Raw genomic sequence first — 41177 nt, forward strand, 5'->3', positions numbered from 1 at the left:
AAAAATAAAACCAATAGTAAATTTTGTTTCATTTATATCGATTTGAATAACTTTAAGCAGATTAATGACAGCCATGGACACCTTGCTGGCGATCATATTTTGGCGCAGTTTTCGTTGAATCTAGCAAAAGAGTTTCGCAGCGCTGATATCATTTCAAGAGTCGGAGGTGATGAGTTTGTATTAGTATTTTCGGTACCTGAACAAGGCTTTGAAGTACAACGCTTTATTCATCGCATTGAAGATAATTGTTGCAGCATTAAATACCAAAATATCAGTTTTCAGCTCACCTTTGCATGGGGTCATGTTGTAGCTGAAGGTAAAGATCATTCTGTTAGTGAGTTATTTCAAGTTGCGGATAAAAACATGTACCAACTCAAACATGCACAAATCAAAATAAATAAGCTTAAAACACCATAAAAGATGGCTAGCAAGACTCTTGCATAAATAGGCTGGAAATTGTTTATTAGGTTTACCATCTTACATTGAATTAATGCCCTAATAAAAAACAAAAAAAGCCGTAGCAAACCGCTACGGCTGTGAATGCCTAATGCCTTTTACGGGGACGGTATCAGGCCGGGTGATGGCTATTCTCCTGCGGGAATTAGCTCGAATTCGTTAGATGCTTTCTCACCATGAATTTGAATAGCCACTTTAAATACTTCTACAGCGCCTGCTGCAGCTTTGCTTTCAAGATCAAGGTCAACGGCATTAAAGGTATATTGTCCTTCTGTTTCTGTTTCAGTAAGTACACCTGCACAAGCGTCTTCAGTGCTGGTATCGCAATTAAACGTTTGGCTAACATGCCAACGCTTCCATGCTTTGGCATTTGATGATGGCGCCGCAGGATCTGGGTAGCCAAAATACATTATGCTGTAGTCACTTGCATCAGTTATCGCTTTTTCATCACCATTATCTAGACTAAAAGTTAACGCTCCTGAACTAGCATCGTACTCGTCTACTGTTAAAATAACCGTATCTGCATCATTAATAGTAATGACTTCAGTCGCTGGTGGGTCGACTGGATCTGTTACAGGTGGCTCAACGACTGGTGGATCGACAGGATCAGTACTAGTATCGTCATCATCATTACAACCCATCAAAAGCAGCGAACTGGCCAGCAAGACGCTCAATAATTTAAGATTCATAATGGGCTCCTTAATTAAAATGACCGGTATGACATGTTTGACACTCTAAATCGCCTTTAACACTGGCTGCGCTGCCCATTGTTTCAGTTGTACCGTGACAAGTTTGACAAGCTTGAGTCTCTTCTGATGCCATTGCTTCTGGTAGAATTGAGATATCTTCAGCTTCATAAGCGCGGTTGAGTAGGTCGACAATGTAGTAAGCCATGCTGGCAGACAGACGTTTACAGCGTTCACCTTTTTCAACGAAAGGTTTACCACCATTAATGGCTGACCAGTTACTGATTGATGAATGGCATAATGGGCTGTTAGCTATTGAAGTTTTGCCCACTTCCTCGCTTTTTTCAGCTGTAGAGCCAATACCTGCAACAAACTCATCAGAAGATAGTGGTAAGTCTGTTCTTTCGTAGTAACGGAATGATGCAGCAATAATCGCTGAATTTTGATCGTTAATATCATCAAGTATATTTATCAACATACCTGCTGCGTTTAAGTTCCCGCAAATAGTACCTTGTCCCACAATCCCAGCCCAACCGTATCCCGCTAATGCAGTAGGAATTGACGCAAAGTTTGCAGCATCGACACTTGAAGATTCGGCTAGCTTAGTGACGATTGAATGGAAAACTTGATGCATACAACCGCCACCTGTTTCATAGGCTAGCTTGGCTGTTGCCATTGCATCTAATGGTACATATTTTAACTTATCACCTAGTTCTAAACGGAAATTACCATCTTCATCAGTGGCAGCGAATGCTGAAGTGCCTACTAAGGTTGCTCCAGCAGCAACTGTGCTGATACCAATAATTTGGGTTAATGCCTGACGTCTATTTATGCTCATAATAATCACCCTATTTCTAATGTTACTGCTAAGTTTTTATGTCTAAGTACTTATGTCTAACTATTTATGTCTAAGTACTTATGTATTAACTACAAGCTTGAGCGCTTGTTTTGTTTTAAGTAGTACTTGTATTCATCTCTTCGAGTTTGCTGGTTTCTTATTTGAATCACTCAGCGCTGCTCGATGGGTCTAATGTAAGCAATGAGAGAATTAATAGTGTGATATAGAGCAGGGAAATACAGTGGTTGTAATAAAGGTGAATTGGCAAATAAAAATTCAAAATTGAAGAAGAACTAAAGGTGGATTTTTAGCTGAGTTAGCTAAAAGTGAGGACTAAGTCACGCTATTAATGAGATTAATAAAGATTAAAGCCAGTTTTAATGATTCTAAAGTTACATTTAGTTTATTAATTTGTGTGATTTGAGTCGCAATTTGTTGTTGTAGCATGGTTATCAGCCTCAAAAGTGCAACTGAAAAGAGCGAAATTACGCAGGATCACAGAATTTTTTGATGGTTGTTTTAGACTAATAATATTGAGCAATTCTTGGGATGCAACCATGCAATTAGGCCATTGCAGATTTGATGAAGTGAAGGGTGAATTAGTTAATAGTGACAGTGGTGAAACTTGGCGACTTCCACGTGCTGAGTTGCAAGTACTGAGCTTATTAATTGATTACCAAGGCAAGGTCGTGGCTAAGCCATTGCTAAAAATAGGTGATGGCAAGGAACTGCCGTTAAGTGATGCTTCAGTCGCTCATGCCATCTTTACATTACGGGGGTTTCTAGGGCCTCAATATGAAACACTCATTGAGACGGTCAAAGGGCAGGGTTATTTATTAAAACACCACCGTAGCCGCAAAAAAGATCAAACTAGGTTTTCAGGTAAATTTAAACAACTGATTATTATCGTCATCATTTTTATTTTGTCATTACTAGTTAGTGGCATTGTGTTGATGAGCTTTTCAAAACCGAACTCTCTACCTGTCATGCCTGCAAGTGTTAGCACTGTGAAGCTAGCATCGGGTCAAACTGTCGATGTGATTTTATATTCTCGTACTAAAACCAATAATGCTTTATTGCAAGCACAAGGCATGCAGCTTCAGCAAAGCCTTTCGCAATGCACTAACACCTCCTGGAAAAGTGTTTATTTATCGCTATCACATGACAAGCAAGTTTTAAACGTGACCTTGCGTGGTGACCATTTTGGCCAATCTGTCATTCGTAATCTTAAAATCAGTGATTTAAGGCAACCGAAAAGCTTTGTCAGTCAGGAGTGGTTAAAAGGAGTTGAGATATGTGGTTAATTCAACAAACTCAGTGCAGGGAGATTAACAATGACTAGAACATGGCGCTGGGTGATTAATATCATCATATTGGCCTTATTGATCAGCAGTATTGGGGTAATAGCGAGTTTAACTTCAAGCTCTCCGAGTTTTATGCTCAGTTGTAGCTCTGAATTGTTTAATCGCAATAATGACCAGCAGGACAGTAACCACTACCTATTGGTTGATATGTTATCTAAAGATGGCCAAGCTCAGGTGCATTATCGCTACTTTAATATCGATGGTAGTTCCGCTGGAACGCTATCGATGCAAGGGCAGGTGAATCATATTGATACTGAAAACATGATTTATGATATTTCGGTGAATACCAAGCAAGAAAGCCCAATGGCTGAAAACCAGCAACCACCCAAACACTATCAATACTTATCTTATGTGAGTAACCTTAATTTGACTCGTGACGGCATGCACAATCTTAGCGTGCAAATTATCGAGCAGGATGAAGCAAAGGATTTTGCAGTGGTGTTGTTTCAACCCAGTAATACCGTTTGTGGCTGCCGATTAGTGAACTAATGTTATTTAAAGTTTGCTTATGTCGGTAACTGCTTACCGATCTTTTTAGCTTGTATTTAACATATTAAAAAAGCGAACCATGTGTGGTTCGCTTTTTTATGTTTATATCTAATACATACTTATGCTTTTTAAGCGTAAATTGCTTAGAGGAGTATTAATCATCTTCAACTAATGTCATCAGAGATGTGTTACCACCCGATGCGGTGATATCAATACTCACGGTTTTTTCTGTCAGTAGACGTTGAATCAAGTTATCGAAATATTCAGAACTGATCACCGGTAATATTGCACCTTGACGCTCAGCTAATTTCTCACTGATGTAATGTTTACGATCGCAGTTACCATCAATTACCACACCCGATAATTTAGGGTGAGCCAATAGTGTCGGTAAATGACGGTGTCTTGCCACTTGGAAGATATTTTTATCAGCTCCGGTGGCGATTAATTTATCTCTAAATACCAATGCTTCATCATGGAATAAGTCAGACACTACGGTGATAACAGTATTACCTGTTGCCAGTGCGGTTACGATTGAGAGAACCCAAAAGTGGAAACTGACGTTTTCATCGGCAAAACAAATAATATTGCCGCGATTTTCCAAGTAAAGGATATTAGATTCACCCGTTGGTCCAGGCAATACCTTTGGCTTTTTCAAGCGCTTTTCAATATCAATTAATTGTTCACGAGACACCTTTAAGGTGTAATTTAAATCGTCTGCCAAGTCATCAACAATATCAACATGGGCGATTTTAGCCAGTAACTGACGTACACAAGAGGTACGAGTATTTAGGTCTGTTAAACGCCACTGTTTTTCAACTTCATTAGCTCTATCCATCAACAATGTTGCTTCGGATATAGATTGTTCATCACAATCTTTTTCAATGGCTTGCGGCGGCAATAGATCAAAATCATCAACATCAGGGGTGGCTTTTTCTTTTACCAAACGTGTTAGATAATTTGGGCCACCGGCTTTCGGCCCCGTTCCTGAAAGACCACGGCCACCAAATGGTTGTACACCGACAATGGCACCAATCATATTGCGGTTAATATACACATTACCTGCGCGTGATAATCGGGCTAGATCGATTGCTCTGTGCTCTATTCGGGTGTGTATCCCCATGGTTAAGCCAAAACCAGTACTGTTAATGCTATCGATGACATTTTCTATATCATCGCCCTTAAAGCGAACCACATGGACACATGGACCAAATACTTCGCGCTTTAATACACTAATATCATTGATTTCATAAAGGCGCGGCGCAAAGAAGAAGTGTTCATTGTCTGCAACTTCAGTCGATATGTCGCACTGATAAAGCAACTTACCATAGTCTCTCATGTAGTCACTGTGGGCGTTTAATGCGTTCAGTGCTTTTTGATCGATGACAGGGCCAATATCAGTACTGAGGAATTCTGGGTTACCAACGTGTAATTCAGCCAGCGCGCCTTTGAGCATAGTTATGACATTATCGGCAATATCTTCTTGTAAAAATAATACGCGAAGCGCCGAACAACGCTGACCTGCAGACTGGAAGCCCGATGAGATAACGTCATCCACAACTTGCTCTGGTAAGGCAGTAGAATCAACAATCATACAATTTTGACCGCCTGTTTCAGCAATCAATGGTACTTGATGGCCGCCACGTTCAGACAAGATTTGCGAAATCTTAGTGCCAGTTTCAGTTGAACCTGTGAACATCACCGTTTGAATGCGCTCATCTGGCAAGATAACACTACCGACTAAGCTACCTGGGGCAATAACAGCTTGGACAACACCTGCAGGAAGACCAACATACTTCATCAGTTCAATGGCGCGCAGCGCAATTAAGCTGGTTTGTTCTGCTGATTTTGCTAGTACGGTATTACCGGTCGCAATGGCTGCTGCAACTTGTCCTAAGAAGATAGCTAATGGGAAGTTCCAAGGGCTAATACACAACACGACGCCGCGAGGCTCTAGGCGATCATCTTCAGCTAATTCAATTGCTCGGTTAGCGTAATAGCGGCAAAAGTCGACGGCTTCACGCACTTCATCGATACCGTCTTGGGCAACTTTACCTGCTTCTTTAATACATAACGCAATCAGTTCATCGGTATGACGTTCTAGGATATCTGCGATACGGGTTAATAACGCGGCGCGTTCAGTGACTGACACTTGTGACCATGAAGCAAATGCGGTTTGTGCTGTGTCGATCATCGCCAGCATTGCATCTTTATCGTGGAAATGGTGATAGCCAATGATTTCATTGTGATTGGCTGGGTTTTTTACCGCTACCGCGCCTTCTGGCACATCACTGGCACTTATTTGTTTGCCAGTAAACCAGTTATCAAGTGACTCTTTTAACGGTGTGATTTCGTTGATGTTGGTTAAGTCTAAACCTTTTGAATTATCACGGTTTTCGCCATCTTCACTGTAATATAAAGCAATAGGCTTAAGAATTTGCTGATTGTACTTCTCTTTTAATCGCTGAGTTTTTTCTACTGGATCTTCAAGCAGCGACTCAACCGGTTTTGATTCATCAACAATGGCATTAACGAATGAAGAGTTAGCGCCATTTTCCAATAAACGGCGAACCAAATAAGCGAGTAGATCTTCATGGTGACCCACTGGCGCATAAATTCGGCATTGAATATTTTCACCACTGACAATTTGGTCATATAGTGAATCACCCATGCCATGCAAGCACTGGAACTCAAAGCCTTCTTTATCATCACCTGCAAGTTCTACAATGGTGGCTGCTGTATAAGCATTATGAGTCGCAAACTGCGGATAAATAGTATCTCGGTAGCCTAATAATTTATTGGCACAGGCATGGAATGACACATCGGTCGAAGACTTACGAGTGAATACAGGAAAGTGCTTATGACCGTCCTTTTGGGCATTCTTAATTTCGGTATCCCAATAGGCACCTTTTACTAAACGCACCATCATTCTGCGGCCAACACGAACGGTTAACTCACGTAGCCAATCGACCACAAAAATAGCGCGCTTTTGGTAAGCCTGTAAGGCAATACCAAAGCCATTCCAACCAGCTAAATCTTCGTCGCTAAACACGGCTTCAATAACATCAAGTGAGATATCTAATCGTTCTGACTCTTCAGCATCAACGGTCAAGCCAATGTTATACTTTTTGGCCTGCAAACATAGGGCTTTAAGCTTTGGTACTATTTCGTTCATCACTCGTGATTTATGGGTAAACTCGTAACGAGGATGAATAGCAGAAAGTTTGACTGAAATGCCGGGGACTTTTCTTGGATCATTTTTACCAGACGCTTGAGCGACTTTACCAATGGCTTCGATGGCGTCTTGGTATGATGCTAAATAACGGTCTGCATCGTCCATAGTACGTGCGCCTTCACCCAGCATGTCATAAGAATACACGTAACCTTGTTGTTCTTTTGTCGCTGCACGCTCGGTTGCTGCGACGATAGTTTCACCCATCACAAACTGCTTACCCATGATTTTCATGGCGTAGTTCATTGAAGTTCGAATGACTGGCTCACCTAGTCGGCCAATGGTTTTCTTTAATAATCCAAAGCGATCTTTAGTGCGCTTATCTGCATAATCTACCACTGAGCCTGTGATCAATAAGCCCCATGAAGAAGCATTAACAAATAATGAGTCACTGCTACCTAAATGGTTACTCCAATGGCCTTGAGAGATTTTGTCGCGAATAAGTACATCTTGAGTATGTTTATCAGGTACGCGTAAAAGTGCTTCTGCTAAGCACATCAATACCACGCCTTCTTCACTTGAAAGTGAATATTCATTAAGTAAGGAATCAATTGCGCCATTGCCTGATTGATCTTGGCGAATTTTCAACACCATTTGGCGTGCTCGTTCCCAAGCCTTACTTCGGGCGCTAACGTTAATTTCTGCTAGAGGGAGAATATGATCTACCGCGATGTTTTCATCGATACGATAAAAATCACGAATTTTTTGACGGATTGGACAGTCAGAAATTAACTTACCTTCAAATAGCATGTGCTTGTCCCCAAAAATGAGTAAATATTGCGTTATCGGCAATTAAAATTATTTCAATAATTATTATTATAGTTGTCCGATAGCAGCAGTTGAGTGCTGTTTCAATACGCTACTGAAACATTATTTATTCTTAGCAAATTATTTTTTATAAAGTGTGATTTACCTTCAATAATTCTAGGTGTGAATATCCTCCATCTAGCACTTCTGTGTCAATACTCATTTAGTCAAAAAGATGTAAAGTTTTTTAACGAATTTAACTCGCCGTTAACCTTTGTTGGTACTAATTTTTATCCTGTCCGCTATAAGCTGTAATTTTCTTATTAACGTGTCTTTTAAACTAAGATTATAAATCCGTTTTTAAGCATCTGTTTTCTTGTAAAGTTCTACCAGATTCATCATTGTTTTGTTCGCGTAATTATCAACGCTATAAGGTTACTATTATGGTCAGTTCTGTTTTAAACGATGGCTAGGGACTTAAGTGGTACTGGCATTGCGAATTAAACATTCTTGCTGCTGCATTTATTAATGAGTATATGATGGCTGCACTTGAGCAAAGCGCCTGTATTGCCTACAATAGCGCTAGATTCTATTACTACAGAGCATGCTCATGAACGATACAACTTCACAACCCGCTTTACCTGATCGCCTTTCTGTTAATCCACGCAGCCCACATCATGTTGAAGCTGTTTTTGAAAATGACATTGGCATCAAAGTTAATGGCAAAGAACGTTTTGATGTTGAAGAGTACTGCATCAGTGAAGGTTGGGTAAAAGTACCAGCAGGCAAGGCGTTAGACCGTCGCGGCCAACCTTTATTAATGACAATTAAAGGCACAGTTGAAGCATTTTACCGTTAAGTTATACGGTTAAACTGCGCGTTTAAAAGGCTTAGCAATCATTGCTAAGCCTTTTTTGTTTACCATCATGGTGCGTTAGTTTAGCGTTACCTGAATCAGTTAATCAGTTAATCAGTTAATCAGTTAATCAATTAATCAATTAATCAATCAATGGCTTGCTGAGGAACCAATAAAATATTACAGCGACTTCGCGCTAAAATAGCCTCCGATGTGTTGCCTATTACTCTGCCTATAATGCCTTGTCGCTGCACAGCGCCCATGACCAAGTATTCCGCCTTTAATCGACAGCTGAGTTCAAATAGACACATATCAGCGTTACCTGCCAAAATATGAACATGGTCTCGGTCAATGCCAATTTGTTCTATGGCTTGTTGATGTTTATCGTAAGCTTCTTTAATCAGTACTCGGCTATTTAATATATCCATATCGCGTAATATTTTAGGGATTCGGATAACAAACCCAAGGTGCAGCTCGTGACCTGTGATTTCAGCCAGACGGTGTGCTTGGTTAATCACCGCTTGATTCAGTGCTTTTTTAGCGGGTTTGTTACTGCCTAAATCCACCGCCATTAAAATTGCCCCTACTTTATTGAGCAAATTATGGGTTAACAGCATTAATGGTATTTTGGTGTGGCGGATCAGTTGCCAGTCAACAGGCAGGAAATGATCGGACTCATGGATTGCTTTTAACATCATCGCGTATTGCTGAGGTTTTGCATGTTGGCTGGCATGTTCGGCTAAATTTTTACACCATGTGATGTTGAACGGGATATTAGTGGGAGTAGTGTTAGCAGCTATATCGCTGAGTTGTTGTTCTAGATCCAGCTTCTGTTTCGCTAAAATTTGCTGGCGTACATCAGCGGCGATTCGTGGATTATAGTAGGCATCGCCACTGAATGATTCATAGCTATAGGCTGCTATTTCAGGCTGTAGATTCATTTTTCTAGCTAGCTCAATTCCTGCACTCACCGCATTGGCTTGCTGCTGATTTTTTTGAGCAATAATATATAGCTTATCCATGGCAAGCTCCTGATATATTCCTTATACATTACCTAAGTCAAATGTACCAAAACAGCTGATTTACTTCTTGATCTTTATCATTGAAGCGCTCAGTATTTAATCAGAGATGCAGCGGTTAGGAGGCGTGTATGACAGTAGAGCAGTTCATTATCGCGTTATGCTTGATTCTGCTTTGCGGTAAGGTTTTAGGAAGTATATTTGAGCGACTTCAATTACCTGCTGTCGTCGGTGAAATTTTAGCGGGTTTACTGCTTGGACCGACATTGTTGAATGTGGTTACCCCAGATGCCACATTGGCTGTTGTAGCTGAACTCGGCGTTATTTTATTACTGTTTTCAATTGGCTGTGAAACCTCAATTAAGCGTTTATCTCAAGCGGGAGGGCGCGCTGCGCTCGTTGCTGTTTTGGGAATCGTTATTCCTATTATTATGATTGGAATAAGTAGCGCCTATTACCTGACTGATTCATATTTTACCGCACTGTATTTGGGCTGCGCGTTAACCGCCACTAGTATTGGCATATCGCTTAGGGTTTTAGCTCAAACTCAACAATCGCAAACTCCATTGGGTAATGTGATTTTAGGCGCAGCTGTTATTGATGATATTGCTGGCGTCATTTTACTAAGTCTGTTGTTTAACTTCGCAAGTTTTGGGGAGTTTGATCTAGTCAGTTCATTAATACTGACCGCCAAAGTGCTGCTTTTTTTGATTTTAACACCACCAGTGACGCGTGGTTTATTGTATCTGGCTCGTGCGCTTAAACCCTTGGCCGACAAATCAGGATATGAAGTGATCATTACCATGGTGTTGATTTGTCTATTTTCGTGGTTAGCACATTGGTTTGGCGCGCCTGCGCTATTGGGTGGTTTTGCTGTGGGTTTAGCATTAAGTCGGCAATTTACTTCGCCATTGAATCGCTATTTAGTGAACCCTTTTTCCTTTACTCACAAAATGGAAATATCGACAAAAACCATGGTTGATGTGTTTGCGCCGATATTTTTTGTATATGTGGGCATTCGGTTAGATTTAAGTCAGCTAGATTATAGCTCTGGCGGGATCATGTTGTTGGTTTGGTTGTCGCTACTGGCTATTTTAAGTAAGTTGCTTGCAGGTTGGTTTGGCGGAAAAACTTGGCAAGCTAAAGCGGTGGTAGGCAGCGCCATGATCCCAAGAGGTGAAGTGGGCTTAGTGTTTGCAGAACTTGGTTATCAAATGGGAATTATTGATAGCAAGTTATTTACTGAATTAGTGGTGATTATTGCGATAACCACCTTAGTTGGTCCGATGATGCTCAAGTGGAGTATTAAGCAACAGCTTAGGGTATTGAGCCAAGTTAAGCCTAATTAAAGCCCCAGTTTAAGACTCATACAGTGTGTTTGATGGAGTTTATTACAGGTCTTTTTAAGTTTTTACATCAGCTGTAAACAAACTCTGCCGACTGTAGCTCACATTTAAAAACAACATGACTTTTATTCATGTTGGATAGCTGTAAAATCCGCGCCTTGTTTAATTACTTATCTAATCAATCATGATCGACTTGGCTTTACTCCCTGTTTATTTAACCACTGTGGTCGCTTTATTGTTGATCCCTGGGCCTGACATGCTGCTGATTGCCAGTTCAAGTCTGAGTTATGGCCGAAAAGTTGGCGTATATGCAAGCTTTGGTAATGCGACTTCAGGGTTAATTCTAACCTTACTTGCAGCAATGGGTGTATCAGCATTAGTGGCGATGAACCCAATAGCGTTAGAAGTATTAAGAGTTCTGGGCGGCGCTTACTTATTAAAGATGGGCTGGGACTGCATGCGCAGCAGTGCAGCGGATGCACCTGAAATTGAGCTGCAAAATAACTTAGCCAAGTTACTTTATCGCCGTGCGGTTTTTAGTAATCTACTTAATCCAAAAGCGCTGATCTTCTTTGTGTTGTTTTTACCTCAGTTTGTGTCTACTCAGCTTACAGCCAGCTCTGGCGAACAAATGCTAGCACTGGGATTATTGCTTAATGTGATGGGGCTGTTGTTCAACTTACTGCTGGTGGCACTCGTTGGCAGCTTAGGTAAGCCTTTACTTAAAAATGAAAAGTTTCGCACTTACCAAAACAAGTTTATGGGGTTAATATTTTTCGCGCTAGCGATTTGGCTGTTGGCTTCACAAGTGCAAAGCCTTAGCTAAACGATTTGGCTTTTCAAACTAGCGCAATAAATGTTATCTATTGCGCTAGTTTGGGATAGCTAGATAAGCCATAAATATAATTAGTGCATCAATTTAGTTGCACTTAATGCATGCTTTTAGAAAAGAGCTTTAGGTGAATAGGTGATATTAAATGAGAAAATCTCTCCTTCAAATTTAGCTTGTGCACTATATTCCTTCATGTAATTGAAAGATAAATTCCAATGTGGATCTAACCAATAAGCAACTTGTACCCCAAGGCCGTGAACTTCAGATTTAGTGCCGAGACGGGTTCCCATTTTTTGATTGAAATTTGATATTTCATTGCTTAAATCATCTTCTTGTACCTGCCACTGACTATAGCCTTTTAGTCCCACTTCTAATTGCTGAGTTAAATACTGACTGTAGCCGTATTCTATAGTTAGGTGATCGCCAGCCGTTACGCCTGTTGAATCAGACTCACCGTGAAACTCGTAGGTTGCCGACAGCATAAATGCCCCAGCTTGCTCCATGACATAATAATAGCCAGATAACTGCACTTGAGTTGTCACCATATCGAGGCTTAAGCCATCTTCACCCGTGGGTAAATAAAAACCTAAGCCTAAGTTAATATCGTAATTAGGGTTAAGCCAACCGAGCCATAGTGGCTGAACATAAGTGTCTCCAACACCGTAGGTTTCTTCGCCAGCTACGCTGCTTGCTGCAACTGATGGATTGATGTAAAAGCTATATCGAGCCCCTAGTACATTCTTGTCGGTTACCCACATAAAAAGTGGAGCAATAGCGGCCACTTCATAATCGGTATTTAGGCCGATACTGTCACCATTTTTATTTTTTAAGTCATTACTATCGTAATGAATATTGTATTGTTCATAGATGAAGCCTGCCTGATCTGGCATGGTCATATCTCTGATATTGGCGGCACCAGGGGTGTAGTGTCCAGCCCCAATCAAACCATCTGCATGAGCTGTTGTTATAGCAGTTAAATTTACCAGTAACCCAATGAATACTTGTGTCGATTTGCGCATTTTCTAAATCCTAACGTTAACAAAGATGCCTCCAATGTATTGGAATCACAGCCAGCTTTGTCACGCTGGAACATTTATATCTAAATAGTGATTTTTACTATGTGTTTATTCCTTTTCTCCGTTGCTCACTATCAAGTTAGTTAAATTAGCCCTGTCATTCAGTCGCGGTTGTTAGCAATGGTTTTATATCGCTGAAGTCTCTGCGCAATGACATGTTCGGTTCATTAGGATGCTGATTTAGCAGAGCGTGAACCTTTAATTTAACTGCAATAGAACTTATTAAGGCGACACTGATGGAACCCATAGTGATAAGCGGCTTCATGTCTTTTACTTTGGCTATTTTCCTTTTATTCATTGGGAAGTGGTCTCTTTCAAATAGCGAGGTACTGCGTAATTTCAGCATACCGGAACCAGTTATAGGTGGCTTTTTGTGTGCGCTAGTCGTCGCAGGGATCTACTTTGGGTTTAACTCAAAAGTCACTTTTGATGTGGTCGCCATTAGAGATATTTTGTTGCTGTATTTTTTTGCTGCTATGGGGTTAAACGCAGATGTTAGATCCCTAATCAAAGGTGGAAAGCCACTGATGATTTTAGTGGGGTTAGCAACGGTTTATATCTTAATTCAAAACGGTATTGGTATGAGCGTTGCGAGTGCTTTTGGGATGGATCCCGTTGCAGGTCTTATGTCTGGGTCAGTTTCATTGATTGGCGGGGTCGGCACGACTTTGGCGTGGGGGCCAACCTTTGTTGATAAGTTGGGCGTGAGTAATGCTGTTGAAATTGGTGTTGCCAGTAACACAATTGGGTTGATTTTTGCCTGTGTGATTGGGGGGCCAATTGCTAAATATCTGATGAAAGTGCATCAAGTAAAAGGCAATAAAGAAACGCTACTCGATGTTGGTCAGTCTTATTCGAAATCTACGGAATATATAGACAGCTATAGCCTACTGTTTTCTTGGATGCGTTTGAATCTTGCATTAATGCTAGGTCATGGTGTTGATGCCATTATTGGTATGACAGGGGTTGAGTTGCCACTGTTTGTGTCATGTTTAGTTGCAGGCATCATCATGGGAAATCGATTCCATAAAATCCTGCCTAAACAGAAGGTTGAAGGCAGTGATAGGAGTCTTTCACTGATTTCTGATATTTGTTTAGGGCTATTTATTGTTATGGCTCTAATGGACTTAAAAATTTGGGAATTACAGGGATTAGTTAAGTATTTATCTGTTGTGATGACACTACAAATTATTATGTCGATTTTGTTCTCTGTGTTCGTGGTATATCGCCTCATGGGGCGAAATTATGAAGCGACCGTTATTTGTGCTGGTTTTAGCGGTATCACTTTAGGTTCAACTGCAACAGCTATTGCCAATATGACCGCGGTAACTAAGCAGCATGGGGCAGCTCATAACGCTTTCATTGTCGTGCCTTTGGTGTGTGGCTTTTTTGTCGACATTATCAACGCCTTTGTTATTAACCATCTTATTGCTTTGTAAGCACGTATTTAGGTACTTGCTTGTCAAGCACAAGTGAGACCTCTCTTTTAGTTAATGCCTCTTGCGAATCGCTGGGGCTAACATTCTCCTTGTAAGGTTTCATTATGTATATGTTAAACGGTATATCTACACTAAAAAAACGCTCACTTTTAACCCTGATTGTTTTACTTAGCTCTACGAGTGCTTGTAGCAATCTCACTGCGATGGATGCGCAGGAAAAGCAAAGTATGATAGATGATATTAATCATGTTTCAGTCGTCACCATTGATAAATTTTCTGAGAAAAATCCGAATTTCAAGGACATGCTTGATGCGTCTCGAGGATATATGGTGGCAGATATCTCTACTACTAAAGTCCCCTTGGTCGGCAAGGCTAAGGGCGTTGGTGCGATTTACGACAATCAAGACGATAGTGTCACTTATGTGAATTTACATCGCGATGATATTGGCATTGGTATTGGTCATGCTGAATATCAAATAGTGTCAGTGTTTGAAAATGAAGAGAGCTTAGAAGTATTCCGTAAAGGGCTAAGTAGCTCAAAAGTCTCAGCTGATTGGAATTTCACTGAAGGGTCTTTGTCATCTTATGACGTGAATGTAAAAGGGCAAAGCGTGCCAACTTATACGCTCAAAGATGGCAACCAGTTATCATTAGCGGCAAGCTTTGTAGATATAGAGAAAAACCTGGCATTAACCGATACTGGTATTTCAAATACCACTGTTTCGATGAAAGGTCGCTCAAAAGATAAGGTGACTCCTGTAAAACATTGGGATAGAGCGTTACCATTTTTTGGGCAACAAGTGATTGAACTAGGTCATGATTTGCCTTTACCCATCGGCGTTAGTTTTATATACGCTAGCACTAATCAAAATATGGAACTGTATGATCTCAGAGTCAAAAATAAAGAAGGAGACTATGTCCCAATCGACTTCGTTGCATTTGAAAATAATAATAATGAGTCTATAACGCCACAAATAAAGTTTGATGCTTGGGTATTTCCCTTTATGAATGTGTTTGTCTCTATTGGGCGTATTGAAGGCGAAGCCAATGTTAATTTTGGCTTTGATAAAAATGCCCTGACGAATCAACTCGGCATCGATTGTACTTTAGCCAGAGGAAAGGAAAAGCGCTTTTGTGAAAGCCCGCAGTTAGTTGATGGTGTTGTTGATGTTGTGGCTAAAATGGAAGGAAAAAGCTATACCGTCGGCACCGTGTTAGCTGGGGGCTGGGATAATTACTTTTTCTCATTACCTATCTCATTTACAGCGGTAGATATGGATGACCGAAATATTGATGGCCATGTGTTTACCGCTTCTCCACGAATAGGCAGAGTGTTTCCATTTCAAGGTGGTAGCAGTTTAGCTGTTTATGTTGGCGCCAGCTATATGAGTAATGAAGTGCGTATTGAAGGATCACAAGATGTTGGAGATACTGGCTATGCAATTGAATATGATATTTGGCAACGAACTGAGGATAACTGGGAGCCGTTAGTGGGTGCTAATTATAATTTCAATCAAAAATGGTCTGCATTTTTTGAGTTTACAGGTTCACATGATGGCAGACAGCAATTTACGGGTGGATTAACAAGACGCTTCTAAGATTGATTATCAGCTATAAACGAGGTCATAAAGACCTCGTTTGGCTTAGGTTCATTTAACTCACTTTTAGACTTACTTTTCTCTTATCCTTTTTTATTCTGCAACTCTCGGCAACTTGCATCACCACTTCAGCGATGTTCTCAAAATCAATTTCTTATAAATAGTCTTCTATATTTTGAAGGTATTGCTTTGGCGTGACTTCATGGACCTTTTTAAATGCTTTACTGAAACTTTGAGGGTTATTAAAACCAAGTTCTGCTGCAATGATGTCTTCAGATTCGCCATTGACTAACATTTCAGGTGCGAGATGATAGAACAATTGATACTTGGTGATCTCTGAAAAACTTAGGTTTTCTCGCTGTAATCGTCGTTGTAATGTGAGTGGCGAGATCATCAAAATATCAGCTACAAATTCAAGTTTAGGGTAGCCAAAAGCCCTAGCATAATTTATCAATTCATATACGCAACGCGGAAGGTCTGACTCTTCAGGTAGATCAATGCTGTCCAGAGAAAATGTTTGCCCAGAATCTGAGGGTAATAAAGCGCGGTTAATTGGAATGCATTGTTTTAAGTGTTCACTTGGGAACCTCACCATCGTTAATTTTGCGTTCCAAATAACCGGGCAACCGAATATCTTTTCTATCTCGCCGTGAGCGCCTAACCGAGAGCCTGGCAAGTGGACTTCAGAGGGAGTGTAATTTTTTCCGAGGTACCATTTGAGTAAGTGAATAAATACCCAAGCGCCGACAATACCGTCTAATAGTCGTTCAGATTGGATAGATAATTGAGTATTGTATGTCCAACATGTTAACTCTTTTTCTATGCCTGTTCGGACTTTACAACCCGATTGAATATTCTGAGCAAGGGCATTAAAGCGCCTGATGGCAGTAAATAAAACAGGGGTTGAATATACGATACTACGAAAGGGACCAAAGTTTTCTAATTGTATTAATGAGCCACCTTTGGCAACAAACAGTTCGTCATTAATAGACTCTTCAAGTACACCAAAATACCGTGTCATTTCGTTTAATGGCATGGGCCGCATTGGATCATTAAACAGGCTTTTGGGTAAATTAACTTTATTGATGCAGTTACCGTAATAATCGTCCATGGCTTTTAGAAACAGCCAAAAAATGCCTGTTCTTCCAAATGAAATGGGTTTCTCATTAGCCATAATGAATCCTTATTAATGTGCTATGAAAATACTACGCTTTTATGAGTGGCAATTGAAGTAGCCATTTTGCTGGTGAGGTTGATTTCGTTAATTTTTTAAGATTGATAGCCAGTGGATAGGGAGCCTGTTAACGGGCAGCATTTATTGGCGTTACTTAGTGATGCAAGATTCAAATGCTCGATCTTATGGTGGATAAATGACGGCAGTAAACTATGGTGAAATGAACTAAGGCGAAACCAACTAAGGTGAAATGAACAGAGGTAAATGAGCTTAGGTGAAATGTAGGGGGCGCTAATGTTGTGACTAAATATGCCCCCAAATAAAGTTAGTTTAATGCAATATAACTTTTATTAATCATGCAGTTGCGCATTACTGTTACGTAGGCTTGTTCATTGGCTGCTTCGCGCTCCTTTTCCTGTTTTCGACCAGAAAGGCGACCTCCTACTACCCCTGCAGCAGCGCCAATTTTAGCCCCATCAGAGCCAGAACCACCACTGATAGCGCCAACAGCAGCTCCTGCCGCCGCTCCTTTAGCTGCGCCCTTAAGGCCAGAACCTTTTTTATCTTCAGTCGCTTTTTTTGAGCTATTTGCTACTTGCTGGCACTGAGTTAAGTCCGTTTGTGTTTGGGAGGTTGCTATATCCGAATAACTAAAGATGAGCCCACTTCTTTGATCTGACAAAGAGCCTTGATTCGCACTCACAGAAAAAGAAAGCGCGATACAGCTAATTAAAAGTATCTTGTGCATTTATTTACCTTATTTTATGTGTTCTATTTTCATTAAGCTAAGCGGTGTTGTATTTTGCTTTCGCTGTGACAATTTGACTGCTCACTTTCTTCAGCAATACAGTTCAACATTGATTCATCGGTGGTTGTTATCGTGCCGTCTTCTATTTGTTTGAGTACCTCTCGCAAGTAATCATCATGTGCATGCTCCACTAGTTGTTTATAAATACTGACAATGTTTTCAATGATGACGAGCCGCTGCATACGATTTAACTGTAAACTTGAAACCGCGATAAGGCCTGAACGAGTATGTAGGTTCAGTTCCTGCTTCAATAAGTTAAAATCGTCTATTACGCCTTTGGGTAAGCCATAGGTGGACTCTAGATCCGTAGTGACTTCAATGACTTTTTCTAAACGGCTATTAAAGCTGCCGTTACTGCATAGAATATGAAGAGCACTTTTAAATACTTCTCGCGCTTCGGGGTATTGCATCATATCGCGCCTCTTAAATGTTAAGTGGAATGTTGGTTAAAGGTGGTTGCCAGTGACGTCAATGGTTAAGGAGTCAAACTCTGGCGGTCTATCAACCCACAGGGCATCTTGTGACATCTTTTCAAAGCCATACTGAAACAGTTTTTGCATATGTTCTGGATTGAATTGTTCTTTGGTTTCATTAACTTCTTTGAAATCGTTATCGATATGAGCGAAATTAAATTCTATGTTGGCCTGATTAGCTTGGTTGTAGATCCTCATCACATCACTGCGGCCTTGATATTTAATAATGGTATTAAGTGATCGAGAGGAAATGGCCACCAATGAAGGTGTGACTTCCTGCCAGCTGGGCGAGAACTCGCCATTTCTGATCACATATAGCTGACGCTTTTTAGCTAAAACTCCTTTTTCTAAAGAGCTTGCTGAAACGGTATCTGGTAGTAAAAAGACTTGTCTTGCTACGCCGCCATCGACGTGAAGCTCTTGGTAGCTTGTATCGCCATGTTCTACTTCTATTTGTACTGCAGGCATGGCTCCGGGTATCGCAGTGGAAGCGAGGATAATATCTTCAAAAAGCTTCTCTGAAGCCGCTGTATTTTGTGCTGCTATGGCGCCCATATTCCATACTGATAGGCGTTGGCTCTCAAGGTGAGTTGTCCCTATCAGTAATAAGCGGCCATGACGGTAACCTTCAGCGACAACACTCAAAAGTTCCGTATCAATAGTGTCGCGTACTAGCTTTTCATATGGGCTAACATTGAGCATCGACATACTACGAAAAGCGGCGAGAAAGTCTTTGGCTTTAAATAGATCGTCATCACTAGAGTTAGTATAGAAATCAACAATATGGTAATCATACTCAGTACCTAGGAATGCAAAAACGGCAAGAATAGCTCCTGTACTGACACCGGTGACTAAATCAAATTCTGGACGTGTGCCTTTTTCTGTCCAAGCAGATAAAATACCTGCTCCAAACGCGCCATTTGCGCCTCCGCCCGACAAAGCTAAGATTTCTAAAGAATCACTATGTGTTTTACGAGACATATAGTTATCAATAAAGGTTTCTAAGAACTCATAGCTGACGCGGGTATCGTTACCCCATGTGCGCGTATTGTCGACGCCAATTGGTTTGACTTGCATGGCCAATGATTCAGGCACACCGTGGTGTTCAGGCACTGTGCTACAGCCTGCCAATGTGACCAAAAAGCCAAGGCTAAGTAATATCTTATTCATTTGAATGCCTAATAGTTTTGTATGAGCCGATGAGGTTGCAGCAAAGTCAGAAATAGATGCTGCCCCCCTTAAAGCTATAAGCAGAATAAAGGCAAACATGGAACTGAGAGTGGCTGAACACTAGTCGCTAACTGCTATTGTTTAATCAGCAGCGATTGATTAAGCGAAAGCTTATCGTGAGAAATATTAGGGGCTGGAAATTGGACAATTCATATCACACAGAATTGAATTTTTGATAGCTTATATCCACAACGCAATTGTTATATATGGAAATGAAAAAGGCGGTTGTTAGGTTCTGGATAAGTGCTAAAAACCATTTGGCAGGGCGAGATTTGGCGACAGCAGTTTTCTGTTTTAAATAAGAGAGCCAGCTTGAGTGATAGGGTTCACCCAAGTTATTTGGCTCATTATTTTATTTTGTTATTCAATACTTTATTAACTCAGCACAGCACTTTGAGAGAGGTTGGCTTGCGCCTCGCTATTGTTAGAAATGTATTTCATTAGGTAATCAGCATCCTTGTATACACCGCCAAGGGTGGCAGACCCTCGGGTGTAAAGCCAAGGTAGGCCGATGAAATATAAGCCCTCAACATCATTGCTGACGCCGCGATAATTACTGGGGTAATTCATTTCATCAAATGAGATACCATCAATCCAAAAAAAGTTAGGCTTAAAACCCGTAGCCCAGATAATGTTTTTAATCGTGCTGATGCTGCCTTTTTGAAACGTTATAGTATCTTTCTCAGCAGATAAGGTTCGCCCCATGTGGATGACATTATCTTTAGCGAGTAAGGATTTAACGTCAGTACCAATAACGGGCTGAACCCCATTACTTAGCCATTTGCCAATTTTGCTGTAGCGATTGACAGATAAAAATCCGATTTTAGTAAACCACCACCATAAGGTTTTACCCAAAAAAGTTTGCGGTATTGCCTTAATTTGATCGGTACCTGAAAAATATGCCGTTCGGCCGGTATCTGCAATTTCCGATAAAATCTGCACCCCAGAATCACCAGCGCCTACGACCAAGCAGTCACCATCTTGAAGCTGCTCTGCATTTTTATAATTTTCGCTATGCAGTTGAGTAACACCTTCGGCGATATCGACATGACAAGCTGGAGTATACGGGGTATGAAATGGCCCTGTGGCAATAATCACTTGTTTTGCCTGAAACTGACTTGTGGCAGTTTTGATATCAAAAACACCATTAACTTTGGTGACAGAGGTGACTTTTTGGTTGAACTCAATCGGGATATTGAAGGTGTCTACGTAGCTTTTAAGGTAATCAGCGACTTGATATTTATTCGGGTAAAAACCTTTTGGAAATGGGAATTTCATGCCGGGCAAATGGTTATATTCTGTGGGGGTAAATAGGGTTAACGAATCCCAGCGTTTTAACCAAGGGGCACCAATACAATCATTAGCATCGAGAATCAGATAATCTTTATTTTGTTGGCTTAAATTGTAAGCCATAGATAGCCCAGATTGGCCAGCGCCAATGATGATGAAGTCTTTGATGGTGTTCAACTGCGTATTTCTCGTTATTATTTTTGCGCGCTATTGTAGCAGAAGTGAACCTGTGCATCTGAAAAGCAATAAAATTAGTCTTTGCTAAAGTGTAAAGGTGATTATTTTCAATAGGGTGTCAGTGAAATTGAAAAATGCCTGCCAGAGGGGAGCTGGCAGGCATGAATACACTATAAAAAACTAATCAGAGTTAACGTTATTGAAACGTTAGCTGCCAATTATTAATGGTGCCAGTGTCGCGTCTTGCACTGTCCACAGCTTTTAGTGTCCAGTCGCCTGCAGACTCAACGCCCGTCATATCAACAGTGTAGGTTTTAACAATATCGTTAGCACTGCCACCACTATTGTCATGTAATACCGCCACTTGGCCTGTTGGGCTATATAGCTCGACTTTTAAGTCGCCAATGTAAGTATGGCTAATATTGACACTGACAGTGACTTCACCAGAGTCGCCTGTGCGAGCCGCTGATAAAGTACTGCTAACACCTACGCTACTGTTATCTGGGATGTTGTAGCTAGTGTTATTGGTGTAAGTTGCTGCTCCACCAGTACCACCACCTGAACCGCCACCAGAAGCTTCAGTATAATTAGCCACTAAGCTCACACCGCTAAATGCACTGTAACCACGAACCATCACGTGGTATATACCTGTTTGCACCGTTGTGATTGGACATGACTCTACATTTCCGCCTTTCCAAGGACGGCAATCGTAACTGCTGGTGGTTGGTGCTGCACCATATTGAACGTATAAGTCTGCATCACCACTGCCACCACTCATGCTAAAGCTTAAATCTGTTGCGCCTGCAGGCACATCGATAGTGTAAAACAGTTCATCACCTGTTCCGCCGCTCAGATTAGATTTAGCAACGCCATTTACAAGCTCGTCATCGCCAACTCCCGTGCCAGGATCGGTAGGGCCAGTACATGAAGCATCTAGATAGGCTTTTGCTGCTTCTGCATCAACTAAACCATAACCAGTTTGGTTATCACGACCTGCGATAGACAGGTCTTCAGCAGTGGCATTAAGCGCTGCTCGAATCTCTGCTGCACTACATTGCGGGTGATGACTCCAAACTAACGTGGCAACACCTGAAACATGTGGCGTCGCCATTGATGTACCGTTGTAGTATTCATAATCTTCATTATCGGTATTCGTCACGGTGACAGAGGCGCCAACTTGATTGCGTAAAGCTAGGCCAGTTGCGCGATCAACAGATACAGATACAATCGGTGCTTCGTTATTACTGTCTACCAAAAACGGGTTTTGTAGTCCAGGTAATGCAGTATTACTGTAAACAATAGATGCACTAGCACCTGCTGATTCACAGGCTTTAACGGCATCGATATCTGGGTAGCTGCTACCTTGGTTACCGACACGTTCAACTAAACAAATTTTATTACTCATATTGCCACAATTAAAGCTACTACCAGTGACCGAACATTCAGCTAATTCGCCAGTTGCAGTGCCGATAAACGGTGTGCTGACATGAGACGATCCTGATAAAACATAACGGTTATGAGGCACAATACCGCTGTCAAAATAAGACTGACCATTGATGTTAATATCCGCTAAGCGTCCTTCGCCTCGTGTCACTGTTGATAAAATTGCTTCACCAGGGCCTGAGATTTCAACTTGGGCTGTGTATTGTGAAAACGCAGCGTGATCTTTGTTGCTATCAACCGCAGCAACCGACATTACAGAGTCGTAAGATGCAGGGTAACTCAAGGTGTCATTACCATCATTACCAGCTGCGGCAATGAGCAATACGCCGTTATTTTCATGGGCGGCTAGGGCGTTTCGTTCAGTATTACTAGAGCCCGTTCCCCCTAAACTCATGGTAACGACATCGGCATTGTTATTGACACAAGTATCTACCGCAGCAACAAGGTCTGAAGAGTAACCCCAGCCTGATGCATTAAACACTTTAATCACGTGAATATTGGCATTTTGATTTGGCATCACACCCACAACACCTTCGTTGTTAGCGATTGCGGCAATGGTACCAGCAACGTGAGTACCATGGGCGTTGTTAGCGCCTGGTTCATACCAATTATTAGTGCCTGAGTTATTGGTTCCAGTGACGTTATTGGCATTAAGATCGTTATGGCCTAAATCGTAACCTGAATCGATAATACAAATGGTGCGATTGCCAGCTTGACTGTCACTGATTGCTGTTGCGCCCACATAGGTTTGACCCCATGGTGTGGTTTCTGACAGTAATCGACGTTGAACATCCTCTTCAACGTAATCAACATCAGCTCGGTATCTCAGTGCTTGTAAGTTTTTATTATCGAGTTTGACACTGTAGCTATTGCTACGGCCGATACGTTTCATTTCTTTAGCCGAAACGCTGTTCATTGCACGAAAATGCGAGAACACTTCGTTACTTCTCGGCTCGTACTGAGCATCGTCAATGGCATCAGAAGCGGCAGAGGTAGAAAATCCAGCTGCTGCAGCATTAGCGTTTTTAAACTTAACGATATAGCGCTTAGGTAGAGGACTATGCTGGTTGAATTGAGGTGAATTACTATTCACATTTTGTGTGAATACAGGTGCCGCATTGAGACTGGCAGAGATCGAAAGCGCAAGAACTGAGAGTCCTAGCACTGTTGTTGCTTTGTTTTTAGTCATAACTATCTTCCATGTTATTCAGAGTAAAAAATTGTTTATTATTATTTTTGCAGCGTAAAACTCTATTTGAGCAAGCTGCGGCGATCAATGCATCTCTAGTTGTTACAATTGTAAAATTTATGTGAATAATTATTGGCGGTTAAATAAGCTGTTTTTGTTACTGTGCGCTATTGAATAAATATTCACTATATTCTGGTGTTAATTGTTCTCTAAAGCGAAGTGTGTGATTTTATATTCAGTGATATGCGGTATTTATAGTGAGGGGGTTACTAGAACAATGAGTAGAGAGCTAAACAAGAAGCATGATTAAGTAACTGATTTAAAGTAATAAAAAAAATATTAAAAATTTTGTTAATTTACATTAGGGAACCACAATATAGCTTTTATTAGTGCTTCAGCACTGACTTAGCACTGACTTAGCACTGACTTAGCACTAAATGGCAGTCATTGAAGCGGAAGTTTACTGTCAGAAGACGCTAAAGGCTGTCTAATATCAAACAAGGGTTTTCTAATATCAAACGAGTTAAGTTGGTGGAAATATTATCTTTAGGTATGGCTTAGATATGGCATAGGTATGGGTTAGGTATGGGTTAGGTATGGCATAGGTATGGGTTAGATATGGCATAGGTATGGGTTAGGTATGGCATAGGTATGGGTTAGATATGGCATAGGTATGGGTTAGATATGGCATAGGTTTGGCTTAGATATGGCATAGGTTTGGCTTAGATATGGCATAGGTATGGATTAGATATGGCATAGATATGGGGTAAATATAGTAGGGATATGTGAGTTTCGCTTTTCCTGTGTTGATAGCCCTGTGCTGATAGTCCTGAACAGATTCTCTTGTATCGGCTATTTTCATTGATATTTAGTGCAGGGGAATTAGCTGAGGAGCCTAATAACTAACATTCTCAAACCAATAAAAAACACGGCACTAGTGGGCTCTAGTTGACCGTGTTCTATAGTTCGCAAATATTGGTCACAGATTATTTAAACGCAGCAATCTCTTTTTTGACAGCATCTACAACAGCATGTGGGCTGCTGATGTATTTTGAATGGTCGATAAAAATAGCGTTATCGCCAACAGTCATTACCATAGCTGGGAAGTTAGCTGTACCAATCATTTGTTGGATTTCAGCAATTCCTTCAAGGACATATTCCGCGTCCATACTCAGCTCATCTCTGAAAATTTTATTTGATGGCGATAGCTTAAATTGCTCCACAATATCCATGAAATCATGCTTGGTATTTAATGGATTGCCTTCAATAAAGTGCGCTCTTTGTAGGGCATTTAGCACTGGTAACTGTTTGTCAGCTTGTTTGCTTTGCATCCAGCCCATTAAGTTAGCGGTTTTTATTGAGCTTTTGGGACTATTAGCATAGCGAATATAATCTCGACCAAACTTAAGCCCACTGGCTCTTGCAGCAGCTTCCATTTGCTCTTCACCCGCGCTGTCTTTACCCGCATAGTGAGCTGCATGTAGCAAATGAGGCTTCATTTCTGGGAAAGCTTCTTGTAAAGCATTCACTATGGGAGTGGCCGCATAGCTCCAAGGGCAATGTGAGTCGTAGATAAAATAAAGCTCGGTGGTCATGAGTTGATTCTTGATTGAGTATCGATAAACCGATCCTAAATAGTTTGTCGGTAATATTCAATGTTTGTCAGCTGTATTCGTGCCCTTTGCAACCGTTAACCCTGTCTTAACCCCTCAATCGTTATGCTTTAGCCAATATTCGCGGGAGAGCATCAATGACATTTCGATATTCCATAATTGCATTAGTGTTAACAAGCTTAGTGGGCTGCACTTTAAATGACAGTGCAAACTTCGCCACTCAGGCCAATGATAATCGCAATCAAACTCTTGAATTGTTGATAAAACAAGTCAATCAAGAAACAACAGCTGAGACTAATGCTGCTGAAATAGACAGCGACACCAGCTTGTTGCTGACTGACTTAGTCAGCGTTCCTGCGTTAAATAGTTATCTTGATGCTGCAATGCAAAATAGCCCAAGCCTTCAGCAAAGTATCATTGCGCTAAAAATTGCTTATGCGCAGCAAGGTGTCACTTCAGCAGATCGCTTACCGAGTGTGAGTGCAGGTTTTGATGCGCAAAATACTGAAGATAGTGATGAAAGCTATAGCGCTGATGTTACGGTGAGTTGGGAGTTGGATCTTTGGCAAAAAATTGCCGACAGCACTGCAGCTGCAAGTAAAGATATCGAAGCGACTCAAGCCAGTTTCGATGCTGCAAAAAACCTATTGGCCGCCAATATTATGCGTGGCTGGCTTGAAATTAGTGTTAATCAGCAATTACTGGAAATTGAGCAGCGCCGTTTAGCAGTACTTGCTCAAAACGAAACCTTAGTGCTTGAGCGTTATCAAGCTGGGCTTGGCTCATTAGAAGAGTTGGATAATGCTAAAAGCAGCAGCGCTTCAACGCGCGCAACCGTCGCTCAGTATCAAGAAAATGTCGCACAAAGTGAGCGAAGCTTAATGTTACTCACTGGTCAGTGGCAACCAGAAAATGAACTGCCAGCGCTTGAAGCTTTAAATGAATTTCCCCATGTCATTAATCCGTTAGATGCTGTGCCTGTGCAAAATATGTCGGGGCGCCCAGATTTACAACAAGCCTTTTTTAGTATTGAAGCAGAGTCATTACGAACTGATGCAGCTTATAAAGCCATGTTGCCGTCCTTTAGTTTGTCAGCCAGTTTAACCGACATTGCTAACACCCCAAGTGAAGCGCTTTTAACTAATCCGCTTTGGAGTGTATTAGGCCAAATGTCAGCGCCGTTGTTTCAAGGCGGTAAGTTAAAGTCACAAGCAGAAATTGCTCAGTTGACCACAGAGCAAAGCTTCTGGGTATACCAAGAAACTCTGCTTAATGCCGTTAACGAAGTAGAAAATGCTATCGGTCAAGAAGGCTCGTTAACACTGCAGCAAAAGCACCTTGATGATGCCTTTTTAAGTTCACAACGAAGCATCGTGAGTTATGAGCAAAAGTATCGCCAAGGCTTGGTTGATATTTTGGATTTACTCACTGTTCAGCAGCAATCCTACGATATTGAAGCAAAACTAACTAACACCACATACCAAAGATTATTGAACCGCATTGATTTAGGCCTTGCACTAGGTTTAGGAGTATCAGCATGAAACAAATCATTACCCGTAAATTAAAAAAGAATGCCTTAACGATTGCGATCACTTTAGCTGCTGCAGGTTCAATTTTTGTGGTTTCTGCTTACAACGGCAGCCAAATGGGGCCGGGGCCTGATAAAGGTAAAGAGCCTGCTTCAACCAAAGTTGCGCCACAACAAATGGTGCAAAAGACTGACAAACCTTCAGAAAGACTCGGGACAAATGAACAAGCTAAAAAGACTGAGCCAGTGTCATTACTTTCGCAAGTGGCTGTTCAACCAACCCCAAGTGCCACTTACCAAGCAGAAGTGACGGGCTATGGTGAAACTAAGCCGCGTTTCGAGTTGACTTACACCAGTGAAATCAGTGGTCGAATTGAATGGCTTGCTGAAGCCTTCGAGTCAGGTCGCGTTGTTAAGGAAGGTGACTTATTGGCTAAACTTGATGACACTAATTTCCAGCAAGCAGTATCACAGGCAAAAGCTGATGTGGCCACTGCGCAACTTGAGTTACTAGAAGAGCAACGTCAAGGCGAGCAAGCGCGCAGCGAATGGGAACGTTCAGGATTATCTGGAGAACCAAGTTCACCACTTGTGTTAAGAGAACCACAACTTGCTAGTGCGGAAGCAGCGTTAGAAAACGCCCAAAAAACCTTAGAAAAAGCCGAGCGAGATCTTAATTATACAGATATTACAGCCCCATTTGATGGCGTGATTGTCAGTCGTAATGTGCAATTAGGTAGCTTTATCAATGTGGGAGGCGAAGTGGCAATGCTGTATAGCGTTGATCGCATCGAGATTGAAATTCCATTATCAGACAAACAATGGGCTAACTTGCCCCAAGCCGTAATCAATGTTGATGCGGCTAAAAATGACCAACTGACTCTTAATGAGAGCAATAAAAGCAATCATCAGTGGAGCGCAATCATTTCATCAGCAGGCAGTGATAGTGATAAGAGCCAGCAATGGACTGCTTATGTTGAGCGTACACATCAATATGTGGCACAAGACACGCGTCAGCGTTCATTGGTACTTGTAGTTGAAAATCCACTGCAACAGGAGACACCGCTTTATCCTGGTACTTTTGTGCAAGCTACCATTGAAGGTGTCTCGATTGATTATCTTTGGGAGTTACCGTCTTCAGCGCGCTCGCAACAAGGTGAAATCTGGACGGTAGATAACGAAGGGTTATTACACAAATCAGCAGCAAATACCTTGTTTGAACGTCAAAATAAAATTTATGTTACGCCTACGCAAGACGAGTCTTTAGTTCAGGTGGTTAAACGTCCCTTGAGCAACTTTAAAGCTGGCATGAAGGTTATGCCAACGGTTGAGGAATTGTAATGAGCAGCAATATCAATGACAAAGAACCGTTACCAAAAGGCATTATTTCATGGTTTGCCCAAAACTCAGTAGCGGCAAATCTACTGATGATGGGCGTAATCATTGTAGGCCTCTTTTCATTCAATGATATCCGTAAAGAAGCGTTCCCGAGTTTAGAGCCCGACTTAGTCACAGTGTCGGTCACTTATGACAGTGGCGACCCTATTCGCGCTGAAGAAAGTATCGCAATGAAGATTGAAGAAGCCCTTGAAACCGTATCCGGTGTAAAGCGTATTACTTCAACTTCCGATGCTTCAGGCAGTCATGTGTCGATTGAGAAAGAAAGTAACTACAACTTAGATACTTTGCTGACGGATGTAAAAACCAAAGTCGATGCGATTAATAACTTGCCAAGCGAGGCTGACAACCCTGTTATTGATAAAGCGCGTCGTCAAGAGCACGCCATTTGGGTGCAGCTATATGGTGATGCTGACCGCAAAACCTTACAAGATTTAGCTGAGCAGCTTAAATCTGACTTGCTAAGTCAAAGTGCTATTCGTGATTTATCCATCAGTGCCACCTTAGACCCGATGATTTCAGTCGAGGTCAACGAGGTTAAGCTTCAAGCTTACGGACTCACCCTAACAGATGTGTCAAATGCCATTAATGCTGAATCATCAAGTAGCATAGTGACTAGCTTACGTAATGCCGATAAAACCGTGCGTTTAAAGGTGTCTGAACAGGCCTATGAAGTTGAAGATTTTAAAAACATATCAGTATTAACCTACGCCGATGGTAGCCATATCTTACTGTCTGACATTGCAGTGGTTAGCGACACTTTTGAAGAAGACACTTTTAGTTTATCTCGTTATAACGAGCAAAACTCAATGGGTATTCAGGTGGTCATGGATGAGTACAGCGATGTCGTCGATATTGTTGAGCAAGCCAAACAAGTGATAGAGAAATGGCGTAGTAGTAACTTATTACCTGAAAATGTCGAGATTGAAAGCTGGTACGACAAAAGTGACCTTATTACTGAGCGTCTATCATTGCTGGCTAAAAATGCGCTTTCAGGTATTGCATTAGTATTTATTATTTTGGCGATATTTTTAAATATCCGCGTTGCCTTTTGGGTCGCCGCCAGTTTGCCATTTGTGTTCAGCGGCACTTTATTTTTCATGACGGATACCTTTACGGGATTCACCTTAAATGAAATGACCACCTTTGGTTTTATCATGGCGCTGGGTATTGTGGTCGATGATGCGGTGGTGATTGGCGAAAGTATTTACACCACTCGCAAGCAAGAAGGCGACTCCATTAGAAGCACCATTATCGGCACACATAAAGTGGCCGCGCCGACTATTTTTGGGGTGTTAACCACTGTAGTTGCCTTTATGTCTATAGCAGCCATTGAAGGTAAGTTAGGCCAAATTTATGCGCAATTTGGCATGATTGTGACCATTTGTTTATTGTTGTCATTAGTAGAGTCTAAGTTAATTCTGCCTGCACATTTAGCGCACGTTAATACTCAGCGTAACGATAAAAAAAGCTTCTGGAATACCATTCAGCAAGCTGCAGATAATGGGCTTGATTGGTTTAACAATAACATTTACAAAAAGGTCATTAGCCAAGCGCTTAAATTGCGTTATGCGGTAGTGATGGTATTTGTTGCCTTGTTTCTTTTAGTGATTGGTATGCCATTCACTGGCGGGGTGCGAGTTGCCTTTTTCCCTGAAATTGCTGGTGATACCGTTGTTGCTGATATTCGCATGTACAACGACAGCAGTTACGGCCAAACACAAACAAACTTAATGACACTGGAAGCTAACGCATTGGCGCTGGATAAAACCTTACGTGCTGAGGCGGGTGAAACAGATGACGCTGAATCAGATATTAGCAGCATTCAGGTGACTGCTAGCGCAGATAAATCAGGTTCAGTGATTATCGAATTAGACAGTGATGCCGCTTATACCGCTCGTGATTTTGCTAATGCATGGTCAGATATGTCAGCGCAAATGGAAGGGGTAAGTAAGCTTAAAGTGATGTCGATGAAGGAGATGGTTGATAACTTTAAAGTTGAGTTAAAAGCCAATGACGATGCGCTATTAACTGAGGCGGCTAATAAATTAAAGCAAGAACTGCAGACTATTGATGGTGTTAGCGGTATCGATGACAACCTAGATTTAGGTGAGCCTCAATATCGTTTTGAGTTAACTCCTCAAGGCCGTGCGTTAGGCATGGATACCGCAGATTTAGCTAAGCAAGTCTTGCAAGCGTTTGGTGGGGATATTGTTCAGCGTTTTCAACGTGGTAAAGACGAAGTGAAAGTGCGTGTTCGTTACCCAGAGGAAAATCGTCAGACCTTTGCCGATGTGACAACAGCCAATGTGAGAACGCCCGATGGTACTGTAGTGCCGCTAATTTCAGTGGCGAATGTGTTTTCAGATTATCAACAATCAGAAATCACTCGTATCGACAATCAACGTGCGGTTTATATTACTGCGGTTGTGGATAAAGAAGTCATTGCTTCAAATGAGTTAGTGGCGCAATTACAGCAAACAATGGTGCCACAGTTAAATGCTGACTACCCCACTGTAACCATTGACTTTACAGGTGAGGCTGAGCAGCAAAAAGAGTCGACAGATTCAATGCAATCGACTTTTGTACTTGCGCTAATTTTGATTTTTGCTTTACTGGCGATACCGCTTAAATCGTACGTACAGCCAGTGATCATTATGATTGCGATTCCATTTGGTATTGTTGGCGCGATTTTAGGACATTGGTGGAATGATTTAACTATTAGTATTTTATCGCTTAACGGTATCTTGGCATTGAGCGGCGTAGTGGTGAACGACAGTTTATTGTTAGTTTCACGTTTTAATGAGTTGGTACGCGAAAAACAAATGCCGATTAGTGAGGCGATTGAACAAGCGTGTACCGGTCGCTTGCGAGCAGTGCTGCTAACTTCGATTACGACATTTGCAGGTCTTGCACCACTGTTAAGTGAAACCTCTATGCAGGCGCAGTTCTTAATTCCAGCTGCAGCGGCTTTAGGTTACGGTATTTTATTTGCCACAGTGATTACCTTGGTATTAACGCCATCATTATTGATGATTCAAGCTGATGCTGGGCGTGGGATTGATAAGCTAAAGCAGTGTGTTTTTGGCCAAGAGAAACCAATACAAACTCAGTAATATCATATTGAAATGTAATGATTAGTTTGATTAGGCTAGACTGTGCTCTATTAGATTAATAGTGTGTCTTCAGTAGCATCAAGCTAATGCTGAAGCGCAATGGTTAAATAGAGTACGTTGAATCTAATATCCAGCAATGTACGCACTGAATGTGAGTTAATGAGGAAATACAATGTCTGATAATTTGCAGTTACTCTTGGTCGAAGATGATATTGACCTAGCAACAGCCATCATTGATTACCTTGAACTTGAAGATATTCAGTGCGATCACGCTGCCAATGGCGCGATTGGGCTTAATTTGATTGAAACGAATCAATACGATGTCGTAGTGCTTGATTTAAACATGCCGAAAATGAATGGCCTTGAAGTGTGTGAACGTATACGCACTCAAGGGATTGATGTGCCAATACTGATGCTAACGGCACGAGATACCTTGGATGACAAACTGGTTGGTTTTTCAAAGGGGGCAGATGATTATTTGATTAAACCGTTTGCCATGGAAGAGCTGATTGTAAGGACGCAAGTGCTGTCGCGCAGAAGGAGTGGTGAAGTCAGTAAGTTGATGGTATCTGACTTGGCTTTAGATTTACAAAGTAAAACAGCCACTCGAAAAGAGCAGATGCTTAAGCTGTCACCGACAGCCATTAAAATTCTTGAATGCTTACTACGTGACAGCCCAAAAGTGGTATCTAGAGAAAAGATAATGCAAAACGTTTGGGGGGATGAACAGCCAGACAGCAATAGTTTAAAAGTGCATATGTTCAACTTGCGCAAAGCTGTTGATGGTGACTGTGAAGAAGCACAAAAGCTGATTCATACTATTACGGGACGGGGATTTGCTTTAAAACTTGAACCTGAAAATAGTGAGTCTGCCTCATGAATATAAGACCCAGTATTAAAATCTACTTTTTACTCGCAATGTTTTTGACTGGTACAGTTACGATTGTGGGAATGTCTGCCGTTGCTGTGAGTTATTTCTTCTCGGGTTTAGATGTTGCCATGACTAACTTTGTTCGCTCACAAGCGACAGAAATCACCTTAGATGGTGATAACCCTGTCACCATTGGCGAGTTAACCGTGGCTACCCGTTGGGAGGCATTACCTTTTCTTATTCAAAAGAACCTGAATAAAGATGACCTTGAGCCTAATGTGCTTATTAAAGAAATTGAAGGTATTCCAATCATAGATCATCCTAAGCGTGCATTTTTTGCGATGAAAGTTGTTTCTGGCAAAAAGGTGCGTTATGCAGGGGTTATTTTAGATAAGAAAGATAAAGTTAAACGAGATAATAAACCGCCGCAATTTTTATATATTTTGCTGGTGGCCTTTTTCGCCATGATACTGTTTGCAGTTGTATTGTTGTTGGTACTTCGAAAAATAGCTTCGCCTGTCGAAAAGCTTAAAGAGTGGGCTAAATCTCTGGATGAAGAGAAGCTTTCTCAGCCTAGGCCAAACTTCCATTACAGTGAACTTAATACCTTGGCTGATATCGTTCAAACCAGTTTAAGTTCTGTACAAGATAGCTTAGACAGGGAGAAACGCTTTTTAGGTTATGCCAGCCATGAATTGCGCACACCTATTGCTGTGAGCCGCACAAATGCAGAATTACTACGTAAAATGATTACTAAACAATTAGCCCAAGATAAGCAATTGGCGGTACTCGATAGAATTGAGCGAGCTGGCTTAACCATGACTGATTTAACCGAAACCTTATTATGGCTTAATCGTCAAGAAGGGAAATCATTACCCACTAGTGAAGTTGCCGTTGGCGAGTTAGCTGAGCAAATTGCTTCCGAATTACATTACCTACTACAAGGTAAAACGGTTGATGTTAGCCTAAGTACAGATGATACCCAGTTGACGATGTCAGCAGGTTTGTATCGGATCATCATTACCAACCTTATTCGTAATGCATTTCAGCACACTTTTAATGGTAAAGTCGTCATAGAGCAATCAAACGATCATTTATCGATTACTAATCAAAATTATGATGTTGACGAGCACAGCGAAACAGACGATTTAGGCTTTGGTTTAGGCTTAGAGTTAACTGAAAAGCTAGTTAGACAATATGGTTGGCGATACGAGGTCACGCCAACAGCTTATGGCCGAAAAGTTGAAGTGATTTTTTAGCATTGATGATTATGTAAACGACATTGAAGGTTGAAGGCTAGCAATAGTCTTCAACTTTTTTGCCATTTATTTGTGGGAATTTATTTGTTTAAGCGCTTCATATTAAGCACTTTAGCAATTAGCTCTTTTCTCAAATAGCTTTTTCTCAAATAGCCCTCATCATAAGAATTTCTGTATAGCTTGTTAATCGGTAACGCTAGCTTTATCACTAAAATGTAAATTAAAACTGACGCTTAGCAATAGCCCTTGTTAGCCAGTTTTTAATCTACGTGATAGGTTATTTTTGTGTCGCAAATGAAATTCAAATTTAGCGATGTTGAATCGATATGTAACTTAAGCCACTCAACGAAGGAGTTTTACATGGGCTGCCCACTTGGTCATAAGTCTGCACCACAGACTGATAACAACAAAAATAATGAGACCAAAGCTAACTTCAGAGAACTTGAAGATAGCATTCATACCGACTTTAAAGATGATATGTCCTATGGCGACTATCTAAATCTCGAGAAAATACTATCGGCGCAGCAGCCTTTGTCAGATCAACATGACGAGATGCTTTTTATAGTTATTCATCAAGCCAGTGAGCTTTGGTTAAAACTAGCAGGTCATGAGTTAACGTGTGCGATTGACAATATAAACACTGGCGATTTTGGCCACGCATTTAAAGTGATCTCTCGAGTTAAACAAATTCTCAATCAGTTGACGCAGTCATGGAATATCCTCGCCACACTCACCCCGGTTGATTACCTTAAATTTCGCGATGCCTTAGGTCACTCGTCAGGTTTTCAGTCCTACGGTTATCGTAAAATTGAATTTTTATTAGGCAATAAAAATGCTGACTTACTTGGGGTTCATAAAAGTAACCCGGAAGTTTACCAAGAGCTAAACAGCCTATTGCATGCGCCGAGCTTATATGATGTCAGCATCAAGGTTTTGCAGCACAAAGGCTTGCTGGACGATGAGTCAGTATTAAGTCGAGATGTCAGCCAACCTTATCAAAGTCATCCTGCGGTATTAAATGCTTGGATTAATGTATACCAGCAAGCGGATCAACACTTTGAGCTTTATGAGTTGGCTGAAAAATTGGTGGATATAGAAGACAGTTTTCAGCAATGGCGCTTTAAACATATGTATACCGTACAACGAATTATTGGTAACAAAGCGGGAACGGGCGGTTCATCTGGGGTAGAGTTTTTGAAAAAGTCACTGGATATTAGTTTTTTTCCAGAGCTATTTGAACTGCGTACTCATTTATAAGCTGTTTGATTAAGCGTATTTACGAGAACCACTTACCACTATGATTTTTAAGTTTGAATCCTTGATTTGAGAGACTCTACATGAATAAAAATATCGCCGCTCAACTTCAACCTTATTACGCAGATTTTAACGTTGAAAGTCGAATTTTATTGTCAGGTCATTCCCACCAAGCTTGGCCGGATGCCGCTAAAAAAGGCATGCTAGATTGTTATTATGATGCGGCAAAGCATGTCGATGAAAAGTGGGGCAATGCACTGGCTAAAGCTGACTGTGTCAGAGATTTTTATCGACACCTGATGGGCGAGCCTAATGGTCAAATCGCATTAGGTTCATCAACCCATGAACTCATTTTACGTTTTCTGTCAGATCTAAAATACTTTAAAACCTCACTTAATAGGCCATTGAAGGTAGTCACCACAGATGGTGAGTTTCATTCTTTAAGGCGTCAGTTGCAACGCTTAAAAGAGCTCAATTGCACCATCGAAGTTGTGCCTGTTCATCCCAGTGACACCTTGGCTCAAAGACTGATGGATAAGATTGATGTCGATACCGATGCGGTAATGTTGTCAGCGGTATTTTTTAATACGAGTGAAATTTTTGATGATGTGGGCTTAGTGGCGCAAGCGGCCAAGTCTTTGAACGTTCCATGTCTAGTTGATGCTTATCATGCGTTAAATGTGGTGCCGTTCAACCTTCAGAGATGGCAGATTGAGTCAGCTTTTGTAGTGGGCGGCGGTTATAAATATTGCCAAGCGGGTGAAGGTAATTGCATGATGCGCATTCCAGCAGACCACAAAGGCAGCCCAATTATTACGGGTTGGTACGCTGAGTTTGATGTGTTAAATCAAGCGCCTGGTAAGGTAGGTTACGGCGCAGGGCAGTCTGCATTTGCGGGATCAACTTACGATCCGGTGAGTCATTATCGTGCTGTGGCAGTGTTTGATTTTTTTAAGCAACAACAATTAACCGATGTGTTCTTGCGCGATATTAATCAAAGGCAAATTGGTCGTTTATGGCAAGGGATTGAAGCTGTTGGTGAGCATCAATTAGGTTTGAAATTACCGGAGCATCACTTGCAAGCCAATGGCGGCTTTTTATCTTTGACTACCGATAAAGCCAGTGACTGGGTGCAAAAACTCGGTGAGTATAACGTGTTGTGTGATAGTCGTGGTCATCAGTTAAGACTTGGTACCGCGCCTTATGTTAGTGATAAACAAATTGATCAGGCACTTAATATTATTGAAGATATTGCTAAGGTGATTTAACAGCTTAGTTGTATTAAGGAATGTATACGTTTATCAAAAATAGCTGCCATATCTGGGCAGCTATTTTTGTATATGCTTTTATCTATTTAATTCTGCATGCTGCTTAATTTGTAGTCACGCTGGTTTAATCACTACTATTTTCTATATCAACCGCTTCTAGGGGATCGGGAGCACGCATTCTATCCCACCATTCAGGGCTCGCATCAATTTGACCGTGTTCATCTATTGCAGGGTAAGGAATATTCTTACGACGGCATGCTTTCGCGTAAATCGGATGGCCTTGTTCAAATAATTTGGTTTGGCAATACTCATGAGTTAAACGTCTGTTGTTATACATGCCTGCTTCTTGGCGCTGGCGCTGAGCTTCATACATGATTAATGCCCCAGCAACCGACACGTTCAATGACTGCACCATGCCCACCATTGGAATAATGATGTGTTGATCAGCTGAGGCTATCGCTTCTGGGCTAACGCCATCTCGCTCATTACCCAGCACGATAACCGTTGGCTTGGTATAGTCCACTTCACGAAAATCTATCGCAGAATCGGAAAAGGTGGTGGCTAACACTTGCATACCTTGGGCTTTAAATTGCTCATAGGCTTCTTGATAAGTCACATGCTTAACAGTATTGACCCAGCGGTGACTGCCCGACGAGGTATTGCCCGATACCCATAATGAGTCTTCTGGCATCACCGCATGAATTTGATGAACACCAACACTGTCGGCGGTGCGCACTGTCGCCGCGATATTATTGGTTTTATGCACTTTATCAAGACAAACCGTAAGGTCGACTTGGCGGTTATCAAGCATTTCGTTAATGCGGGCTAAACGTTCTGGCGTCATGGTGCTAATTCTACTTCTTTTAAAAGTGGGTTAAATCGTTGTCATGTATTTTGCGCAGCGATTATAACGCTAAAATGGCACTAAACTCGACTTGTATGTCTTTAGAGGTGGAATCGTAGCTGGGATTGAGTATTGCTGAAAGTAAAACGAGCAAGGCCAAAGGCACTTGCTCGCTATTGTTATCAAAATCTCGAGATTTAACTCTTACTCTTTTTCGATGATCAGTTTTCTGTGTGGGAATGGAATTTCAATACCAGCTTCATCCAGTGCTTTTTTGATTTGCTCAGGGATTGAATACAAGATATCGAAATAGTGCTCACCATGGCAGAAAGGACGGACTAAGAAATCCACTGAGCTGTCATTTAAGGTTTCAACTTCAACAAACGGAGCTGGGTCCTTTAAAATATGTGGATGTGCAGCTAGTACTGCATCAATCACCTTACGCACCTCATCGGTGTTTTCTTTGTAAGCCACTCCAAAATGCATATCCACACCACGAATATCATGGAATGAATGGTTAACGATTTGCGCACCCCAAATTTGGCTGTTCGGTACGATAATATGCTGATTATCGAAGGTTCTTAGAATAGTCGTGAACAAGTCAATTTCTTGAACATTACCGAAGCGATCTGCAGCGCTAATAAAATCACCGACTTTATAAGGGCGGAATAACAATAGCATCACGCCAGCAGCAAGGTTAGACAATGTTCCTTGTAATGCTAAACCAACAGCTAAACCTGCAGCACCTAGCAATGCAACAATAGAGGCTGTTTGCACCCCAAAACGATTTAATACCGCAATAGCAACAAAAGCGAGAATAATGTACTTGGCGACACTGCCTAAAAAGCGGAATAAAGTGTTGTCGAGCTTGTCGTACTTTTCACCAATTTTATTGATGATTGAGCTGGCTTTATTAGCGATATAAAGACCAACGATTAAAATTAGCGCAGCTAATAATACATTGATCCCTACATCAATAATGAGTGGTAGATATTGATTTATATCGATTTGATCTACGTAGTCTTGCATTTAATGCCTCCTGCATAAAAGGGATACTTGCCTTAGATTCAACGAATATTATGTATTGGATGATGGAGCAGCTTAACAGCTTGTTTAGCTGATTAATTTAGTCCAGTTACATGATATTGTTATTATCGAATTTAGCTTAGCACAACCTAGTGCAATATGTGATGACAACCGATTGAAGGTTCACATTAAAGGGATTGTTTTTGCTTAAGTTATCTAAGGTTTTTAAACATACTCATGAAAATTTCCATGTTGTTAGGGCCAATCAAAACTAAAGGATATCGAGATGAACATTTTGCTACTCACGATTGGCTCACGTGGTGATATAGAGCCTTTTATTGCTCTGGGAGTTAGCATACAGGCGCAAGGTCATCAGGTTTATGTTTGTACTCATGAACGATTTCAATCAATAGTTGAAAAGCATGGACTCAATTATCAATACCTGAGCAATGAGCTGTTCAAATTAATGGAAGGTGGCAGTGTTGAAAGCATGGGAAGTTTATTCAAAGGCATTAAAACCGCTATTAGGTTAATGAAACTGGCAAAACCAATAAATGAACAATTGATGGTTGATAGCATTAAAGCAGGCATTGAAGTGGAGCCTAAACTAGTGATTTATCACCCTAAGTGTATCGTTGCTCCCTCTATTGCAGAGAAGTTTAATGTGCCAGCGGTCATGGCACTATTACAACCAATGCTCGTTAAGACCAGTGACTTTCCTTTAATAGGCTTACCTAATATCAGTGGTATCACAAATCGCTTAAGCTATCGATTAGCGAGCTTGGGTTTTAAACCCTATTTGAAACAGCTGAATTTACTTCGAAATTCATTTTTAAATTTGCCTAAATTGAGCGACAAAGCCGATGTGCTTTCAATGAATACAGGTAAAGCCATTCCTGTATTACATGCCTTTAGTAAGCACATAGTGACTCGCCCACAGGATTGGCCACAAAGCACAGCAATAACAGGTTATTGGTTTCTACAAAAACAGAACGATTACTCACCTGAAAAGACAATTACTGACTTTATGGCAGATGGTAAACCGCCTATTTATATCGGTTTTGGCAGCATGTCAGGTAAAGATCCAGTAAAAACCGCACGGTTGGTGATTGATGCCGTGATTAAAGCAAAGGTAAGAGCGATTATTGTCACTGGTTGGGGCGGACTTAAGCTTGATGATGTTCCAAGCCAAGTGCTAGTTACTGACGCTGTGCCACATGACTGGCTATTTCCTCAAGTCGCTGCCGTGGTTCATCATGGCGGCGCTGGCACAACGGCCGCAGGGCTTAAAGCAGGTAAGCCAACTTTGATTTGTCCTTTCTTTGCTGACCAGCCTTTTTGGGGAGAAAAAATTGCCGCATTAGGGCTAGGGCCGACACCGATTAAACAAAAGAACCTAACGGTTGATAATCTTGCTGAGGGCATTTTGCAAATGGTGACTGATCAACAAATGCAGCAACGAGCCCAACAAGTCGCTGAGCTATTATCTCAAGAAGACGGAATAGAGAATGCGATTAAGTGGCTAAAAAAGCAAGGAGTGTTAATTTAGTACCTAAGCTGAAATTGATATTGAGAGGAAGCAGGCTCTAGGGTATTCAGAAGCTGTCAGATAATCAAAGTTAAAACTCATTATGACAAAAACGTTTTAGAGCTAAATTCTAAAAGTGACTTTTGGTATTAGGGTAGATATGGCAATCGGATATACGGTAACGCCGCCATAACCGGCCGGAGCACGCAGTGCGTAGGTCCAGCCAGCTTTGCTGGCGATGGTTGATGGCTTTGTTATGCATTTTTACTCAAAGGTTGCGTGCCGTTCAATTGAATGAAATATATTGCCGCGCATTGTAGAACCCCATATCACCTTACCTGCTGCAGACTTACTTGCTGTAACTAAGCCTTCAGCCTCAAGTTCAGTAAGAAGTTCCGAAAGATTGTCTCGAGATATTTTCGTATCCTGACATAGCCCCGTAATAGTTCGCCACGAATACTTTCCGTCGATCAAAGCATCCAGTATCTTAAGTTTATCTTCATCTAGCTGGATGCTATCAGTCTCTCCATTTTTCATTTCCGGTTTAGCAGAAATCTCTGGCTCAGTTGCCTTGGATTTAATTGGTTCCATATCTTTTTCTATGGTTTCAATTCTCTGGTTTAGCTTCGCAGAGAAACCAGCACCGCTGAACTCAGCGAATGCCTCAAGATTGAGGAAAACTAAAGCCAATGCACCAGCCGCAGCGAAGCCAGCTAATTCTGCAGGCATCCCCTTGATGGCTAAACAAAAGCACAGCGCGGCATAAAGTAGGACTAGGATCTTATATATTATTTTATTCATGCTCTAATTCTGGTTTTTGTGCATAACGCTTTGCTAAGCGGCAATAATATTGTTGGCTAAAATAGCGAGGAACGAGCAAAAGCCAACTGTTTTTTGTCCGTTTAAGCAACTTGTTAGGGTTACTCTGCTCGCGATGTCAGAGTGTTCTCTGAGCTCTTAACACTCTTAATGATGCTATTACTCATAATAACAGTAGCGATTGTCATTATTAGAAATAAAACACCAAAGCCTAGAAACACATATTTATAAATAGATAAGCTTGCCAACGTTTCTGCAGGTAAACCAACAGAAGCATTTACAGTAATTAAAACTGAAAAGAATGCACCAAACAACAAACTGGTAACTAACATAAGTAAGTCTGCTACTGTACTTTTTTCTTTAATAGCACTGAGCGTTTCGTCTGTTACCAAATGATAAGTTTGCTGTTTAGGCTTAATAGTTGCGGTAACTAAACCTGAATTATTAGAAAGTAAGTCAGACATATCTTACTCCTTAAGGCCAATACCTGAATTCGGGTACTTCTTCTGTAAATCAGCTACTACCTTGTTTCTAATCTCTTGCATATTCAAGTTAGCTACTGCTGCTGGATTTGTTTGCAAAATCCTATCAACAACACTTTCTAAAACCATGATACGAAATTCATTATCTAAGATCTGGTTTGAATCAATTTCACCGAACTTAATACCCAAAATTTACTCCTTAATTTGAATGTAACCCTAACAGCTTATTATACGGCTCGCCTGATAAAGTCGGCCGTTTAAGTCATTGATTTATAACATCCTACTTTCTCTATGTCTTTGATGTAAAGCAATAAAATTATCTTGGCATCCTAAAACAAACCGAGCTTGCGCGTTAAAGTCGCTTAAAAAATAAGTGATGAAATTTATTTCCAACATTATCAGACAATTATAG

Annotated in this window: 33 protein-coding genes; 16 read left to right on the forward strand and 17 right to left on the reverse strand. The window is 41.2% G+C overall.

Going from position 1 to position 41177, the window contains the following annotated elements:
- The coding region (locus tag K5Q58_RS16875; protein WP_220755064.1) for a GGDEF domain-containing protein at window positions 1-417 on the forward strand (417 nt) is incomplete at its 5' end.
- Between the two features lie 167 nt (window positions 418-584).
- Here K5Q58_RS16875 and K5Q58_RS16880 read toward each other — a convergent pair.
- The gene (locus tag K5Q58_RS16880; RefSeq protein WP_220755065.1) at window positions 585-1145 is read right to left on the reverse strand and encodes a hypothetical protein; all 561 of its coding nucleotides are present in this window, start codon (window positions 1143-1145) and stop codon (window positions 585-587) included.
- Window positions 1146-1155: 10 nt separating this feature from the next.
- Window positions 1156-1980, reverse strand: coding sequence for a cytochrome c3 family protein (locus tag K5Q58_RS16885; protein ID WP_220755066.1), 825 nt, complete (start codon window positions 1978-1980; stop codon window positions 1156-1158).
- A 557-nt stretch (window positions 1981-2537) separates the two neighbouring features.
- Here K5Q58_RS16885 and K5Q58_RS16890 point away from each other — a divergent pair.
- Both K5Q58_RS16890 and K5Q58_RS16895 read left to right on the forward strand, forming a co-directional pair.
- A complete protein-coding gene (locus tag K5Q58_RS16890) occupies window positions 2538-3284 on the forward strand; it encodes a helix-turn-helix domain-containing protein (RefSeq protein WP_220755067.1) in 747 nt (248 codons plus the stop codon).
- A gap of 30 nt (window positions 3285-3314) precedes the next feature.
- The gene (locus tag K5Q58_RS16895; RefSeq protein WP_220755068.1) at window positions 3315-3833 is read left to right on the forward strand and encodes a hypothetical protein; all 519 of its coding nucleotides are present in this window, start codon (window positions 3315-3317) and stop codon (window positions 3831-3833) included.
- Between the two features lie 154 nt (window positions 3834-3987).
- Here K5Q58_RS16895 and putA read toward each other — a convergent pair whose 3' ends face one another.
- Entirely contained in the window at window positions 3988-7812 is a 3825-nt protein-coding gene (gene putA / locus K5Q58_RS16900; protein WP_220755069.1) for a bifunctional proline dehydrogenase/L-glutamate gamma-semialdehyde dehydrogenase PutA, read from the reverse strand.
- A 607-nt stretch (window positions 7813-8419) separates the two neighbouring features.
- Here putA and K5Q58_RS16905 point away from each other — a divergent pair.
- A complete protein-coding gene (locus tag K5Q58_RS16905) occupies window positions 8420-8668 on the forward strand; it encodes a DUF3297 family protein (RefSeq protein WP_153913974.1) in 249 nt (82 codons plus the stop codon).
- A gap of 143 nt (window positions 8669-8811) precedes the next feature.
- On the opposite strand, the gene K5Q58_RS16910 is transcribed toward K5Q58_RS16905, so the two are convergent.
- Window positions 8812-9687 (reverse strand): universal stress protein, encoded by an 876-nt coding sequence (locus K5Q58_RS16910; protein ID WP_220755070.1) that lies wholly within the window; start codon window positions 9685-9687, stop codon window positions 8812-8814.
- Between the two features lie 128 nt (window positions 9688-9815).
- On the opposite strand from K5Q58_RS16910, the gene K5Q58_RS16915 reads away from it, so the two are divergent.
- Entirely contained in the window at window positions 9816-11033 is a 1218-nt protein-coding gene (locus K5Q58_RS16915) for a cation:proton antiporter (protein ID WP_220755071.1), read from the forward strand.
- A 181-nt stretch (window positions 11034-11214) separates the two neighbouring features.
- Window positions 11215-11856 carry a LysE family translocator gene (locus tag K5Q58_RS16920; protein WP_220755072.1) on the forward strand — a complete coding sequence of 214 codons (642 nt, stop codon included), beginning with the start codon at window positions 11215-11217 and terminating at the stop codon, window positions 11854-11856.
- Window positions 11857-11972: 116 nt separating this feature from the next.
- Here the strand turns inward: K5Q58_RS16920 and K5Q58_RS16925 are convergent, their stop codons facing one another.
- Complete coding sequence (locus K5Q58_RS16925; RefSeq protein WP_220755073.1) at window positions 11973-12881, reverse strand: transporter; 909 nt, start codon at window positions 12879-12881, stop codon at window positions 11973-11975.
- A 293-nt stretch (window positions 12882-13174) separates the two neighbouring features.
- Between K5Q58_RS16925 and gltS the strand changes: the two genes are divergently transcribed.
- Together gltS and K5Q58_RS16935 are read left to right on the forward strand one after the other, a co-directional pair.
- Entirely contained in the window at window positions 13175-14377 is a 1203-nt protein-coding gene (gene gltS, locus K5Q58_RS16930; protein ID WP_220755074.1) for a sodium/glutamate symporter, read from the forward strand.
- A 110-nt stretch (window positions 14378-14487) separates the two neighbouring features.
- Window positions 14488-15975, forward strand: a complete 1488-nt coding sequence (locus tag K5Q58_RS16935; RefSeq protein WP_220755075.1) for a porin family protein — start codon at window positions 14488-14490, stop codon at window positions 15973-15975.
- A gap of 154 nt (window positions 15976-16129) precedes the next feature.
- Here the strand turns inward: K5Q58_RS16935 and K5Q58_RS16940 are convergent, their stop codons facing one another.
- The 7 genes from K5Q58_RS16940 to K5Q58_RS16970 form a co-directional block, all read right to left on the reverse strand.
- The gene (locus K5Q58_RS16940; RefSeq protein WP_192022142.1) at window positions 16130-17149 is read right to left on the reverse strand and encodes an AraC family transcriptional regulator; all 1020 of its coding nucleotides are present in this window, start codon (window positions 17147-17149) and stop codon (window positions 16130-16132) included.
- A 325-nt stretch (window positions 17150-17474) separates the two neighbouring features.
- The gene (locus K5Q58_RS16945) at window positions 17475-17897 is read right to left on the reverse strand and encodes a glycine zipper domain-containing protein (RefSeq protein WP_220755076.1); all 423 of its coding nucleotides are present in this window, start codon (window positions 17895-17897) and stop codon (window positions 17475-17477) included.
- A 32-nt stretch (window positions 17898-17929) separates the two neighbouring features.
- Window positions 17930-18370 carry a hypothetical protein gene (locus tag K5Q58_RS16950; protein ID WP_192022144.1) on the reverse strand — a complete coding sequence of 147 codons (441 nt, stop codon included), beginning with the start codon at window positions 18368-18370 and terminating at the stop codon, window positions 17930-17932.
- A 33-nt stretch (window positions 18371-18403) separates the two neighbouring features.
- Window positions 18404-19600: a patatin-like phospholipase family protein gene (locus K5Q58_RS16955; RefSeq protein WP_220755077.1), complete on the reverse strand. Its 1197-nt coding sequence runs from the start codon at window positions 19598-19600 to the stop codon at window positions 18404-18406.
- 435 nt (window positions 19601-20035) lie between these two features.
- Window positions 20036-21127 (reverse strand): NAD(P)/FAD-dependent oxidoreductase, encoded by a 1092-nt coding sequence (locus K5Q58_RS16960; RefSeq protein WP_259651377.1) that lies wholly within the window; start codon window positions 21125-21127, stop codon window positions 20036-20038.
- Window positions 21128-21323: 196 nt separating this feature from the next.
- Window positions 21324-23759 (reverse strand): S8 family serine peptidase, encoded by a 2436-nt coding sequence (locus K5Q58_RS16965; RefSeq protein WP_220755078.1) that lies wholly within the window; start codon window positions 23757-23759, stop codon window positions 21324-21326.
- Window positions 23760-24745: 986 nt separating this feature from the next.
- Window positions 24746-25354, reverse strand: a complete 609-nt coding sequence (locus tag K5Q58_RS16970) for a protein-disulfide isomerase (RefSeq protein WP_220755079.1) — start codon at window positions 25352-25354, stop codon at window positions 24746-24748.
- 155 nt (window positions 25355-25509) lie between these two features.
- On the opposite strand from K5Q58_RS16970, the gene K5Q58_RS16975 reads away from it, so the two are divergent.
- The 7 genes from K5Q58_RS16975 (at window position 25510) to K5Q58_RS17005 (ending at window position 36066) form a co-directional block, all read left to right on the forward strand.
- Window positions 25510-26913: a TolC family protein gene (locus K5Q58_RS16975; RefSeq protein WP_220755080.1), complete on the forward strand. Its 1404-nt coding sequence runs from the start codon at window positions 25510-25512 to the stop codon at window positions 26911-26913.
- Entirely contained in the window at window positions 26910-28241 is a 1332-nt protein-coding gene (locus tag K5Q58_RS16980) for an efflux RND transporter periplasmic adaptor subunit (RefSeq protein WP_220755081.1), read from the forward strand. The genes K5Q58_RS16975 and K5Q58_RS16980 overlap by 4 nt, the downstream gene beginning before the upstream one ends.
- On the forward strand, window positions 28241-31414 hold the full coding sequence (locus K5Q58_RS16985) for an efflux RND transporter permease subunit (protein WP_220755082.1): 3174 nt from the start codon (window positions 28241-28243) through the stop codon (window positions 31412-31414). The genes K5Q58_RS16980 and K5Q58_RS16985 overlap by 1 nt, the downstream gene beginning before the upstream one ends.
- A 172-nt stretch (window positions 31415-31586) precedes the next feature.
- A complete protein-coding gene (locus K5Q58_RS16990; protein WP_220755083.1) occupies window positions 31587-32294 on the forward strand; it encodes a response regulator transcription factor in 708 nt (235 codons plus the stop codon).
- A complete protein-coding gene (locus K5Q58_RS16995; protein WP_220755084.1) occupies window positions 32291-33544 on the forward strand; it encodes a HAMP domain-containing sensor histidine kinase in 1254 nt (417 codons plus the stop codon). The genes K5Q58_RS16990 and K5Q58_RS16995 overlap by 4 nt, the downstream gene beginning before the upstream one ends.
- Window positions 33545-33904: 360 nt before the next feature.
- Window positions 33905-34801: a tryptophan 2,3-dioxygenase gene (gene kynA, locus K5Q58_RS17000; RefSeq protein WP_220755085.1), complete on the forward strand. Its 897-nt coding sequence runs from the start codon at window positions 33905-33907 to the stop codon at window positions 34799-34801.
- An 80-nt stretch (window positions 34802-34881) separates the two neighbouring features.
- On the forward strand, window positions 34882-36066 hold the full coding sequence (locus K5Q58_RS17005; RefSeq protein ID WP_220755086.1) for an aminotransferase class V-fold PLP-dependent enzyme: 1185 nt from the start codon (window positions 34882-34884) through the stop codon (window positions 36064-36066).
- Window positions 36067-36190: 124 nt separating this feature from the next.
- Here the strand turns inward: K5Q58_RS17005 and trmH are convergent, their stop codons facing one another.
- Window positions 36191-36910, reverse strand: coding sequence for a tRNA (guanosine(18)-2'-O)-methyltransferase TrmH (gene trmH, locus K5Q58_RS17010; protein WP_220755087.1), 720 nt, complete (start codon window positions 36908-36910; stop codon window positions 36191-36193).
- A 204-nt stretch (window positions 36911-37114) separates the two neighbouring features.
- Window positions 37115-37939: a mechanosensitive ion channel family protein gene (locus tag K5Q58_RS17015; RefSeq protein ID WP_220755088.1), complete on the reverse strand. Its 825-nt coding sequence runs from the start codon at window positions 37937-37939 to the stop codon at window positions 37115-37117.
- A 283-nt stretch (window positions 37940-38222) separates the two neighbouring features.
- Between K5Q58_RS17015 and K5Q58_RS17020 the strand changes: the two genes are divergently transcribed.
- The gene (locus tag K5Q58_RS17020; RefSeq protein WP_220755089.1) at window positions 38223-39485 is read left to right on the forward strand and encodes a glycosyltransferase; all 1263 of its coding nucleotides are present in this window, start codon (window positions 38223-38225) and stop codon (window positions 39483-39485) included.
- 243 nt (window positions 39486-39728) lie between these two features.
- On the opposite strand, the gene K5Q58_RS17025 is transcribed toward K5Q58_RS17020, so the two are convergent.
- The 3 genes from K5Q58_RS17025 to K5Q58_RS17035 form a co-directional block, all read right to left on the reverse strand.
- A complete protein-coding gene (locus K5Q58_RS17025; RefSeq protein ID WP_220755090.1) occupies window positions 39729-40265 on the reverse strand; it encodes an ArsR family transcriptional regulator in 537 nt (178 codons plus the stop codon).
- Window positions 40266-40384: 119 nt separating this feature from the next.
- On the reverse strand, window positions 40385-40747 hold the full coding sequence (locus tag K5Q58_RS17030; protein WP_220755091.1) for a hypothetical protein: 363 nt from the start codon (window positions 40745-40747) through the stop codon (window positions 40385-40387).
- A 3-nt stretch (window positions 40748-40750) separates the two neighbouring features.
- Window positions 40751-40954, reverse strand: coding sequence for a hypothetical protein (locus tag K5Q58_RS17035; protein WP_220755092.1), 204 nt, complete (start codon window positions 40952-40954; stop codon window positions 40751-40753).
- Window positions 40955-41177: the final 223 nt, after the last annotated feature.

This window comes from Shewanella sp. KT0246, from assembly GCF_019654955.1.
In the GTDB taxonomy this organism is placed as follows: Bacteria; Pseudomonadota; Gammaproteobacteria; order Enterobacterales; family Shewanellaceae; genus Shewanella; species Shewanella goraebulensis.

Coding starts and splice junctions, on each gene's coding strand:
- K5Q58_RS16885 (WP_220755066.1), bottom strand. CDS start 1,980: ATGAGCATAAATAGACGTCAGGCATTAACCCAAATTATTGGTATCAGC.
- K5Q58_RS17025 (WP_220755090.1), bottom strand. CDS start 40,265: ATGAATAAAATAATATATAAGATCCTAGTCCTACTTTATGCCGCGCTG.
- K5Q58_RS17030 (WP_220755091.1), bottom strand. CDS start 40,747: ATGTCTGACTTACTTTCTAATAATTCAGGTTTAGTTACCGCAACTATT.
- kynA (WP_220755085.1), top strand. CDS start 33,905: ATGGGCTGCCCACTTGGTCATAAGTCTGCACCACAGACTGATAACAAC.
- K5Q58_RS16990 (WP_220755083.1), top strand. CDS start 31,587: ATGTCTGATAATTTGCAGTTACTCTTGGTCGAAGATGATATTGACCTA.
- K5Q58_RS16985 (WP_220755082.1), top strand. CDS start 28,241: ATGAGCAGCAATATCAATGACAAAGAACCGTTACCAAAAGGCATTATT.
- K5Q58_RS16920 (WP_220755072.1), top strand. CDS start 11,215: ATGATCGACTTGGCTTTACTCCCTGTTTATTTAACCACTGTGGTCGCT.
- K5Q58_RS16895 (WP_220755068.1), top strand. CDS start 3,315: ATGACTAGAACATGGCGCTGGGTGATTAATATCATCATATTGGCCTTA.
- K5Q58_RS16915 (WP_220755071.1), top strand. CDS start 9,816: ATGACAGTAGAGCAGTTCATTATCGCGTTATGCTTGATTCTGCTTTGC.
- K5Q58_RS17020 (WP_220755089.1), top strand. CDS start 38,223: ATGAACATTTTGCTACTCACGATTGGCTCACGTGGTGATATAGAGCCT.
- K5Q58_RS16945 (WP_220755076.1), bottom strand. CDS start 17,897: ATGCACAAGATACTTTTAATTAGCTGTATCGCGCTTTCTTTTTCTGTG.
- gltS (WP_220755074.1), top strand. CDS start 13,175: ATGGAACCCATAGTGATAAGCGGCTTCATGTCTTTTACTTTGGCTATT.
- putA (WP_220755069.1), bottom strand. CDS start 7,812: ATGCTATTTGAAGGTAAGTTAATTTCTGACTGTCCAATCCGTCAAAAA.
- K5Q58_RS16970 (WP_220755079.1), bottom strand. CDS start 25,354: ATGACCACCGAGCTTTATTTTATCTACGACTCACATTGCCCTTGGAGC.
- K5Q58_RS16965 (WP_220755078.1), bottom strand. CDS start 23,759: ATGACTAAAAACAAAGCAACAACAGTGCTAGGACTCTCAGTTCTTGCG.
- K5Q58_RS17015 (WP_220755088.1), bottom strand. CDS start 37,939: ATGCAAGACTACGTAGATCAAATCGATATAAATCAATATCTACCACTC.
- trmH (WP_220755087.1), bottom strand. CDS start 36,910: ATGACGCCAGAACGTTTAGCCCGCATTAACGAAATGCTTGATAACCGC.
- K5Q58_RS16995 (WP_220755084.1), top strand. CDS start 32,291: ATGAATATAAGACCCAGTATTAAAATCTACTTTTTACTCGCAATGTTT.
- K5Q58_RS16955 (WP_220755077.1), bottom strand. CDS start 19,600: ATGAATAAGATATTACTTAGCCTTGGCTTTTTGGTCACATTGGCAGGC.
- K5Q58_RS16905 (WP_153913974.1), top strand. CDS start 8,420: ATGAACGATACAACTTCACAACCCGCTTTACCTGATCGCCTTTCTGTT.
- K5Q58_RS17005 (WP_220755086.1), top strand. CDS start 34,882: ATGAATAAAAATATCGCCGCTCAACTTCAACCTTATTACGCAGATTTT.
- K5Q58_RS16925 (WP_220755073.1), bottom strand. CDS start 12,881: ATGCGCAAATCGACACAAGTATTCATTGGGTTACTGGTAAATTTAACT.
- K5Q58_RS16950 (WP_192022144.1), bottom strand. CDS start 18,370: ATGATGCAATACCCCGAAGCGCGAGAAGTATTTAAAAGTGCTCTTCAT.
- K5Q58_RS16980 (WP_220755081.1), top strand. CDS start 26,910: ATGAAACAAATCATTACCCGTAAATTAAAAAAGAATGCCTTAACGATT.
- K5Q58_RS16910 (WP_220755070.1), bottom strand. CDS start 9,687: ATGGATAAGCTATATATTATTGCTCAAAAAAATCAGCAGCAAGCCAAT.
- K5Q58_RS16890 (WP_220755067.1), top strand. CDS start 2,538: ATGCAATTAGGCCATTGCAGATTTGATGAAGTGAAGGGTGAATTAGTT.
- K5Q58_RS16935 (WP_220755075.1), top strand. CDS start 14,488: ATGTTAAACGGTATATCTACACTAAAAAAACGCTCACTTTTAACCCTG.
- K5Q58_RS16880 (WP_220755065.1), bottom strand. CDS start 1,145: ATGAATCTTAAATTATTGAGCGTCTTGCTGGCCAGTTCGCTGCTTTTG.
- K5Q58_RS16940 (WP_192022142.1), bottom strand. CDS start 17,149: ATGGCTAATGAGAAACCCATTTCATTTGGAAGAACAGGCATTTTTTGG.
- K5Q58_RS16975 (WP_220755080.1), top strand. CDS start 25,510: ATGACATTTCGATATTCCATAATTGCATTAGTGTTAACAAGCTTAGTG.